The sequence below is a fragment of the Aquirufa ecclesiirivi genome (genome assembly GCF_011250515.1).
GTDB classification, from domain to species: Bacteria; Bacteroidota; Bacteroidia; order Cytophagales; family Spirosomataceae; genus Aquirufa; species Aquirufa ecclesiirivi.
In genome coordinates this window covers 230,686-288,356 of sequence record NZ_JAANOP010000001.1, presented here as the reverse complement: position 1 = coordinate 288,356, position 57,671 = coordinate 230,686, and the positions used below count along the sequence as shown (strand labels likewise).

Here is a 57,671-nt window from a genome sequence, read left to right as displayed (position 1 = left end):
TCTCTTTTACTAAAATGGGGCGTCATTATGCGTTGGTTCAATTTGAAAAAAAGGATTTTGATCGATTTTATGTGGCCTCTTTTGCGGATATGATAGAGAAAGATTCTGCCAATATTAGTCTGGAATTATCCAGACAAAGGTTAATTGTTCGGGGAATTGATGAAATACGCGTTTCGGATTCTTTAAAGGCAAATTTTGTTCCTCAAAATAAACAAATTGTCTTTACGAAAGGTCGGGACTTTGATTTTCAGGGAGAAATTAAAGTGGGGAATTATCGATTTAGAGGCCCGAACTTTCAATTTAATTTCGCGGAATTTACCGTCAATTTCCCCAAGATTGATTCCATTACCTTTTTGCCCAGGTTGAAAGATGGTTCATTGGGTACAAGAGAATTAGGAGGGCATTTTAAGTATGAATCAGGGATGTTACAATTAAGTCCTCCGAACAATAAATCCGGTCGATTAGGAGTGGCGGCTTATCCAAAATTAGTTATACCCAAGGGAGTTACGACCTATTTTGATGAATCTTGGCGAGCGCAAGGCTTGTATGGGAAAAAATACTATTTCAAGGTCCCTCGAATCGAATTGGACAGCTTATTGTTGAAGGATATTACATTTGATGGAAGCTTTTTTTCCGATGGATTATTGCCTGTGCTTAAAACAAAATTGGAATTAATGCCTGATCAATCATTTGGTTTTAAGTATTCCATTAAAAGCCCTTTAGATATTTATAAGAGCCAAGCCAAGTTTACGTTAAATGAGGCATTAATGATGGATCGAGAGGGTTTACACGCTTCGGGAAATTTGGCCATTTGGGGTTTAAGTTCCAACACCAAAACCACTACTTTTTATCCAGATTCCTTGGTGGCGAAAGGTTTGGATGGGAAATTGACAAGTATGTACCAGGGAAAAAACATGTTCCCATCTGCTAGTTTTGGCGCTCATCATTTGCATTGGTATCCTACCGTAGATAGCTTATGGATTTATCCTCAGAAAAACAGAATTGGCTTGTATAATAACCAAATCCAATTGGCAGGAAATTTAGGGTTTCACCAGAAAAAAGTGTTTGGTCAAGGTCAAGTATTTTATGGAGATGGCGTATTTAGCTCTCAAAATTTTCTCTTTAGTTCAAATGCTTGGCAAAGCGACCTGAGTGATGTGAAGATTGGGCGGCAGATGAATCTATTTAAGCCTTCCGTTTATGCTCAATCCATTTCGGTGGAAGCTATAATGGGATCACAGAAAGTGTCTATGAGAGCAAAGAAATCCAAGGCATTATCGGATGAAAATAGTACGCTATTGTTTCCGTTCATTGGCTATCAAAGTACGATTTCAGAAGCTACTTGGGATTTGGCGGCACAGCGATTTAAGCTGTCAGGGAAGTCGGGCTTTGAACTAAGTCAGTGGTCTGCTGATTCCACCATGTTTAGTCAAGATTCAACGACCTTACAAAAGAAAATAGCCTATTCAGATAAGGGCCTCATTCGGGCCAGTACAGCCGATTATGATTTAAAAGCTCAGGTATTACAATTGGGGGGTGTTAAACAGGTGGGTATTGGACCAGCCATTGTTTTTCCAGCTAAAGGATTATTGGCCATACAGAAAGACGGGCAGTTTAAGCCATTTATAGGCGCCAGAGCCATATTAGATCCTGACAATAAGCGACATATTGTCAGCGAACTACAAGTTAGTGAAGTGAATGCCGATGGATGGAAAGGCGAGGCCACGTATTTATTGCCTCGTGCATCGGGGGATAGTACCAAAATTAAAATGCGGAATTTCAGCTTTGTTGAGGATGCTGCTACTGCTAAAAAAGCAGCCGAAAAATACATTCAAGCGGAGGCCGTTTTGAGCGAAAAAGTTCCTTTGGCATTGTCAGCACATCAACAATTTAAAGGAGAAATTTTCTTTAAGTCTAATCAGGAGTTTTTGAATTTCAAAGGATTTATACGACCAGTCATAGGGCTATCTAACTTTAAAGCGGCATGGATTCCCTTCGAAAACCAGGGTGGAGAATCTCCTAATTTAAAGTTGAGTCCAAGCTTACGTGATGAAGCAGGCAGACCTGTGACGGCGGGGATATTCATCAATGCTGACAATAAACTATACCCCACCTTTTTGGGCCCACAGTCGGATGATCTAGATCCAGTATTGTATAGTGCCGAAGGAGAGGTCATGGAAGAGAAAGATTTTTATCAAGTGAAGGGCAAGCAAAGTGATATGAAACTGTATGTCAAAGAGCGAAGATTAGAAGCAGAAGGGGCTGTTCAATTGTTTACAGGGAATAAGCTACTAACGTCCTTTGGTAAGATTTCGATGTCGACGGATACTCTAATTCCAAGAGTAGAAACATGGACTAGTTTACAATTTCCCTTTGCTCCTACGATTTTAAAAATCATGGGGGATCGTATTGTGAAGTATAATTTGGAAGAAGGTTTAAGTACGGTATCGGCAGATGAGCCAGAACTACGGGATGATTATTTGAAACGAGCCGAGCAAGTATTGGGTAAGGCGATACCCGAGGCTATAAAATCGAAGATGGATCAAAACCATTTGGCATTAGATAAGGTTTCTTTGGAGTTCAGTAAGTCCATCAACTTTTCGGCGGTGAAATGGGCTTGGTCGCCTAATTTGAGTGCATTTTACTCTTTGGGCGGAATTCCTTTGGTCAATGTAGGACCTGTGGATGTGAATAGCACGCTGATAGGCTACATGGAAGTAATCAAGAAACCGAGTAAAGAAGAGTTTTATGGTTATTGGGAACTATCCGAAGATCTTTGGTATTATTTTGCGTATTTTAACGGAGAATTAGGGGTTTATTCCTCGGATAATCAATTTTTAGCGGCTGTGAGAGAGGCGGTTAAAAATGAAAAGAAAGATAAAAAAGAGGGAGAAGTTCGAGTGGTAGAAGCAGCCAGTGATGAAAAAGCGGTTTTTGTTAAGAAGTTTTTAACCTTGTACAGGCAAGAACCTCCAGTCAAAAAACAAGCGCCAAAGTCAAAGGTTGCACCGAAAGCCACACCGAAAACAGGTCCTACGACAAAACCGAAAACGAAGTCTGGAGGATTTTAATATGGCATCAAAGTTAACGCGCTTATTTCAATTTATGGATACGCTGGGTCTTGGAGAAAGGGACCCATTTGGCAATCCCATTGTTTTTAAGCGTATCATTATGGTGGTTCTGGGATTTTTGACCTACAGTCGCTTGGTCATGTACAATAAAACCAAAATCAAGGGCACTGAACATTTGGATGATTTGCCCGAGCGAGGTGTATTATTTTTATCGAATCACCAGACCTATTTTATGGATGTGATTTGTTTGTACCATATTTTTTTCTCGGTCAAATGGGGCTTTAGAAATTCGGTTAATTATCCCATTTATTTGTTGGCCCCCCGTTCTAATTTATTTTATGTGGCAGCTGCAGAAACGATGAAGGATGACGGGATTTTGCCGAAGGTTTTTGCACAAGCAGGAGCCATTTTGGTGAATCGGTCATGGAGAGCTAAAGGAGAGAATGTCAAGCGAGAAGTGGATTTAGAAGCGGTAGAAAAAATAAAAAAGGGTTTGGGTTTTGGCTGGGTGATTAGTTTTCCTCAGGGAACTACAAGGGCCTTTGCCCCCTTGAGAAAAGGAACGGCTCATCTAATTAAAAGTACGAATCCTATTGTAGTTCCTGTTCGAATTAATGGATTTAGGAGAGCTTTTGATAAAAAGGGATTGTTATTGAAAATGTACAATACTCAATTGGAAGTAGAGTTTCGTCAGCCTATACAATTTCAAGAAGACGATACGGTGGAGGCTATTTTAGACAAAATAGCTTTTGAAGTAGGCTTAACTTTAGAGGAAGAAAATAAGATTGATTAGTCGATGCAGCGGAAAACGAGGGGTTTGGTGATTAACAACATGCGGTATCGTGAGACCTCCCTCTTGATTACCATATATACAGCAGAGTTCGGCATCGCTTCCTACATTGAAAATGGCGTTCGATCGGCCAAGGCCAAACATAAAATGGCCCTTTTTCAGCCTTTGACTTTGTTAGACTTAGAAGTTTACCATAAACCAGGAAAAGGTCTACATCGAATCTCTGAGGCCAAATGTTATTATCCTTATCAGCAAATCCCTTTTGATATCATTAAGTCTAGCATCGCGCTATTCTTAAGCGAAGTATTAGGAAAGGTATTGAAAGAAGAAGAAGAAAATATTCCTTTATTTGATTTTTTGGAAGAATCCTTCCAATTCTTGGATAAGACAGAAGCCCATGTTGAGAATTTTCATATTCAATTTTTATGGGAATTGAGTGCCTATTTAGGTTTTGGATCTAGTAGTTCTGCTGAGTTTTTTAGTCAAATGAGTCCGTGGATTGGAGCAGAAAAAATAGCTAGCCTATCTCCTATTTTAGGGGAATTAATTGGGGCTGGCTATGGGAAAACGGTTTCTATGACTAAATTACAGCGCAAGGAATTGGTGGCGATTATGTTGCAATATTATCAAATTCATATGGAGTCCATCGGTGAGATTCGTTCCTGGCAGATTTTACAAGAAGTGATGGCATCATGAAGCAAGTAAATTTCTATCAATTGACTCCTTCTGAAACGGAGGAGCATTTTTTGAACATTGTTTTTCGATTTCAATTAAGTAAGACAGGTGTTACCAAGATGCAATTGCCTATTTGGCGACCGGGGAGGTATCAGGCTCAGCATTTTTCTAAGAATATCCCTCAAGTGAGGGCTTTTGATTCAGCTGGTGAGGAAATCAAGTTGAACAAAAAGGGAACCTCCGCTTGGGAATTTCAGGGAAGCAAAAATCAATGCGTGGAAGTGCGATATTCCTATTATGCCCAGCAAGCAGATGCTGGAGGAAGCGTATCGAATCAGGAGATGCTTTATGTGAATTTTATCACATGTTTACTCTTTATTCAAGGTCAAGAGGAGCGTGCATGTGAAGTCAAGGTAGATATTCCGATAGCATGGAAGATCGTAACATCATTGAATGAGAGCAAAAAAGGGCTTTGGTCTGCTCCTACTTATCGCGAATTAGTGGATGCTACATTCATGGCGAGTGGAAAAATATTCCAGTATCAATGGAAAGAAGGTCATGTTCATTTTTGGGCAGAAGGGATTGGTCCTGCCAATATTTTTCAAGGCAAGTTGTTGGAGTCCTATCGACAAATTGCGGCCTATCAATTGCAATGGATGGGGCATTTTCCTGTGAAGGAATATCGTTTTCTACATTGGATCAAAGAGGAGGCCTTTTATCATGGTGTGGAACATCGCAGTTCAACCATGATGGTTTTGGGCCCTCCTGATCGAGATTTATACGATGATTTGATTGGTTTGGCTTCCCATGAATTGTTTCACGTGTGGAATATCGCGACGATCCGCCCTAAGGAATTGTGGCCCTATAATTATGCGGAAGAAGTGTATTTTCCAACAGCTTGGTTTGTGGAGGGAGTGACTACCTATTTAGGAGATTGGTTTTTAGTGGCTTCTGGGGTATATCAAACAGACGAGTATTTGGCTTCTCTTTTAGGCAATTTGAAATTGCATTTTGAACGGGATGGGGCGTCCAAGCAATCGTTGATTGATAGTTCGATTGATTTATGGTTGGATGGCTATGGAAAGGCTATTCCAGATAAAAGAGTTTCCATTTATTATAAAGGGGCTATTGTGGCTCTAGGGATGGATTTATTGATTCGGAAGAAATTTGAACACCGAAAATCGATACGGGATGTAATGCTTCTAATGAATGAAAGGTTTGGAATGAAACAGCAAGGTTATGCCTTAGCGGATGTCTATCAAATAGTGGAAGAGGTCTATGATGCTAGTTTGACTAATTTTTGGCAGGTGTGGGTAGAGGGGAATGATCCATTGGAGGGGCCATTGAACGAGCTATTGGATTTTGTAGGATTGAAATTGGAGCGTTCTGATCGTGGATTATTATTGAATCTATTGCATGAAGATTTGAATTCAGATGGCGAGAAATGGCTTCAATGACTTATCAAGTAATTGATAAATGATAAAATTTGTCGCCAAACGATTGCAAATGTCGCATAAGTTTATTTTATGTCATTTGGCGCACACAGCAATCCTCTAATTCTTTTGGAATTTTACTGCGATGAAAGACTTCGCAAAAAGCATTCGAAAAATTAGATCAGATAAAGGATATAGCCAAGATTACGTGGCGATGAAATTAAATATTTCGACGTCTTCCTATTCTAAAATTGAGCGGGGTCAAACAGATCCGTCTTTGTCGCGAATGAATCAAATTGCCGAGGTCTTAGAGTTTGATTTAGGAGAAATCTTAATGGAAAAACCAGCATATACCTTGGGAAATACCAATAATTTAAACCCGAGTGAAGGTTATAGTTTTGTCATGCGCAAGGAATTTGATGAATCCTTACGGCTGATTCTGGAATTGCAAAAGAAAATAGCCGAGTTGAGTGCTAAATTGGAGCAACGGGGTTAATTTTTATTCTGTAACTTTGCAGCTTAATTGGATCAATCATGTTGCAAAGACCTCGTAGAAATCGTCAAAGTGCTGTAATCCGTTCCATGGTGGAAGAAACTAGATTATCTGTTAAAGATATGATGTTTCCGCTTTTTGTCATGGAAGGTCAAAATACTCAAACGGAGATCTCTTCCATGCCGGGAATTTACCGGTTTACCTTAGACTTATTATTGGTAGAGATTGAATCCTGTGTTAAAATGGGTATTCAGTCCTTTGCTTTATTTCCTCAAATCCCAGAATCTAAAAAAGATTCTATGGCTACGGAGAGTTATAAAAATGGAAACATTTACACCGAATCCATTTATGAAATCAGTCAACGATTCCCAGAAATCAGCTTATTGACTGATGTAGCGATGGATCCATATAGTTCGGATGGACATGATGGCATCGTTAAAGACGGTCAGATTTTAAATGATGAAACCTTACCGGTTTTGGCCAAGATGGCGATTGCTCAGGCTCAGGCGGGAAGTAAATTGATTGGCCCATCGGATATGATGGACGGTCGGGTAGGTTATTTGCGTCAGGCTTTGGATGATGCGGGATATTCTCAGGTGGGTATCATGGCGTATACCGCTAAGTATGCATCGGCATTTTATGGCCCATTCCGCGATGCATTGGAATCTGCACCTAAGTTTGGAGATAAGAAAAGCTATCAAATGAACCCTGCGAATCGTCGGGAGGCATTGATAGAAGCAGAATTGGATGAAATGGAAGGAGCTGATTTTTTAATGGTGAAGCCTGCTTTAGCCTATTTGGATATCATTGCCTTATTGAAAGAAAATAGTCACTTGCCGATTGCCGCCTATAATGTTTCAGGGGAATATGCCATGGTAAAAGCAGCGGCCCAAAACGGCTGGATCGATGGAGAAAAGGCCATGTTGGAGAGTTTATTATCAATTAAGCGAGCAGGAGCTCAAGTTATCTTGACCTATTTTGCGAAAGAGTTTGCACAATTAAAATTAGCGTAATATATGTCCTCAGATCGTTATTTACAAAGAGGGGTTTCTGCATCAAAAGATGATGTACACAAGGCGATATCAACCTTAGATAAAGGATTATTCCCGAAAGCATTTTGCAAAATTTCTCCTGATATGTTGGGAGGAGACGAGGCATATTGCAACATCATGCATGCGGATGGTGCAGGTACAAAATCCTCTTTGGCATACCTCTATTGGAAAGAAACAGGAGATATTTCTGTTTGGAGGGGCATTGCTCAAGATGCGGTTGTCATGAATACGGACGACTTAATTTGTGTGGGAGCAACGGATCATATGTTGTTATCCAGCACAATTGGGCGTAATAAAAATTTGATTCCAGGAGAAGTTATTGCTGAGATTATTCAAGGTACCGAAGAGGTGCTTCAGATGCTTCGGGATAATGGAATAGGCATTTATAGTACGGGTGGAGAAACGGCAGATGTGGGAGATTTGGTACGAACCATCATTGTTGATAGTACGGTGGTTGCCCGTTTAAAACGTTCGGATGTGGTTTCAAATGAGCATATTCAAGCGGGGGATGTCATCATCGGTTTGGCATCAGATGGCCAAGCTAATTATGAGAAAACTTATAATGGAGGAATGGGAAGTAATGGTTTGACTTCGGCTCGTCATGATGTGCTGGGTCATTATTTAGCAGGTCAATATCCAGAAAGTTTTGATCCTCAAGTTCCTCGGGATTTGGTTTATTCTGGATCAAGAAGATTAGAAGAGGCTGTGTCGGGAACACCCATGAATGTCGGTCAACTGATTTTATCACCTACTAGAACCTATGCTCCCGTGATTAAGGCGATATTAGAAGAGTTTCGACCTCATTTGCACGGGATGGTCCATTGTTCGGGTGGTGCCCAAACCAAAGTGATGCATTTTGTGGATCAGGTACATATCATTAAAGATCAGTTATTTCCAGTACCTCCTTTGTTTGAGATGATTCAAAAAGAGAGCGGCACGAGTTATCAGGAAATGTATCAGGTGTTCAACATGGGTCATCGGATGGAAATCTATGTTAATCCTACGTATGCAGACCAGATTATTCAGATTTCTCAAAGCTTTGGGATACCTGCACAGGTGATTGGTCGAGTGGAATCTTCTCCCATGAAGAAGTTGAGCATTCGAAGTGAATTTGGGGAGTTTGTGTATTAATCACAATTAAATCAAGGGCTTACTTGCAAGTTTGCCAATAACTTTTTATATTTGCACCCCCATTTAAAAGGCTTTTGAAAGGTATTCCTAGCCTCGTGGGATTGTTTCACTTAAATACATAAAAGAATGTACGCAATCGTAGAAATTGCCGGGCAGCAATTTAAAGTAGAAAAAGACCGTTCCGTTTATACCCACCGTTTGGCGGGAGAGGAAGGCGCTGCACTGGTTTTCGACAAGGTTTTACTTGTTGACAAAGACGGAGATGTGACCGTTGGAGCCCCTACTGTAGAGGGAGCTAAAATCACAGGAAAAATTGTAGCTCACGTTCGTGGCGAGAAAGTCTTGGTTTTCAAGAAGAAGCGTAGAAAGAGTTACCAAAAAATGAATGGTCACCGTCAGGATTTGACGAAGGTTTTGATCGAGTCAATTTCTTTAAAATAATTGTTTAATCAACGTTTTATACGTTTAACATAATAAAACATGGCACATAAAAAAGGGGCCGGATCATCCAAAAACGGTCGCGAATCGCATAGTAAACGACTTGGCGTTAAGTTATTTGGTGGCCAAGCAGTTATCGCAGGTAACATTATTGTTCGTCAAAGAGGAACAGCTCACAATCCAGGATTGAACGTAGGTTTAGGAAAAGATCATACTTTATTTGCTTTATCTGATGGTGTTGTAACCTTCAAAAAAGGATTTAAAGGTCGTTCTTTCGTTCACGTTTTACCTATCGCTGCTAGTGCAGTAGCTGCTGACAAACCAGCGGTTGCCAAAGCGCCAGCGAAGAAAGCAGCTCCAGCTCCTAAAGCTGAAGTAGCAGAGGAAGCTGCGGTAGAGGCAGCTCCAAAAGCGAAGAAAGCACCAGCAAAGAAAGCAGCTCCAGCAGCTGAGTAATTTGTCTGATTGATATTAAAAGAACCTGGTGTTTTTACATCAGGTTTTTTTTTGTGCGTTTGAAACCAAAAAGCCCCTACCTTTGTTGGGTTAAATAAAAATGATATGCTGCAATCTCAGATACATATATACACCGAGTCAACTCCTAATCCACAGTCCATGAAATTTGTTTTCAATGTGGAATTATTGCCTGATGGCATGTCGTTTGATTATACTCAGCCCGCAGATGGATTAACCAAGGAGAAAAATTCACCTTTGGCGGTAGCTTTATTTGGTTTTGATTTTGTCAAGCGAGTATTTATCACCAGCAATTTTGTCACTTTAACGAAAGCAGAACATGTGCTATGGGAGGATGAACTTTTTGGAATCAAGCAATATTTGAAAAAGTATTTTGAAGAGAAAAGGCCCGTTTTTAGTTTACCAGAAAGTGCTATTTCAGAATCCGATGCGGAGGAGTCTGAGGTGATTGCTAAAATCAAAGAAGTGTTGGAGCAATATGTCAAGCCAGCCGTTGAATCTGACGGAGGGGCTATCTCTTTTTATTCCTTTGATGAGGAGTCGGGCCAAGTAAAAGTATTATTGCAAGGATCTTGCTCAGGTTGTCCATCATCTACCATGACCTTAAAGGCCGGCATTGAGGCCTTAATGACACGCATGGTACCTCAAGTGAAGGAAGTAGTCGCCGAAGGTGTTTAATCAGTTTCTTGGACAAGAAAAAATCGAATCTTTCGTTAACGTTGACAGCGTTTCAAACGCTGGCAACGTTTAGAGAAAATCTAAAATTTCAAACATTTCTTTCACTTCACGGAAGTTCTCATGAATGATTTGGTGAGAGACTTGTTCATGTGCCCAAGTAGTGTGAAAAGGGACATGAACACCATGTCCGCCAATGGCCAAAACAGGTAAAATGTCCGATTTGAGGGAATTTCCAATCATGAGAAATTCGTTTGTTTGAATATCTAAATGTTGGATTAGTTTTAAATAATCATGCTCCTTTTTGTTGGACATGATTTCAATGTGATGGAAGTATTTTTCTAATCCAGATTTGGCTAATTTCCTTTCTTGATCTAGTAAATCACCTTTAGTTGCAACGACTAAGCGATATTTTTGAGATAAAGCTCCTAAAACCTCTTCAACTCCAGGTAAAATTTCAATGGGTTTGTGGATTAATTCTTTTCCAATAGCTAGAATGCGCTCAATTCCATCCAGGCCAATCGTTCCTTTAGAAATTCGTGTGGCAGTTTCAATCATGGATAACATAAATCCTTTTACTCCATACCCATAGGTATCGAGATTGTCCATTTCTGTTTTAAAAAGCTCTTGTGATGTACTGTGAATAGGAAGGAAATCTTCCATCATTTGGCAAAAGTGTTTTTCCGCCTCACTGAAATAGGGCTCATTAACCCACAATGTATCATCCGCATCAAAGGCGATAACTTTCATATATCAGTTTGTTGGACAAGAAAAATGGAGGATTATCGTTAACCTTGACAGCGTTTGAAACGCTGGCAAGGTTTAGAAAAAATCAAAATTTTTAGAATGATTTTGCAATTGTAATAAAATCTCCAGCTTTTAAAGAAGCGCCGCCGATTAGACCACCATCTACATCTGCACAAGCAAATAATTCTGCTGCATTCTGTGCATTGCAACTTCCTCCATACAAGATAGAACAAGCATCAGCAATCGCTTGGCCATATTTACCAGCAATATGCTGTCGTAAGTAAGCATGCATTTCTTGAGCTTGGGCAGAAGAAGCCGTCAAACCGGTTCCAATAGCCCAGATTGGCTCATAGGCAATCACCACTTGACCAAATGCCTCGGCACTTAAATGAAACAAGCTTTCTGTTAACTGTTGTGCGACAAAAGCTAAAAATTCACCACCTTCACGTAACTCAAGACTCTCTCCGCAACAAAAAATAGGCGTTAATTTATTTTCTAAAGCGGCATCCACTTTAGCAGCCAATTGAGCATTACTTTCTTGGAAATACTGTCTACGCTCGGAGTGTCCTAAAATAACATAGGGAATACCAGCAGAAGCCAACATAGGAGCAGAAATTTCGCCTGTATAAGCACCCGAAGCCTTTTCATGGCAGTTTTGTGCTGATACGGATAAATTAGCAATTCCTTTTGTCGCTTTATTTACTTCAGAAATAAATAGCGATGGAGGAGCCATAATCACCTGTACGTTGGATGGGACATCCGATTTTACTAATGCCGCTACTTCAGCAGCTAATGCTACAGCTTCAGTAGCTGTTTTATTCATTTTCCAGTTTCCTGCAACAATCTTTTTTCTCATACGTTCATCTTTTTTGGTGTGCAAAATTACAATTCCTTTCTGGCTTAAGAAAAATTACTACGAAAAATCAATCCCAAAGCCCCAAAGATTCAGGCTTTTGCCGTATTTTCACAGCTTGGTATTTTCAAATTCGACCATTCCATGAAACTTCAAATCAAAGCCTTTAGTGCAAGGTTACTTTTCTTAATTTTAGTCATCTTCGCTAATCTTACCTTGGCGCAATCCAGTTTATTTCCTCATGCCAAGCAGAAATGGGTGGATTCGGTCTATGCAACGCTTAGCCAAGACCAAAAAATTGGTCAAGTATTAATGCCCCGTGGTAATACAGGACCCATTTATGATACGGCCCGACTGAATTCCATCGTGAGGGACTATCATGTGGGAGGCTTTGTGTTTTTTGCCGGATATCCAACGAACCAAGCCAGGCTGGTTAATAAATTACAAGCCATGTCCAAAGTGCCTCTATTTATTGGTATGGACCTAGAATGGGGCTTAAATATGCGTTTGGATTCTACGGTTCGCTATCCCTACCAAATGACGCTTGGAGCGATGCAAGGGAATGATGCTTTGATTGAAAAGATGGGTTTTCAAATAGCTCAGCAATGCAAGCGCATGGGTGTTCATATCAATTATGCTCCTGTGGTGGATGTCAATAATAATCCCAATAACCCTGTTATTAATTTTCGTTCCTTTGGCGAAGACCGAGATTTAGTCACTCAGAAAGCTCTGGCGTACATGCGAGGTCTTCAAAAAGGAGGGGTAATTACATCAGCGAAACACTTTCCTGGTCATGGAGATACAGGAACCGATTCTCATTATGATTTACCTATTTTAAGCCACAGTAGAAGCCGATTGGATAGTTTGGAATTATTCCCTTATCGGGAATTAATTCAAAAAGGTTTGCAAGGAATCATGGTAGGGCATTTAAATATTCCTTCTTTAGATACTACGGCCAGCTTGGCTTCCACGCTTTCTAAACCAATTGTTAAAGGCTTATTACGCGATGAATTGAAATTTGAAGGTTTGGTATTTACCGATGCCATGGACATGAAAGGGGCTACCAAAATGTTTCCAGAAGGAACGGCAAATGTGAAAGCTATTTTAGCCGGAAATGATATTTTGGAAACTTTTGTTGATGTTCCTTCTGCCTTTAATGCCATCAAAAAAGCCCTAAGTACGGGTGAGCTATCCGAGGAAGATTTGAACTTTCGAGTTAAAAAAATATTGAATGCTAAAGCATGGGCGGGTTTAGATCAATATCAACCTATTGCCATTGAGAACCTGATTGAGGATTTAAATCCGATTCATTCAGAAGTGCTGAATAAGCAGCTGGCTGAAAAGACGGCAACAGTTTTGAAGAATACAGACAACCTGATTCCACTTCGAAATTTGCAACAGCTAAAGGTGGCTACCTTAGCTATTGGTAAGGCCAATTATGGAAGTACTTTTCCTACAGAGTTTCAAAAAATGGCGCAGAACTACATGGAAATGGATCATTTTTATATAGATGAAACCAGTGCTGATACAACGATTAGTACTACTCAAGCAAAATTAAATGCCTATGATGTGGTACTTCTTGGAATTCACGGAACATCCATTCGTCCAGTCAATAATTATAGCATCAAAGCTCCTATCAAAACCTTGGTGGATCGTTTTATTAGTCCAAAGACGGTAGTTGTACATTTAGGCAATGCCTTTACTTTGACCAAATTTGATTCATTGCAAAAGGCCGCTGCCTTGATTACTATGTATCAAGATGGGATTGCCCAGCAAGAAGTGGCAGCCCAATTGATTTTTGGTGGATTACCTGCCTCAGGAAAGTTCCCCGTGACCTTAAATGCTAAGTATGTTCGTGGGATGGGTATTTCTACTCCTACTTTGGCCCGTTTGCAGTACAATGTTTTGCCTGAGGCGGTGGGGCTACAAGGAGCTTACCTAAACAAACAAGTTGACTCATTAGCTAAATTGGCCATTCAAGTCAAAGGCGCTCCAGGAGTAGTTGTTTTAATTGCCAAAGAAGGGAAAGTGATTTACCATAAAGCTTTTGGAAATCAAACCTATGAATCCAGTATTCCATTACGTAAATCGGATATTTTTGACCTCGCTTCTATTACCAAAATATCCACGTCGATTCCCGCTTTAATGAAATGGGAAGATGAAGGTAAATTTACTCTTCAAGAGGGCATGGGAGCTTTAATTCCTGAATTAAAAACCTCCAATAAAGCGAATGTGAAATACATAGATGTACTGACTCATCAGGCAAGATTAAGAGCTTGGATTCCGTTTTGGCAGGAATATGTGGATAGTACCGACATGATTTTTCACAGCAAAAAATTCAATGAGCGATTTGCCAAGAAAGATTTGAAAACAACGGTAGTAGAAAAGTTTATTACCAAAACACAAGGGGAGGACCGTGTGAAAGCATTGATCAAGCAACAGTATAAAATGCTTTGGGATAGTTGTGTCGATATAAAATCCGAAGTTACTCGTTGGAAACCCAAAACCATCTCGTATCAATATTCAGAAGAATATCCGATCAAGATTACGGATCATTTGTGGGGACATAGCAGTTTGTCTAGCCAATTGTTTGCAGCTATTAAAAACTCACCTTTGAGAGAGAAGAAAGAATATGTGTATTCGGATCTTTCTTATTATTATTTACCTCGAGTTTCTCCAAGATTGTCAGGTAAAGAATGGACAGAATTTTTATCGGATACTTTTTATAAACCATTGGGCGCAAGTACTTTGGTTTACCAAGCGGATAAGCATTTTCCTATGGATAGAATTGTACCTACGGAATATGATTCATTATTTAGAAAAACCTTAATTCATGGAAAAGTTCATGATGAAGGTGCGGCGCTTTTAGATGGAATCAGTGGACATGCGGGTTTATTTGGAAATGCCAATGACCTAGCTAAATTGATGCAAATGTATTTGCAAAGAGGTTATTATGGAGGCCAACAGTTTATCAAGGAGGAAACCATGAGAACGTGGTCATCCTATCCATTCTCCATCGATGAAAACTCACGCAGGGGAATTGGATTTGATAAACCAGACCGAAAGAAGCCAGGGATTTCTGCAGCGGCTTCAGCTAGTGCAGAAAGTTTTGGTCATTCAGGATTTACGGGTACGTATACTTGGATAGATCCTGCACATGATTTGGTGTATGTCTTTTTATCCAATCGTGTTTATCCAACTCGGAATAATAGTAAGATAAGCGATATGAATATCCGTACAGGAATCAATGAGGTGATTTATCAAGCCATCAAGAAAGGAAACTAAATTCATGAAAATACTGATCACAGGAGGTACAGGATTTATAGGGAAGGAATTGCAAAAGCAATTAAGATCAAGTGGTTATGAAGTGGTTATTTTATCTCGAAGTGGTGGCGATTTTCATTGGGATCCTTCCAAAGGAGAAATGGATTTTCGTGCTTTGGAGGGGGTAGATGCCATTATTCACCTGGCCGGAGCTGGTATAGCAGAAAAGCGTTGGACAGAATCTAGAAAGGAGGAGTTAATTCAATCTCGGGTACAAAGTTCACAAACGTTGTACCAGGCCATGAAACAGCATCCTCATCAAGTGCATACGCTTATTTCTGCGTCGGGCATTGGATATTATGGAGCGGACACGGGTGAGCGATTATGTGAAGAAAGCACCGAACCTGGTCAGGATTTTATTGCTTCTTGTACGCAAGCTTGGGAAGGGAGCCTGAAAGGAATTGAAGGGTTAGGAATACGCGTGGTCAAGTTTCGAATCGGTTTGGTCATGGGAAACGGAGGGGGGATTTTTCCTGTGTTACAAAAGCCGATTCGCTGGTTTGTAGGAGCCAATATCGGAACAGGAAAACAGTGGCAGTCGTGGATTCATTTGAAAGATTTGATTGGCATGTTTCAATGGGCATTGCAAGAAAAAACGATGCAAGGCGTTTATAATGCCGTAGCGCCCGAACCGCTTCGTCAATCCGAATTGAACCAGCAATTAGCCCGTGCGATGCATCGACCTTTATTTTTGCCAGCGGTTCCAGCATTTGCTTTGCGATTAGTTTTGGGAGAAATGGCGGTTTTAGTGACAGGCGGAAATTTAGTTTCTTCGGATCGCATACAGAAAGAAGCCGGTTTTTCGTTTAGATTTGTACGATTTTCAGAAGCCCTAAAGGATTTAATCCCTTAATATGTCAAAAAAAATATTGATTTACTGTGGTTCATCAAAGGGAAATAACCCGGTGTATGAAGAAGAAGTTAAACGATTAGCTCAAGAGCTGAAGAAGCACGGTTGTTCCATCATTTTCGGAGCAGGAAGTGTCGGTTTAATGGGTGTTATGGCTGATGAATACCTTCGTCTAGGTGGAGAAGTCATTGGTGTGATTCCTTCTTTTATGGAGCCTTGGGAAGTGAAACATTTGGGCATTCAGACTTGCCATGTGACAGAATCCATGCATGAAAGAAAGCAATTGATGGCCGAACTGGCCGATGGAGTTATTGCCATGCCAGGAGGTTTTGGGACATTTGACGAGTTATTTGAAATGTTGACTTGGAAGCAATTGGATCTACATCAAATGCCCATTGCAATATTTAATACCGCTGGATATTATGATCTTTTGTTGCAACAGTTGCAACACATGATTCAGGAAGGCTTTTTGAAGGAACGAAATTTGACTGCGCTGCATGTGGAATCTGATGCAGCTAAACTAGCGGATTGGATGATGGATTATGTGCCCGAGAAGATGGAAAAGAAATGGATATACCGCGCTTAATGCCCCATTAAGGATGATGAAATATGTGATTTTTTTCTTGTTGTTCCTTGGTCTTTTGGATACTCAGGCTCAAAAATTGCCTGAAAATTTGGGTTCAGCGATTAATTCTGATTATTCGGAATTAAATCCTGTGATGGCTCCAGATGGCAAGACCTTGTACTTTGGCAGGAAAAATCACCCATCCAATAAATATGGAACAACTGGTTCAGAAACCGTAGCGGGATCGCAGGATATTTGGTATAGCGAACGCATTGGAGATGTGTGGAGTACGGCCAAAAGAATGCCTGATGTGCTGAATCGCGATCAATACAATACGATTTTATCTATTTCCCCAGATGGTCAAACCATTTTATTGAAAGGGGCTTATGTTCAAGGGGTCTATGAAACACGAGGTTTTTCTATGTCGAAAAAGACACTGAATTCATGGTCCATACCAGAGAAATTGGATATTCCTGATTATGAAAAATTGAGTCGAGGAAAGAATGAATATGCCTATTTAACCATGGATGGTAAGGCGCTGTTGTTAGCCTTTTCAGAGAAAAAGAATTCGGATCGAGATGATTTATATGTGAGTTTTCTGAATGATGGGAAATGGACTGAACCTAAGAATTTGGGCAGATCCATCAATACGGATTTTTCCGAAACTACTCCATTTTTGGCAGCGGATGGTAAGACACTCTACTTTTCTTCCGATAGACCAGGAGGCCAGGGAAGCCAAGATATTTATATGTCGAAGCGTTTGGACAATAGCTGGACCAATTGGCGTACTCCGATCAATTTAGGCGGCCCTATCAATACGGAAGAATACGATGCCTATTATAGCTTGTCGGCCAAAGGAGATTTTGCTTATTTTTTATCTTCCAAAAGTTCTTTAGGGAAAAAAGACATCTTTCGGATTGCGATAGAAGCAGCACCAGATGTCCCTGTTCCAGCTAAGCCTGTAGAGCCTAAAGCGGAAGAAAAACCTGTATTGGCCCAACAAGATGTCAAAGGAAGCCCTAGGTCAGTTTCTAGTGAGCAATCAGAAGCGGTTGTTTTGGTCTCAGGCCGAGTTTTGGATCCACAAACGGGTAAAGTGCCTGATGAGACGAACATCAGCTATGAGGATTTAAAAACGGGTAAAACCATTGGTATAGCAAAACCTGATCCTAAGACGGGTTTGTATAAACTCGTGTTACCATATGGCGTCAATTATGGTATTACAGCTAAGGCCAAAGGCTTTTTGCCAAGTTCAATCAACATCGATTTAAGTAAATTGAGAGGACGTTATTTGGAATTGGACGAGCGTGATCTGGTAATGGCGCCTATTGCCAAAGGATCTAGTATGACGATTAATAACTTATTCTTTGAAACGGGAAAAGCGACGTTGACCGCTGAATCAGATCCGGAATTGAAGCGCATTGTTCAAGTGATGCAAGAAAATGCCACACTGCAAATCGAAATATCAGGGCATACGGATAATACGGGTTCCGATGAGTTAAATAATAAGTTATCTCAAGATCGCGCTGACGCGGTTAAAAATTACTTAATCAACCAAGGAGTTAAGTCGGACCGAATAAGAACCAAGGGCTATGGCAAAACGAAGCCTAAGGCGGATAACTCAACAGAAGAAGGCCGACAATTGAATCGCCGAGTGGAATTTGCGATCTTGTAATTAAGGTTGTTGGCCTATTTCGGGTATTTGCTCTTTCAGGATAACTTTCATGTCTTTTAGATGAGCGTGTATCGTTTGGGTATAAGTGCTATACCCAATAGCTGAAAAGCGAATATTCCCTATTTCAGAAACATTATTGATGGTAAATTGACCTTTGGTATCGCTGATGGTCCTGCTGTGATTCATCGTAATCCTAACTCCGTGAAGTGTATTACCTCTCTGATCCATGATCTGTCCATGAATAGTTTGTGGCTCCAAGTTTGGAAGTAAAATCAAGCATAAAAAGGCTAACATATGTCGATTCTTTGGGCTTATGACATCACAAAGGACAGACAATTGTATGACCGAATTGTTAAGGAATTGCTATCAAATGATTAATTGATATCGGACGATTAGATTTGAACCTTATCAATGAAGTTGACTACTTTTTGGAAAGGAAGGCTTAGGTACTTTCTAATACGTAAGAAGCGTTTTCTTGGCTTTGGAATTGGGGCTTTGATATAGAAACAAGGAAATTTCTTGTACATCTCATGCCCATTTTTAATCAATATTTGTGCGTATTGGTCGAAAATCGTGGCCACATCGGGCTTCTCTTGAAAGGTATAGCGATTTTGGTACTTCGAAATTTCAGTAGGATTTTCTGGATGATAACCTGAGAAATGGAAAAAGATGAGTGGCACCGCATCATTGACAGAGTAGGGAATATTTTCCCCAGTCAAGGTTCTTTCATGTAGGTTCCAATAGGCCATATTTAGGCCCAAATGCCGACTAATGTACACATCATCAAAGTAAACTGGGGCAAAATTCACCCACAATTGATCTACAAACATGCCATTGGCTAAATCGATGTAACATTGATCACGGAGGCGTTCTTTCCACCAATGTAAGAAAGCTAGGGTATTTGGACTACGTTTGGTGCCGAGGAATCCTAAGTTAAAAATACCCGTATTCAACAAATCTGTTTCTTGCGGACGAGAGGTGTCTGGATATGGGCTTACAATATGGGGAGTAAGAACTAGACTATGGTTTTTTAATGGAGACTCAATGTCACTAAGCGCTTGAAAAACTAAAATGTCTGGATCAAAGTAATGGACTATTTCAGCCTCTGGATAGGTATTGTACACATATTCCATGAAAAAAGGCTTCACGGCGGTGTTTAATTCGGTGATATTGTATTTATCGCAAAGCTCGTCCAGATCCTCGATTCCAATGGTATGTAATTCAATCAAAGGGTAATCTGGCAATTGGAATTTATCGATGCTGGATTGGTCCAAACGGTCCACCAAACCTATTAAAAAGGTGTAGTCAGGATTATGTTGTAAAAGGGAATCTCCCAATGATTTAGCTTGTGCTAAATAATTAATGGAGCAAATGGTAAGGACAATTTTTTGCATGGTATAAATCCAAGATTTGTCAACTTTTAAAAGTTGACAAATCTAAAGTGACAAATCTAAGTTGACAAATCAAATCTACGGCGACAATTCGAGCTTGACAAATCTTAGCGTAGCAAACTGCTATAAATGATATTTTCAACCTTTCTGCTGTAATCTCCATGCGAGTTAGGGGTATGCTGGGTCATAATCAGGCAGATTATATTTTCTTTAGGGTCAACCCAATAGGTGGTTCCGTAATATCCACCCCAGTTAAAAGAGCCTTTGTTTCTGCCATGTAAATGGCTGGATCTTTCTGAGGTAATGGAAAAGCCTAATCCAAAATTATCGGCTCCTTCTTTGATGAAATCCAACTGTGGACTGGTCATCAGTTCTACGGTTCTCCTTCCCAAAATCTGTTTTCCATTGTATTTCCCCCCATTGAGTAACATTTGTAAGAAAATAGCATAGTCAAAAGCTGTGGAGGAAAGGCCTGCCCCACCTGAGAAATAAGATTTTTTATCTAGGGGATAATTGGGGTTAATATTCCTAAAAGTAGGGGCCCAGGCTATGATGTTTTTTTGTGCATCTTCGGTATAAACACTGGGAAGTCGGCTGGCCTTTTCAGCCGGGACATTAAAATAGGTATCCTTCATTCCTAGAGGATCAAAGATGTTTTTCTGAAGGTATTCTTCCAAACTTTGGCCACTAATCACTTCAATCAGGCAACCTAATAAATCCGTATTGAGGCCATAGGTAAATTTCTCTCCGGGTTGATGTTCCAAAGGTAATTTGCCTAAGATTTTCATTTTTTCTAACAAATTGGCACGAAAAGTCCCTAGGCCTGATGGAACACCTGCTTTGGCATAAATGGCCTTCATGCGATCAGAACCGATATCAGCATAACCGAGACCTGAGCTGTGAGTGAGTAAATCACGAAAGGTAATTTCTCTTTTGGCATTAATGAAGGTGAAGCTAGTATCGGCAGGATTATAATCTTGGATGACTTTAGGTTTCTTGAATTCGGGTATAAAATCACCAATGGATTGGTCTAGGCTAAATTTCCCTTTTTCATACAGTTGCATAATGCCTGCACTGGTGATGCCTTTGGTTTGACTCATGATGCGGAAAATGGCATCAGCTGGCATGGGCTTTTTGGAGGCTACGTCGGCATAACCGTGCCCTTTATAATGTACGACTTGGTTGTCTTTAATTACGATGGTCACAGCACCTGTTAACCAATTTTTATCTACATACTGTTTCAAAACGGTATCCACATAGGCCAATCGTTGATTGTCAATACTCGGATGTGGCTTAATGCTGGGAGAAAGAACTTGGCCGTAGTGGCTAAAACTGATACAAAATAGCAGCAGGATGAGTAAATATTTTTTCATGGATTCAATTTTCTATGGAATTTAAGCCAAGATATAAGGATTTCAGGAGGAATAATAATTAGGTCAAAAATGGAAGTTTTGATTAGCCTATTTACCAACAAAAAACCCCTCCAATTGCTTGGAAGGGTTATTGTCGATTTTCGTACCTGGGATGGGAATCGAACCCACACGAGCGTTACGGCTCACAGGATTTTAAGTCCTGCGTGTCTACCAGTTCCACCACCCAGGCGGCCCTGTAAAACTCAAAAGCACCGTGGGGTGCTTCCAAGTGGAGCGAAAGACGGGGTTCGAACCCGCGACCTCGACCTTGGCAAGGTCGCGCTCTACCAGCTGAGCTACTTTCGCATTTTCGTGGGGCAAAATTAAGAACCTTTGCTTATTTATGCAAGAGGAAACGTAAATTTCCCTTAAATATTCTATAATTTTGTTTTTTCTAACATTCCATGAACATCACAAAACTAGATCAAACCGATCACAAACTGCTGGAAATTTTGCAACAAAATGCCAAAATTACCAACGCCCAATTGTCGAAGGAAATAGGCCTTTCGCCTGCACCTACTTTGGAACGTGTCAAGAAATTAGAGAGTCTTGGAATCATCCAAAGTTACCATGCTCAAGTAGACCGCGATAAAGTAGGTTTAGGTGTAACTACTTTTGTTACAGTGACTTTAACAGGCCATAAGAAGCAAGTGACGGAGTCCTTTGTCAGACAAATCAATCAAATACCAGAGGTGATTGAATGCCACCACGTGACAGGTGCAGGAGATTTTATGTTGAAGATTATCTCTAAGGATATCTCCACTTATCAGAAATTGATGTTGGAAAAAATCAACGAAATCGAAGAGGTATCAGCGACCTCCACGATGGTGATTTTATCGACTTTCAAAGAATCAAAAGTTTTACCAATTCCTTGATTATAGTCGCTGCATTAGCTGCGGAATCATGCGATTCTTCCAAGAAGTGAAACTTCCTTGAACGATTTCTTTGCGAGCTTCACCTACTAACCAGAGGTAAAAGCGCAGATTACATACGCTGGCAATCATGGCTCCCAGCATTTCTTCGCAACGAATCAAATGCCGAACGTAGGCTTTGCTGTATTGGCCGTGGACCGTGTCAGCAAAAGCGGGATCTATCACAGAAAAGTCGGACTTCCACTTTTCATTTTTGATGTTGATGATGCCTTGTGTGGTAAAAATCATACCGTTTCTCGCATTTCGCGTCGGCATCACACAATCAAACATATCAATTCCTAGGGCGATTCCTTCTAAAATATTGGCAGGCGTACCTACTCCCATCAAATAGCGGGGCTTATCTTTTGGTAAGATATCCGTTACCTCATCGGCCATTTCATACATATCCTCCACAGGTTCTCCTACGGATAGGCCACCAATGGCATTCCCAAAGGCTCCTTTCTCTGCAATGTATTCGGCAGAAATTTTACGAAGATCTTTATATACGCTACCCTGGACGATAGGAAACAAGGCTTGGTTGTGCCCATATTTTGGCTCTGTGGCCTCGAATCTGTTGATACAGCGATCTAGCCATCGGTGCGTCATTTCCATGGATTTACGGGCATATTCGTAAGTACATGGATAAGGCGTACATTCATCAAAGGCCATCATGATATCAGCTCCAATGGTTCTTTGGATGTCCATTACGGATTCTGGACTAAAAAAATGTGTACTGCCGTCGATGTGCGACTTAAATTTGACTCCTTCCTCTATGATTTTTCTTCCTGTTCCTGCCAAAGAATACACTTGATAGCCCCCTGAATCGGTTAAGATAGGGCCTTTCCAAGAATTAAATTGATGTAGTCCACCTGCCGCTTCTATCACATCTAAACCAGGTCTAAGGTACAGGTGATAGGTATTGCCTAAGATAATTTGTGCTTTAATGGGATCCGTCAATTCGGAAATATGCACACCTTTTACGGTACCCGCTGTGCCAACAGGCATGAAAATGGGGGTTTGAATAGTACCGTGGTCGGTGCTTAAGCTACCGGCTCTAGCCTTGGAATGGGCATCTGTGGATTGAATTTCAAATTTCATGCCACAAAGGTAGGGAAAAAATAAAGCGGTACATGAGTTCACATGCACCGCTTCTTTTATTTGATTTTGGACTATTCTACTTTCATGACCCCATTCATGATTCTCCAGTGACCTGGGAATGTACATAAATAAGGGTAGTTTCCTTTAGTAGTAGGTGCTTTAAATACCAATTTGGCTCTTCCATCTGGATCCACTAACGCAGTATAAGCAATTACCTCTGGAATATTCGGAATATAATTCTTTTGAGCTCCATCGGCTGCGGTAATCATCTTATCGGCTGCTAAACCAATTTTCTCCTGACTTCCCATTTGTCCAATCACTAAATTATGTTGCATGGCGTCAATGTTTTCAAAGATGATTTCCACATTGGCCCCTGCTGGAACACTAAATTCACGAATGTCAAACTGCATGGCTTCTTTCACTGTTTTAATGACTTTTCTAACCACATTGGCAGAGCCTGCATTATTGGCAATTTCGATTTTCCAAGTAGCCGCTAAACGCTCATAGTAATCAAAATCACTTGGACGAATAGAAGCGCCTATTTTTTTGAAATAAGCCAAATTATCCGCTGATAACTTAGGATCCTTTCTTGCATTCCAAGTAGCAGAAGCTCCTTTCAAGGCAGCACCAAAAGCAGGAGATTCAATAATCTCGATACTCTTTAAGGTGTTTACTAATTCATCTCCTGACCAAGTAGATGCACCTCCACGGAAAACTTTTTCCATCATGTAAACATTCAATGAGCTTGGTCCACTGACTTCTAACGCTTTTCGATAAATGTTGTTGTTACGAACACTTTCAGGCAAAGCACCTGTTTTGTCAATCTGAATTTCCATGCTGTAAGAACCAGCTATATCGGCACTCCAACCAAAATTACCCGTCCATGGACCATTGGTATTTTTAGTTACTGAAACTGTTTCTCCTGGCGCCACTCCATCCGTGAAGGTGAATGATTCCATGTCGATCCGACGGCCCATACCTTCAATCTTTAGAAATACAGGTAAAACCTTTCCTTTTTCTAAAGCCTGATCTCCCTTGTTTTTGATACGAATTACAAAAGAACTATTCTCCCTCAATTTGAATTGACCACCTTTGATTTGTACCTCAGTCACCACTAGATCTAGTCCTTTGCTGGTTCCTTCTATACTCGGATTATTCAATTCTTTTCCTACTTTTTCAGCTGTGGCAACAGGCTTTCTTTTTCCTTCTGTCACAATGAAATCCTTCATTCTTTGACCTCCTTTAGCCATGGTCCAAGCAGAATAAGCTTCTGGTAGCCAACGATCACGATTGTTTTGTTCTTTCGCAATTTTTGCCTCCATGGCTTTGTTCAATTCTGTACTTTCTGGCATTTCAATGCTAGCTAACACGGCATGAAGGGCAACCAAAGTATCTCGATCGTTCAGTACATTTTTTTGAACCAATACCTTAGACCAAGCTTGTGTTCTTGGCAAAATTTGAACAGCATTTTTACGAACGGCTGCACTTGGGTGGGAAAGAGCCTGAGTGAGTCCTATTTTAACCGCAGGAAGTTCTAAAGCTTGTAAGCCTTCCAATGTTCTAAGTGCGTGAATTGCTCCTACATTCAATCCTAAATCATCTACCTTTTTGTTCGCGATAAGGGCAATTAAAGCAGGAACGATGTCTTTTTTGCCACGCTCAACTAACAATCTTTGAGCATGTAAACGCCAGAATAAATTGTTATTTGATAAGGCTTTGATACAAGCTGCAGGATCATTGGCAGACAAGCTAATAGGCTGGTAAGCAGGAGCTTGATTCCAACCAACACGGTAGATACGTCCGTGGGTATAATCACGCAAATCTGTTTCGTAAGCATTACCTGTTCCGTTGGCAAAGCCTTTAGGAACTGGATTATGTTGAATGATGAAACTATACCAGTCAGCGATCCAAACTGCGCCATCAGGGCCAACTTGTGCAAATACGGGAGAAACCCATTCATCGGCACCAGCCAATAAGTTAAAAGCTTCTACATCATTAAAATCACTACCTGTTTTCACCATATTATTTTGGTGAACGACGTGTCCTGTTGGTTCCGTCACGAAAGCGATTTTATTCCAATACTTTTTCGGAAAGGATCTTGCTGAATAGAAATTGTGGCCTGCGGCAGCTGTGAATCCACCAAAAACGTCAACTTGACGTACTTTTTTGGTGATGGACTTCATGTCCTTGTGTGTGTCGGTACTTTTACTACCGTTAAATGAATATGGAGCTTGCCAGATATTTTTATGTGGAATTGGAATGTACCAACCATGGGAGTTATTGGCAGTAGATCCAAAAGCATCTCCTGCTTCGTTGAAATCAAATCCCCAAGTATTGTTGGAGGTATTAGTCACATGTTCCATTTTAGAACCATCTGGTTTAAAGCGGAAAAAGGCATTTCCGAAATTCAGCGAATCGCTACCGACTTTTCCTTTAAAACCTGAGTAACCTACGGAACCCCAAATCCAGTTGTCGAAACCATAATGTAAGTTAGAAGGCCCAGCATGGGTATCACCCGTTCCAAAACCGGTGATTAATTCTTGCTTGACATCTGCTTTATCATCACCGTCTGTATCTTTTAAAAATAAGATATGGGGTGCCTGTGAAATGATTAGACCGCCATTGGCAAAAACCATACCTGTAGGAATGCTCAGACCTTCAGCAAATCGGGTAAATTTATCTGCTTTACCATCTTTGTTAGTATCCTCACACATTAAAATATAGTCGCTACCACCCGTGTTTTTGCGCTCGTTTGGATAGTCTTTGGTGATTAAAACAAATAAGCGTCCTTTTTCATCCCATGCCATAGCAATCGGGTGCATGACATCAGGTTCTGCGGCAAAAATGGTTAAGTTAAAATCAACAGGGATTTGAATGTATTTTACAGATTCCTCTGGGCTCAAAGGCAATTGCTGTAATTGTGGGCCTTGTCTTTTTTCGTAATTAGGTAAATTGGCTTCGCGATAAGACAAAGGAGCCAATTTCAAGTTTTCCAACAAAGTGGCTTTATCTTTACCCACCGCATACAAAATGCCTTGTTCTACCAAGGTTTGAAAGCCCGTTGTTTCCCAAGTTCTTTCATCATGACCATAAGCGGTATAAAAAACGTTTCCTTTTCCATAAGTTCTTACCCAAGTATAAGGTTCTGTGGCTTGACCGGGTTTGTCTTTGGCTTGTTCTGGCCCGATGATACGTGATTGAATCACGTTATTGTCAGCTTGTAATTGGCTGTGTAAATAGGTTTCATCCACGGTTTTGATTCCAGGAAAACCTTTTAAAACAGGGTGCTGAGGCTGAACATTTTTAATCTGTATGGAATCCATTTTATGACGCCAGAATTGCCCTCCAACCATTTTTACGTATTCTGGAGAGTTTCTAAAACAGAAGGAAGCGCAGTGCAAGGCTACAAGTCCATGGCCAGAACCGATGTAGTCCAACAAGGCTTTTTCTTGCGGTTTTGGAATGGAATCGTGATTGGCAAAAATGATCAAACCATCAAACTTATTTAGATAGCTTGGATTTAAGTCTTTCAGGGATTCCGTATAAGTCAAATTAATTCCTTTTACACCTAAAGCCGACTGCAAGGAAGGAAAGCGGTCGAGTGGTTTATGATGGCCACGATCTCCTAAAAAAAGCATTTCTAATCTTCTTGGCTTTTGGTTTTGAGCCAATAGCTGTAAGGAAGCAGCTAATAATAAGAGGAAACAAGTAAATTTTTTCATGTGTTGTTTTGCCTACGCGAAAAGATTAAAATTCAGGAATTTCGATGATTTTACCGCCTTGAAGAGCAGATTCATGGGCTAATATTCCCACAGAGGTCCAGTTGGCCGACTGTGGGGCATTCGGGAATGGATCACGATCTTGAGCAAGTGCTTGTAAAAATTCATTGACTAAATGCGGGTGAGAACCACCATGGCCTCCACCTTGCGTAAAGGAAAGGTGGGTATTATCATTCTCGTCGTAAACCCCTTTCGTGGTAAATCGTTGAATTTCTTCAGGGAGGTAATGTGCAAAATCGGGGGTTGCTACTTTTTCTGGAATTTCTGGCTCTGGTTTTTTAGCTGTATGCACGACCATTTCTTCCCCTTCAATCAAAGGCCATTCCACGCTTTTTTTAGAACCATAGACTTCAAAACTTTCGCGGTATTGACGAGCTACGTCAAAAAGCGAACGATAAACCACGGCGCTAAGGTCTGAATTACGGAATTTGATATGTGCGGATTCGACAGCAAATGGAGAATTATAATGTTGAATTAACTCTTCACGAATAGTACCTGAACCAAAGCATGATACATACTCAGCTTCTAAACGAAGTAAACCTGCTACAGGTCCTACGCAGTGGGTAGCGTAGTGCATAGGAGGTAAACCTGGCCAATAATCTGGCCATCCGTCCATGTCTTGTTGGTGTGAACCTTTCAAGAATTGAATCTTTCCAAGTTCTCCTTTTTCGTATAATTCTTTGATGTAAAGAAACTCACGGGAGTAAACCACCGTTTCCATCATCATGTATTTTTTACCCATTTTACGACTCGCTTCGACAATTGCCTTGCACTCTTCTACTGTGGTGGCCATTGGAACAGTACAAGCTACGTGCTTACCTGCTAATAAGGCTTGAAGTGTCTGCTGTGCATGTAAATGGATAGGAGAATTAATATGAACTACATCCACATTAGGATCTTGAAGTAGATTTTCAAAGTCGGTATACCGAGTTTCAATTCCATACGCATCGCCAATTGAATTTAGTTTTTCCTCGTTTCTTTGGCAAATGGCATACATATTAGCCAATGGGTGCTTTAAATAAATGGGGATAAATTCGGCTCCAAAACCAAGGCCGACAATGGCAACGTTGAATTTTTTCATAGTAGATAGTAAATTGAATAAATAGTATGAAGTTTTCTGCTTCACACGTTTGATTAAAAGGCAATATCCGAATTTTTTTACTCTTTTTTACCTGATTTTATTAAGAAGGGATGAATCATGACAGTCATGACCAAAAGTGATGTACCCCAATAAAAGCCCGAATGCATAATTTCTTTGCTTCCAAAGATAAAAACAGCCAATAAAATACCATATACGGGTTCTAGAGTAATTACAAGATTGATGGAGAAAACAGAGAATACGCGGTATAAACGTATGGTTTCTGTATAAGCATATACGGTACAAACTACAGCCAATATACTGATCCAAAGCCAATCTAAGCCCAGAGGCATAAAATGCTCCATATTGCTCGAAAATCCATAGATCCAAACTAGACCGGTGATTATTCCGGCCGTAATCATTTCATACACGGTTATGAGTCTTGGGTCATATTGGTGCGTATATTTTCCATTGATGACCGAAAAAAGGGCACCAAAAAAACCAGAAGCAATGCCCATGAGGAGTCCCAAGGCTTGAGCTTGTTCCACCGAAAAAATGATAATAAGAGCTATGATGACGAGTACTCCTAAAAAGACTTCTACCCGTTTGATTTTTTCTTTTTTTGTCCAAGGCTCTAATAAGCTAGTCCAAAAGGTTTGAGTGGACAATCCTGCTAAACACATGGCAACGGTTGAGACTTTGGCAGCACCAAAAAACAAGAGCCAATGCAAGGCGATGAAAAGGCCATTTAGAATCCATTGGTATAAAATGTTCTTTGGAACCCGAAAACTGACCTGTTGAAAACGAAGAATGGCCAGCAAAAAGATCGAGCTAATGACACATCGAAAAAAGACGATGCTCAGGGCATTGGCTTGGGTAGCATTTCCAAGAATAGCAGTAAAGGCATATAAGACTACAATGAAGTGAATCTTCAAATAGTCAATAAATCGTGGAGCCTGTCTCATTATCTTGGGAGGGTATAATAGAGACCAATCCCGATGCCACCAAAAATGATGTTGGGTAACCATACGGCTAATAGCGGAGGCATGCCACCACCTTCGGCTATTCCTTTACTCATCATGAAAAAGAGGATGTAAACAAAGGCTAGGGAGAAGCCCAAAGCGATTTGAAAACCGACTCCGCCCCGGGATTTTCTGGCAGAAACTAAAAAGCCAATGATGGTTAGAATGATGACTGAAAAGGGATTTGCAAAGCGTAGGTATTTTTCAATCAGGAATATTTCGATTCCATCGGCTCCTCGTGAACGAACCAATTGAATATGTCTTTCCAATTCAGGAAGCGTAAAGGTCTCGTGTAAGAGGTGTTTGTTCTGAAAATCTTTGGGATATAAGTTGAGGGTCGTATCGATTTTTGAACCAAAAACAATGCCTGGTTTTTTCCCTACCAAAGTTCTAATTCGATAATCATGAATCGTCCATTTTTTGCGAACGGAATCCCAGGTAATGTGGTCAGACATCAACTTTTCTTTGATTTCATTGTTAGAAATACGTTCTAAACTGAAACGGTAGCCAGTATTAGTACTATTGTCGTAGCTTTCAATGTAGGCATAAATTTCTGGAGCAATTTTGATGTGTACATCACGCTTATCAAAGAAATAGGTGTTATTAATGTATTTATGCTCAAATGGTACCCGAATTTTATTAGCATTGGGGACAATCCAGCCAATCATGATGAAGGTTCCAACGGCCACAATACTGGAGCCAATAAGATAAGGCCTCATTAGTCGAGTGAAACTTACCCCTGAACTTAGGATTGCGATGATTTCCGTTTTGGCAGCTAGGTTAGCAGTGAAGAAAACCGTGGCAATAAAAACCATTAGTGGACTAATGTAATTAGCCCAATATGGGATAAAATTTAAGTAATAATCAAAGAGGATCTCATTCAAGGGAGCTTGTTTGCGGATAAAATCATCGATTTTTTCCGTGTAGTCGATCACCATGACAATCAATACAATTAAAAAAACAGCGAAAACATACGTTTTCAGAAATTTTTTCAGAATGTAGAGATCCAGTATTTTCATTATTTAGTAGATGCAGTACCTGCAGCGTCACTTTTATATTTTATCATCGAAAACAGGTGAATGAAAATGACACGGGCCATTCGGAAATTGAATGGAACCATGAGTAAAGAAACTAAGGTGATTGGTATGATATAGCCTTCAGCAGAAGGATCACCAAAGAAATTGTAGATGATGATGCCTCCGACGATCATGATACCTACGGTAAAGGCATAAGAAATATACATGGCACCAAAGAAGAAACCTGGCTCAACTTCGTAGCGTAGTCCACAAGATGGACAATGCTCGTGCATTTCGCTAAACTTCAATAAATTCCACCACTTATGAGTAAAAATTCTGCCTTCGTGGCATTGAGGGCAACGCGCCTTGACAACGGCGGCTAATTTGGATGGATCTGACATATTTTCTGTTTTAAAGGGACAAAGGTAAAGAAAATTCAAGGATTAATTTGAAAGCGGTCGGGCATCTTAGGGGAATTTGTATCTTTGTAAATAACTAAAACTACCACATTATGTATGCTATTTTATTGAATGTACACTCGTATTTACGCTGGCTTGTTCTGATTCTAGGAATTTTAGCTATTTACCGAGGTTTTAAAGGGGCACAATCCGGAGCACCATTTACTGAATCCGACAGAAAATCAGGATTATTTTTCTTGATTTCTGTACATACCCAATTATTGATTGGTTTGTTATTGTATTTTGTTTTTAGTCCAGTTACTCAAGCTGCATTTGCTGATTTCGGCGCTGCGATGAAAGATCCTGCTGTTAGATTGATCGCTGTGGAGCACATCACTGTTAATATTTTGGCAGCTATTTTGGTTACTGTAGCTTATTCAAAAAACAAGAAAGCCATTGCAGATGCCCAAAAACACAAGAATGCTTGGTTGTTATTTGGAATAGCTTTGCTTTTGATTTTGAGTCGTATTCCTTGGAGTCGTTTAGCATAGTATGAGTCATAAATGCGTTTTTTTGGATCGCGATGGTGTGCTGAATGTAGACCGAGTTGATTACGTATACCATTTAGGTCATTTTATTATTCCAGAAGGGGTTGTGGAGGCTTTGAAAGCATTAAAAGAAGCAGGCTATATCTTGATTGTTATTACGAATCAAAGTGGTATTGCCAAAGGAATATACGAAAGAAAAGACGTGCAAATTATTCACGATGCCATTCAAGAAGCATGTGGAGGGGCATTGGATGATTTGTATTATTGTCCTTATCATGAATTGCATGATAGTGCTTCATTAACAAGGAAGCCTGGTTCCTTATTGATTGAAAAAGCTGCGGCTAAATATGATGTGGACATGTCTCAATCCTTTATGGTGGGGGATCATGAAAGAGATATTTTGGCTGGAACAAGGGCAGGCCTGCGGACCATTCGAATAGCCGAGGAAGGAACAGTCACGCAGGCAACATTTTTAGTAAAAGATTTATCAGCAGCATCAAATATTATATTATCGAAATAATATGGAAAAGATCTATTTGAGTGACGCCGGCCCTAAAGTGTCTCCAGCTATCTATGGTTTTTGGAGATGGGAGAAAGAAAGTGCTAACAGTTTAAAAGACATGGACCAAATTGTTCATTTGTGTTTGGAACTAGGCATTAACACCTTTGACCATGCGGATCGTTATGGAAAATATAGTTGTGAAAATCTTTTCGGAAAGGTGCTTGCCAATAAATCGTTTAAGCGAAGCGATGTGGTTTTGTTTTCAAAATGTGGCGTCAATAATCCAGATCCTTCCAAGCCAGAAATTCGGGTGAGCCATGTAGATAGTTCGGCTAAGCACATTACTGAAAGTGTGGAAAACTCCTTAAGAAATCTACAAACGGATTACTTGGATGTTTTTTTACTGGATCAATTGGACCCGCTTTCGGATTTAGAAAGTACGGTTTTAGCTTTAGAGAAGTTAAAAAGCGCTGGAAAAGTAAAGAACATTGGAGTGTCTAATTTCTCAGTTTATCAACATCAATTATTGGAGTCATTTTTGTCAATTCCTGTGGTTTCTAATCACATTGACTTGAATTTACTTAATACTTCTGCCTTGGATAATGGCGCCTTAGATTATATCAAGCAAAAATACATGCGCCCATTGGCGGTATCTCCTTTAGCAGGAGGTCGCATAGAGCATGGTACGGATGAGTTAGCCTTGAAGGTACGCAAGAAGTTGGTTGAAATGGCAGATAAGTACGAAAGCAATATTGAATCAATAGCCGTGGCTTGGATTGTTAAATTGGGAGCATTACCATTAATTGGAACTTTGGAAGAGACACGTATTCGCAATATTGTGAACTCCTTTAGTGTCAAGTTAGACCACCAAGATTGGTATGAATTATACCATACCACGCGCCCTTCTCCCGTGGTGCATGATTAAATTATCAATTTGTTGGTTGGATTTACATGCATTTTCTACTTAGCTTAGTAAGCAGCTTGTTGGCTCTATAGATTTGTCAACTTTAGATTTGTCAACTTTTAAAAAGTTGACAAATCTTCCACTTCCACTCCTACTTTTTACCTTCTTTTCCGACCGATATTATTTCTACGGTCCTTGCCTCTTGGAATGACATTGGCTGGGCGACCTTCTCTACGTCGGATTCGATTATTTCCAAAACGGTCACCTCCTGACTTCATCCCGATTAACTCCAGGTCAATCGTTCTTTTCGCCAAATTTGTATCTCGAACTTTTACTTTTACCACATCTCCAAAAGAGAAAACTCGACCATTGGATTTGCCGACAATGCGGTAATTTTCCTTATCCAAATCGTAGTAATCGTCGTTTAAGTCGACCATTCTTACTAATCCTTCGCAAGAAGTTTCTCCAATCTCCACAAAGATTCCAAATTCCGTAACACCTGTGATGATACCGTCAAAAACTTGAGGTTCATGTAAGGACATGTATTCCACTTGTTTGTACTTCACAGAAGCTCTTTCAGCATCTGCCGCTAGTTTTTCTCTATCCGAACAATGTTTACATTGGATTTCCAATGGAGCCCTTTCTGGTGAAGCCCCTTTGTCTAGGTAAAGTTGCAATAAGCGATGCGTCATGACATCGGGATAACGGCGAATCGGGCTGGTAAAGTGGGAGTAGAATGGAAAAGCCAAACCAAAATGGCCTACAGCATCGGTACTATAGCGCGCTTTTGACATGGTTCTTACCGCTAGACTTTGCAATACATGTTCTTCTGCTTTCCCTTCCACATTTTCCATCAGGGCATTAAATGACTGGGAAACTTGCTTAGGCTCGGTAGAGACTTGGTAGCCAAATTTCTTGGCAAAAGCCGAAAATACACGCAATTTTTCAGGATCAGGAGCTTCGTGAACTCGGTAAACCATGGTATTCCGAGGTTCCGTTTTTTTCAATTCATGCACGTATTCAGCCACTTTTTTATTGGCCATCAACATGAACTCCTCGATTAACTTATGGGCATCTTTTCTCTCTCTTGGAAATACTGCCAATGGAGTGCCATGTTCATCCAATTCAAATTTTACTTCAACCGTTTCAAAGTTGACTGAACCATGTTTGAATCGATAATCGCGTAGCTTTTTAGCAATACGATTTAAATCTTTGATGACAGGCTCATAAGCATCGATTTCCTCACCCTCGTTTTCTATTAATACCTGAGCATCTTCATAAGCAAATCTACGATCTGAATGTATGACTGTTCTTCCGAACCACTCCTTGACAATGATGCCATTGGGGTCAAATTCAAAAAGGGTAGAGAACGTTAATTTATCTTCGTTGGGTCTTAAAGAACATAAACCATTGGATAGTTTTTCAGGCAACATAGGCACCACTCGGTCTACTAAATAGACTGATGTTGCTCTTCGAAATGCCTCTTGATCTAAAATACTACCTGGTTTAACATAATGGGAGACATCGGCAATGTGAACACCGATTTCCGTATTTCCGTTGGCCAATTTTTGATAACTGATGGCATCATCATAGTCTTTGGCATCTTTGGGGTCAATCGTAAAACTAAGGATCTTTCGAAGGTCCTTTCTTTTTTTAATTTCTTCTTTGGTAATTTCCGTGGAAATAGCTTCAGCGGCCAATTCTACCATTTCTGGAAACTCATATGGCAAACCAAATTCAGCTAAGATGGAATGCATTTCGGTCTCATTTTCTCCCGCTTTACCTAATATTTTAATAACTCGACCTTCTGCTTTTTTGCCAGGTGTTCCCCAGCGCGTTACCTCTACAATGACTTTATCCAAATGGTTGGCTTGTAAGGTCTCTGTTTTTGGAATGTAAATATCCTCATAGATTTTTTTGGAATCAGGTATGAGGAATGAGTAATGGGCAGTAACTTGAATTACGCCTACAATTTCAGATGATTTTCTTTCTAGAATTTCTATAACCTCACCTTCTGGGCGGTCATTCTTCTTTTTTTCCGAAGGTCTTCTAGCTTGAACCCGTACTCGATCTCCGTCTTTGGCATTCATTAAATCTGCCGAAGCTACCCATACATCTTTGCTTCCATCATCTGGAATGACAAAGGCAAAACGTGTATTGACATGATCAACACGACCTTCAATTTGGAAGGATTCATTATCGAAACGGTAATTTCCATCGGATTGACGGATTAACCGATTTTCGATGACTAGTTTTTGTACCAAATCAGCATAAAGCTCTTTGGTTTTACGATCACGAATGGCAAAAGCCTTATGAATTTGGTTTATCGAATATGAACGATAATCGTTCAGTTCGAAAAACTCTAGGATGTCTTTTTGTAAACTAGCCAAAAAACGTTGTTCCTTAGGGGAAGTTGGCATATTATTGAAATTTAAAACTTCCCCGAAGGTACGGGTTTTTACCTACAGAATGATTATCAGCTGTTTATTTCCTTGTGAGCTATAGAATCTATGTTCATATTTCATTTTGAAGAGCAGATCTTGTTGAATTTATTAAAATATAATCGGTTGGGATTAATTCCCCGAGCATCATTCCCTAATCCTAATTCTATTTAGTACTTTTGAGCTTGTTTTTCCTCTTATTCATGAATCGATCTCGAGTTGCTATACTATTGTTGCTTGTCTTTATCCTCTCAGGCATAGTTTATTGGTTTCAGAGTACCAATAAAGTGAGTGAAGAGAATGCTGCAACTGTTCAATTAGTTGATACGCCAAATTTTAGCGCTGACTCAGCTTATGCTTATATAAAGCAGCAAGTAGACTTTGGTCCAAGAGTACCAGGGACTGATGCACATCAAAAATGCCAGGAATGGATCATTGCTAAGCTGAAATCCTATGGACTAGAAGTGAGTACTCAGCCTTTTACGGCCACAAATTACGCTGGGAAAACATTAAAAGGAACCAATATCATGGCCCAGTTTCAGCCAGGTATTGGGAAACGAATTTTGTTAGCGGCTCATTGGGATACGAGAGCTGTGGCAGATAAAGATTCCGTACGTAAAAATGAACCGATCGATGCGGCCAATGATGGAGGAAGTGGTGTTGGAGTGATGATCGAATTGGCAAGACAGTTAACATTGGCTCAGAAAAAGCCATCGATAGGGGTTGATTTTTTGTTTTTTGATTTAGAAGATACCGGCGAACCACAAGGAGTAGATACCCAAGTTCAAAATACCTGGGCATTAGGTTCTCAGTATTGGGCAGCTCATTTATTTCCAGAAAATTACCGTCCTTTTTATGGAATCTTACTTGATATGGTAGGTGGCAAAGGGGCAGTATTTCCTCAGGAATATGGTTCGATGCAATATGCGCCTACCGTTGTTCGGTCCATTTGGTCTGCGGCAGCTGATTTAGGATTTGGGAACTTATTTCTACAAGAAGAAGGACCAGGAATAACAGACGACCATACGGCAGTTAATGAAGTAGCAAAAATACAAATGATTGATATTATTGATTTGCGGCCACAAGCTCCCGGAAGTATGGGAGATATTTTTGGTCCATATCATCACACGCATGGAGATAATATGTCCATTATTGACCCCAAAACCTTATTTGCCGTAGGGCAAACTTTATTACAAGTTTTATATCGAGAATAATATGTCAGAACAATTACAACACGTTCATTTGAACGAAACCCATGTAGCCTTAGGAGCAAAAATGGTGCCATTTGCTGGATTTAATATGCCGGTTTTATACAATAATTTGATTGAGGAGCATATTTGTGTGCGTCAACAGGTAGGAGTATTTGACGTGAGCCATATGGGTGAGTTTTATTTGAAGGGAGAAAAGGCATTGGATTTGATTCAATATGTGTGCTCCAATGATGCCTCAAAATTGGTAGATGGAAAGGTTCAATACAGCTGTTTGCCAAATGATCAAGGAGGCATTGTCGATGATTTGTTGGTTTACCGAGTAAAGGAAAATGAATATATGTTGGTGGTGAACGCTTCCAATATTGAAAAGGATTGGAATTGGATTTCCTCACATAATACCTTTGGTGTGGAAATGACCAATCAGAGTGACGAATATAGTTTGTTTGCGGTTCAAGGGCCTAAAGCCATTTTAGCATTGCAAAAATTAACGGATGTAGACTTATCATCGATGCCTTATTATTCCTTTAAAATAGGTCAAATGGCGGGTATTTCTGATGTGATTATTTCTAATACGGGTTATACGGGTGCTGGCGGGTTTGAGATTTATGTCAAAAATGAGCAGGCGCTAGCTATGTGGAATGCCATTTTTGAGGCGGGTGCAGAATTTGGTATTAAGCCCATTGGATTAGGAGCAAGAGATACGTTACGTACTGAAATGGGTTATTGTTTGTATGGACACGATATCGATGATACCACTTCACCTATTGAAGCCGGTTTGGGATGGATTACTTCATTCAATAAGGAATTTATAGCGTCTGATATTCATGCCAAAATAAAGGCAGAAGGTGCCAAAAAGAAATTAGTCGGATTTGAGATGATTGACCGCGGTATCCCTCGTCAACATTATCCTATCGTGAATGAAGTTGGAGAATCCATCGGGGAAGTTACATCTGGTACTCAGTCGCCTAATTTATCCAAAGGAATAGGCATGGGATATGTGAAGACAGAATATGCTAAAGTAGGAACAGAAATTTTTGTACAGATTCGTGATAAGTCATTGAAAGCTGTGGTTGTAAAAATGCCATTTATTTAGAGTAATTATGAGAAAAATCGACGTTTGTTTGTCGCCAGAACTCATTCATTTGTATGACGTTCCTTCTCTAGCAGTGGTTGTTGTGGATATTTTTAGAGCAACTTCCTGTATGGTGACAGCTTTTGCTCATGGGGCAAAGGAGATTATTCCCGTGGAGAAAATGGACTTATGTAGTTCGTATGGAACAAAGGGATATTTGACTTCGGCTGAAAGAAATGGAGTCACACCTGAGGGTTTTGATTTTGATAATTCTCCATTTAGCTATCAAGTGGAAAATGTGAAAGGAGCTAAGATCTGTGTGACAACGACCAATGGTACTGTGGCGATTCGAAAGTCTAGAAAATCTCCAGCGCTTTTCGTAGGGGCCTTTTTAAATATTTCACGAGTAGCAGAGGCATTGAAAAACTGGGAAGGAGATGCTTTGATTGTTTGTGCGGGTTGGAAAGGGAAGCCAAATTTGGAAGATACCTTATTTGCGGGGGCTTTGATTGATTTACTACAAGGGTCTTACCATGTAGCAGATGATGCTGCTATGATGGCTTTGGGGGCGTATCGAGAGGCTTCGACTAATTTAATGCAAGCCGTGAAGGGGTCTTCGCACGTAAATCGATTATTGGGATTGGGTATAGAAAAGGATATTAATTTCTGTTTGGAGAGAGATGTATACTCCGTATTGCCTGTTTTAAAGGGCAATAAATTGGTGTTGAAATAAGTAATGATGTAGGTGCAAGGCCTAATTAACAAAAAGGGGATGAAGTTATATAGTACACAACATCAGAGTCCAGATGTTTCATTAGAGGAGGCCATATTTCGAGGTTTACCACCCGATAATGGATTGTATATGCCATTGTCTATTGAAAAGATGGATCCTTCTTTTTTTGAATCCATTCAAGAGAAGAGTTTTCAAGAGATTGCGGAGGCAGTTTGCCAACATTTATTAGGTTCAGACTTGACCAAGGAAGAAATTCATGGAATTATTAGTCAATCGATGACATTTGACGCTCCTTTATTTAATCTAGAAAAAGATGTTGAGGTTTTGGAATTATTTCACGGTCCATCCATGGCATTTAAAGATTTTGGAGCTCGCTTTATGGCGGCGATTATGTCGCACTATTTGTTGAAGTCGAAAAGAGAAATTCGCATTTTGGTAGCTACTTCTGGAGATACAGGCGGAGCGGTGGCTCAGGGATTTTATAATACTCCTGGGATTTCTGTTACCATACTTTATCCAAAAGGAAAGGTTTCAGATATTCAAGAAAAGCAATTAACGACGTTAGGAGGTAATGTTCATGCGCTAGAAATAACGGGGACTTTTGATGACTGTCAAAGTTTGGTTAAGCAGGCTTTTTTGGATGAGGAATTGAGGGCCAAATTTAATTTAGCCTCAGCTAATTCCATTAATATATCTCGATTGATTCCTCAGTCTTTTTATTATTTTGCCGCTTATGCTGAAGCAAAAAGAAAGGGATTAAAAATGCCCATTGTATTCAGTGTTCCGAGTGGTAATTTTGGCAATTTGAGCGCGGGCTTAATGGCTTATCGTATGGGATTGCCTGTTAAGGCATTTGTGGCTTCGTGTAACGAGAATAAGGTTGTACCTGATTACTTAATCACAGGAGAGTACAAACCAAAACCTAGTGTAGAGACGCTTTCTAATGCCATGGATGTGGGGAATCCATCTAATTTTATTCGGATGAAATTGTTGGCTGGTGAAGATTGGGATTCAGTGAAGGAGTTAGTCAAAGGATTCTATACGAATGATGAGCAAACGAAGGCTAGGATGAAGGAGGTTTATGAAAGGACTGGATATGTCATGTGTCCACATACGGCAGTAGCTTATGATGGATTACAACAATACAAGGCTGAAACCGTAGGGGAATTTACGGGAATATTGCTTTCAACGGCTCATTATGCTAAGTTTTTACCCACAGTGGAATCTACTTTAGGTAGAGAAGTACCAATTCCTGAGCGCTTGTCGGTTCTTTTAAATAAAGAAAAAGTGGCAACTTCCTTGGGGGGTGAATATGCTGGTTTTAAGCAATATTTATTAGGAGAATAAGGTGTTTAAAACAACGCTGGCAAGGTTCTAAACCTTGACAGCGTTGTTCGAACGAATTTAAAAGGAAGCTTATTGTCCAATAAGTTGGATACTTACATCCCAAGTGAAAGAAGACTAAAGTAATGCTTTAAACTTATCAAATTCCTGATAAGCGATTATTCCAATCAAAATAATTAACAGGGGGCCAGCGCCTAATCCGCCTAGAACTAATAATTCTAAGAGTAGGATATTTATGGCAATAGGGCTCAGAATTAATAAAGAAAGGGCCCTTTTAGATGGAATTAGTAATAAAACGGCACCGATAATCTCTAAAATCTTAACCACTTTCATAAATCCTGTCGGGACCATCAAATTAAAAAAGAGTGCTTGATTTCCAGACATTGGTGGAGTAGGCACAAACTCAAAGAAAAAATTAAGGCCTCCGAATAAAAATAAAAAAGCTAATAGGAAGGTTGGAACTAGTTTCAAATATTTCATAGTACAGGGTTTATGGAAAGAAAAAGGAGGAAGTTCGACAACGCTGTCAAGGTTTTAAACCTTGCCAGCGTTAAGGGAAAATTAGGCATTTTTTGACAATTACCCTATCAATCTATTGATAAAACATTCAGAATATCAACTACTTAGTTCCCGGAATATATTCGCCTTTATGAATCATTTGAACCATCATGAGATGGAGTTCATATTTTTTTACATTCTCCTTATTGAAACCCAGGCCTTGTTTATCATGAATGAATGATTGATAGTCTTGAAGCAGAAATTCCTTTCGGTTTTTTATGGCAGGATAATACGTTACGATAGAACTAAGCCAAAATAATATGGCTACAGGGAGTACCCATTTCGTAGTAAAAACAGAAGAAACGAGATGGGTAGAAACAACATAAGTAAGCAACATCGCTAGTGTGGCAATAATTTTATAATTCCCAATTAGAAAGACAAATGGGCCGGATTTGGATCGTAAGAGGGCTAATAAAACCCCATTCAAAATACAAAAAGTAAGGCATCCGGCTAAAAAAAGTTGATGACTATTGGCCAACTCTCCTGATGTCCAGCGCTGGGAAAAACTCGAATATTTTTTTTCTGTATTTGTAAATATCCAGCGTTGAAAGCCCCAAATAATGATGATGAATAATAATAAACCCATGGAGAAACTAAAGATCAATCGAATCGTTGAATCTTGCTCATTGAAGTAATCTGCCGATCCTCCCAAAAACACAAAAAAGCCTTGAATGCTTTGCCAAGGGTGACCCGCTAAATAGATCAGGCCATTTTGATTTGATCCCATACTGGGATAATTCCAGAAAAATAGAAACAAAAATGTCACGAAAATACCGATCCAAATACCCAGTTTTTTAACTTCAAATTTGGTTAAAAGAATCATTCCCCCCGCAGCAATGAAGAGTAAGCCATCTGAATTGGATAAACAAGCGAGCATAGTACAAACTACCCCTGTAATGAACAATTTATGGCTGTCTTTACTGAGGCAAAACATGGCTAAAAAGCCAAATCCAATGACCAAATTTCTCTGTATGGAAACTATGAACCAAAACGTATTTAAGTGGTATTGAAAATTTAAATAAAGAAAGGGAATAGGTAAAAAGTACCACCAGCGATTTTTTACAGGTAAATTGAACCAGAATAATACAAATATGATGAGGATATATATATGGGAAGTAAGTAATAATGCTTTCAGGTCCAATTGATTGAAAACTAAATAATGAACCATTACCCACAATCTTAGTGTCACAATTCGGTGTTCATTATTGGGAAACCAAATCATTTTTAACCGATCCAACCAGTCCGGTTGTGCAAACCATGCTCGTATCGTCATGGGTGCTTCAAAATCATCTAACCAAGGTATGTTAATCGAAAAAGTAAACAATGACCAAGAGAAAAATACGAAAGGTATTAATCCGAGTAATAAAGAAATATATTTTAAGCGTGGAAAGGTAGGCATTTATCGGAGGAGTTGTCCTTGATTAGTTATCGTTAGGGCTGATAAATATTGGTAGGTTGGGTATTGATTATTTGGCAAATTTAATAAAAATACTTGAAAGTGAGCCATTGGCAATGTATTGAAAATCAATAATTTACTGTGTTTGGTACGATCGGTATAGTCATTTGACAAAGACGTAATATAATATTTTTTTTCAGGGGTATTTTCTTGTGCTAATACCACAAATCGTTGATCCGTTACATTGGTTTTCTCAGGTATCTGATTCCACGATAAAGAGAGTCGCCCTTCCTGAAAACGATTGATAGTTGGATGGATCGGTGAAGTTTTTTGAACTGAAAATTTAGGAAACTGCCTTGGAATTTCTTCAGTATCAAATCTGTAATAAGTTTTTTTCAATAATTGCATGGTTTCTGGCGGGCATTCATAGGCAGAAGAGCTTTGAAAATAATACGCTCCCAACAGATCTGCCGTCCATCGTTGGTACATTTCCTGTAATGGTCTTCTTGCCATAAAAAACGAAGCAATCATCCAGGTGCCCGATAATAATAAGGCCCAGGGAAGTCTGAGTGTCTGATGTTTATGAAAAATCAAAGCACAATAAATGGCCATCAACATGGTATTCCCATACAATAAAAAGCGATCAGAAAGTGCGATTAACTCTAAATCTCCCATGCCTGACCTACCGTAACAAATGAGCAAGCCCGTGGCCGCAATTTGTAGAAATAGCAAGGAAGGGAAGGTAATATTGATTCTAAATGAACCGAGGATTTTCCAAGTAAAAAAGAGTAGCACAGGTATCCCAGCTAAAAAATTAATCGAGGCCCTAAAGGAATCTGAAATGGGTAATGCCCAATTTCCTAAAAAGATAAAAAGACCTTTGAATAGGCTCCATGTTACCTGACCTGTGGAGGAAGCTGAACCTACGTAATCATGAAAATAGAAAACAATAACTGCCAAGGCAAATACGGTAAATGGTATTTTTAGATGCGATTTTTTTGTCCAAAGCACATAGCCCACCATGGGTAGAAATGCAAGTCCTTCTGTTGATACAAATGGATAGAAAAGGGCTAAGATAATAAACCATACTTGATTCTCTGCGTAGAATAGGCCATAAGCAATCCATACCAAAAAGAGGATGGAGCCCGTATGTTGTAATACACCGATTAAATTAAAGTTATCGATATTCCCAAATGGAGCCAATAACAATGCCGCTATTCCGACCAAATGCCATGGGGAACGTTTGATTTTCTGTAAAAACCAGTGGAAAGGAATGAGTATCAAGACCAATTGAACATTGGCCAAAATAATGGCCGTTTTGAAATTCAAATGCCCCAATAACGCATACTGTATCAGAATCCAGATCCTTGAGTAGGCTATCCGATGAATGTCATTGTGAAAATGGAATATGTAATTGACATTTTCTTTCCAATCATGCTTTTGGACATAATCCAATAGTTCCAAAAAAGCATAATCATCTCCCCAGTTTGGGAAATTAAGCGTATGAAGCTGTAGCCGATAAAAATGAAAAAAAAGTAGTCCACCCATGGCCAAAAACCAAGCAATTTTTTCCTTGAAGCGCATGGTTGATGGAAGCATTGGAAGCATTTATTTTTTCAAATAATCGTTTCTTGAAAGGTATTTTTCAATCAAAATGTAGAGCAAGATGAATAGATATCGACTCCCCATTTCTTTTATTTTCAAATTGGATTGCCCCGCTTTTCTATTACGCCAGGAATTGGGTAAAACATCATAAGAATAACCGCGAATGATGGCTTTTAAAGGTAGTTCAATGGTTAAGTTAAAATGCGCCGAGAGAAATGGCTTTAGGCCTTCAATGGTATTTTTTCGGTACATTTTGAAGGCATTGGTCGAATCATTGTAAGGTATTCCCACTAAAAAACGAATCATCGTATTGGCCATGCGATTGATAATGTATTTGTGTTTGGGATAATCATAAGTAGTCCCACCTTTGATGAAACGAGACCCAAAAACACAATCTAGGTTTTTATCTACCATTAATCGGTAAAAAGCAATGAGATCCTTTGGGTCATCGGATAAGTCAGCCATCATCACTGCTACCATATCTCCTTTGAATCGTTCTAAACCATAGCGAATCGCATATCCAAAGCCATTGGGTCCTGGATTCGTATAAATGGTTAGGCTTGGAATATTTTGTTGTAAATTTTCTAGAATGGACAAGGTTTGGTCCTTGGAATTGTCATTCACCACCACAATCTCGTGGTTTATTTCAGCAAGCTGAAGCGCCGCGTATAAGGACTCCAAGGTTTCTGCGATGGAACCTTCTTCATTGTAAGCGGGTATGACAATACTCAGTTGGGACATACCTCTAGGATAATATGGGTTTAAGAAATGCCTGATCCTGAATAAACCAGTCGTGTACTTCTCCCAATAAGGTTGGCACACTTATTTCAGGTTTCCACTGGCTGAATGCGGTAATTCGACTATTATCTGTGATATAAATAGGAAGATCGCCAGGGCGATTTTCAGAAGATGAACTTATTGGTATGGTATTTCCAGTGATTTGAACACACAAATTAGTTAATTCAGCCAAGGAAACACTGTTCTCTAGTCCACCACCCACATTGAATATTTGACCTTGGTGTAAATCTAGATGCTGTATTTGCCAAAGGACTAATCGGAACAAATCTTTGACGTGAAGCACATCTCGAATTTGTTGCCCATTTCCACCAAAACCAATGTAGGATAGCGATTTATTCCAAAAGTGCTTAGCCATCCAAAGCACAATAACTCCTTGGTCAATTTTACCCATTTGATATGGGCCACTTAAAACCCCACAGCGGTTGATGACTGTTGGGATACCAAAATTATGTGCAAATTCTTGAATGATGTATTCGGAAGAAAGTTTGGTAGCTCCATATAAAGAGCGAAGGCCAGCCAAAGGAAAATTTTCTGCTACTCCCTTTTCACTCAGCCCTTCGTAAGCTTGTTGATGGGATAAGACAAATCGCTTTTCTTCGGTTTGGAAATTAATATTGGACAAGCTGTTGTAAGGATAAACCCGACTGGTTGAAAGAAAGATAAAAGCTGCTTGATGCTTTTTGGCAAAATAAAGCGTATTGATAGTCCCATTTAAATTGGTATCAATTAAGTATTCTAATTCACCAGCTTGACTACCCGCTAATACAGATGGTTCAGCTGCGGCGTCTATCACTACATCAACATGGGGGATGCGATCGAAGTCCGTCTTGATTCGAACATCTCCGTGAACAAATTTTACTCCCAGAGGAAGAATTTTATTGAGGTTTAATTCAGAACCTCTTCTTGATAAATTATCAAGGCAATATACTTCACAATCAACAAGATGCTGTTTGAAAAGAGCTGCTAAATTTGAGCCGACAAAACCACAACCTCCTGTGATGAGTATTTTCATTTTGCTTTGGCTTCCATGTAACGGTTGTAAATATCTTGGAAGACATCTTCCAGAGATTTGGTGATATCCCAATTTGGATAATGGGACTTCATTTTTCGTAAGTCTGAGTAGTAGCAAATATGATCACCAATGCGATTGGTTTCATCATACTTGTATTTCATGGGAATGCCGCTAATCTTGGAAATAATTTGAAATGCTTCTAAAATAGAAACCGAGTTAGCTTTTCCTCCACCGATATTATAAACTTCCGCCACACGTGGCGCCTGGATAAATTCCTCTATAAATCTGGCTACATCGTAGGAATGGATGTTATCTCGTACTTGTTTGCCTTTATAGCCAAAAACGGTATATTCTTTTTGTTCTAAATTACATTTAATCAAATAGCTTAAAAATCCGTGCAATTCAACCCCCGCGTGGTTAGGTCCTGTTAAGCAACCTCCACGTAAACAGGCTGTTGGCATATTGAAATAACGGCCATATTCTTGAACGGAGATGTCCGCAGAAACTTTGGATGCCCCAAAAAGCGAGTGCTTGGATTGGTCTATGCTAAAGCTTTCCGAAATGCCATGCTCATAGGTATCATCATCATAATCAAAGCGTGTTTCCAATTCCTTCATGGGAATGAAATTGGGAGCATCACCATAAACTTTATTGGTTGATAAATGCACAAAGGGTACCGATGTGCTGTATCTGCGCAAAGATTCTAATAAATTGAAGGTTCCAACCGCATTGGTATCAAAGTCTTCAAAAGGGATGGAAGCTGCTCGGTCATGGCTAGGTTGAGCGGCGGTATGCACAATCGCATCAGGACTAATTTTTGGGATTAAATCTAGGACAGCTTGGCGGTCGCGAATGTCTATCGTATGATGTTGGTAGGATTCTCCGAATTTGGCTAATCGATCTTGGTTAGTCGAATTGTCACCTTGTGAACCAAAAAAAACGGCTCTTTGATTATTGTCTATTCCGTGCACTTCCCAGCCCTTTTCTAAGAAATATTCGCTCACTTCTGAGCCAATTAATCCTAAAGAACCGGTAACCATTAATTTTTTTGACATGTGACTTATATAATTGGATTGAATCAAAGACAAAATTATCGTTTTATTTTTAAATATAGAATTTGAAGGGGCATTTTGACTTTTAATTCCAAATTTCGCTAGCAGACCTAGATTCGGAACGTGCAGGATCAATTCCCATGGGGTTCATGAATTATCTTGAATAAGATTTAGGAATCAAGAAAAGTGGAATATCACCATTTATATTGTTTCGAGTAAATACTGTTTAAATAGTTGTTTAATTATTTAAAATATCGCATGATTTCTGTTGCTATCAAGGCATGTCCTTTTTCATTGGGGTGATTTACTTGTGACATCCATTCGCTGATCGGTGTACCAGCTTTTACTTGTGTTCGAAATAGTTCATAACTATCAACAAATCCTACTTGATGAATTCTTGCCAATTCTTGAACTTGTTGGCCATGTTGGTCCAAGACTGATTTTGTATCTAGGATATCCACCCGCTGATCAGGGGAGGCACTTAAAAGAATGACTTTGATTCCCTTTGATTGTGCCATTTGAATCATTTTTTCCCAGGCAACTTTGGCTCTTTCCAAACCTAAACCTCGATCGTTCAGAACATAATCAATAAAAATGAGGTCAGGACGATGAGTCAATACTTCTTGTTCAAACCTTTCTGCTCCTTTTTCTGCATTTTCCCCACCTACGGATGTATTGATGACGTTAATAACCGCCAAAGGATATTGCTCTTTGAGCGATTTTAAAACTTGAAAAGGATAAGCCCCTAAGGTATTTACTACAGGGGTTTTGAAATATCCCGCAGGTACGGAATGTCCGTGGAAAACTAAATTTATACTCCGATTTTTAGGCCATTCTTTCAGCAATTCTTGTTTGATTTCTGGTAAATATTGGGAAGAGGAGGCTTGCCCCATGGCTTGAATACTAAAGCCTAGAAAACAGACCATCAGGCCAGTCCATCGTGTAATTTTCATGGTATAGGTTTAAAAAAAGAGCCCATAAGGCTCTTTATGAGAAGATCTTTTACACGTCTTGTGCATCAAAAACCACTACTTTTTTCCATAAATGGCTGTAGTTTTTGACGAATTCTTGGTGAATGATATGGTCTTGGTATATTTTTTGATCTTTTTCGTTTTCAAAAAACATCAATTCTGATACATCCCAAGAGGTGTCTACCACTTCTCTTTTTTCTGTAGATGCCAGTACTCCAATGTGTATTTTTTTGATGGCTTCAATGCCTTTTAGGGTGTTTAACCCTTCAATAAGTTTGTTTCTATCCTCAAGAGATTCAGGGTTGTTTAACCAAAAGAATACGTGATGTAATAAATATTTAGTTTCCATGTGTTTAAAAATGATTCATCGTTTCGATCTATCTAAACTACATTAAAATGGTCAAAATGATTATATGGTCAACAAAATTTTTAGCCAATGGCCATTTATTTTCTGCCTAATATTTGCTTGATTTCCTGTTTTTCTTGTGAACTTATTTTTGTCCATACCTTACCTTGGAGTGCCATTTCAATCCCATAAAAGATGTTTAAATTGAGCGTTATTCCCTTTTCTATAAGTTTTTGGGAAATGCTTGGGTAATCGGTTGATAATAAATCCTGTTCTGTATAAATTCCAATTTGGTTTAGAATACCCGTGGTATAAGGTCCAAAGTTTCGGATATCCTCAATTCGTCTATTGCTCATCATTTTTAAACGTGCTTTTACCTATCCATCCCAAATGCGTGTGATCAAAACTCTCTAATTTCAATCCATATCCAAGTACCCGATCTATGGTGCTATGCGCCATAAAAATGATGCCAATTTGTAATAAAAGGGGTATCGGCCAATAAAATCCAAGAATAATTGTTAGAGCGATAAGTCCTTGATGGTGGAATAAATTGTAGACATGTAAACCTATTTTTTTTGACAGAATGATAGCTAAAAAAGAAAGGTCTGGGGCTAAAATCAACCAAGCGAATGTTCCCCATTGATTTGGAAAAAATGCTATGTATGCCCAAATACTCAAGGCAAATAAACCTAAGGACTCTAGTTTTAACAAATTTTTCATGATATGCCTTTTGATCAAAATAAGGGTAAATATTTCAAAAAGAGCAATGAATTATGATAAAAGGTCTCGGAGTGTACTTATTGAAATTGATTGTAGCCAACTTCAAGGGCAAAATTCGGGGCATTTGTACTTCCATGAATATTTGGACATATTTGAATTTCTAAGCCTTTGAAACATGAATTCATTTCGCATTTACTGCACCAGTATTTTCCTGTTTTTCAGTATATCTGTTTTTGCCCAAAAGGCAAGTTTATGGAAAGAAGTCCAGCCAGGTATTTGGAAAACTCAAATAGGGAATCCCCGTCATATCAGCTTACTCCAAGCGGCTGGTGGACATGCGCTACATAATGCATTGAAAATACTGCCAAGCAGTACTTTCCCTTTGTCGAAAGAAGATATCAAAATTCAGATTATAGATAAAAAAATATACCTACGTTTTCCTTTGAGTCAGGAGGAACAGGTTTTTGGGCTTGGATTAAATTTCCAAACGGTCAATCAACGGGGACGGATTTTAAACTTGCATGTAGATCATTATGGAGGAAAAGATAATGGACGTACCCATGCGCCAGTTCCTTTTTATGTTTCATCCAAAGGCTATGGTGTTTTAATCGATGCCGCTTCTTATATGACGGTTTATGCGGGGTCCAATGTCCGTGCAGATGCTAAACACCCTGCCCCCATACAAGATAGAAATGCAGATAAAAATTGGGATTCGCAACCACCTTCTGATGTGTTGGAAGTATTGATTCCTGCTGATGGAGCCAGCATATATGTTTTTGCAGGACCGAGTCCCATGCAAGCAGTACAACGGTACAATTTATTTAATGGAGGAGGTTACCTGCCTCCTAAATGGGGACTGGGATTTACCCAACGAGTTCCTACTTTGTTTAGTCAAGATGATATCATTAAGGAGGCAAAAAGCTTTGAAGCACATCAATTTCCTTTGGATTTTATAGGGGTAGAACCGGGTTGGCATTCAGCATCCTATCCATGTACTTTCGAATGGGATCCGGGTCGTTTTCCTCAACCTAAAGCATTTTTAGATACCTTATCTCGTATGGGATTATCTGCCAATTTATGGTTGAATCCTTATGTTTCACCGAAGTCATCTTTGTATGCAGGAATTAAAAAATACACAGGTTCTCACTTGGTTTGGAATGGGATCGTTCCGGATTTTACTATGGTTCAAGCCCGGAATTTAATGAAGGCGCATTTTGTAAAAAACCATTTGGATATAGGTGTTGGGGGTTATAAAATAGATGAGGTAGACGGTTATGACAATTGGATTTGGCCAGATGTGGCAACCTTCCCTTCGGGGACAAGTGCTGAACAGATGCGGCAAATATATGGTTTGATGGTACAAGAAATGACAAGTTCTTGGTTCAAGGAAAAAAACAAAAGAACCTATGGTTTGATTCGAGCATCCAATGCGGGGGCAAGTTCTTTGCCTTATGTGATTTACAACGATTATTACAGCCATAAAGATTTCATTACAGCTTTAGTCAATTCTAGTTTTATTGGGGTGCTTTGGACACCGGAAGTAAGGGCTTCCAAAACGGCAGAGGAATGGGTTAGAAGAATGCAGTCGGTTTGCTTTTCACCCATGGCCATGTTGAATGCTTGGTCGGATGGAACTAAACCTTGGTCATTTCCAGAAGTGGAAAAGGCGGTTAGTGATGTTGCGAACCTTCGGATGCAATTATTGCCCTATCTCTATACCACGTTTGCTCAATATCGATTTGAAGGAAAACCGCCATTTAGAGCCATGAATTTAGTGGATGGTTTTGGATTTAAACCCACAGGAACAAAAGGAAAAGTAGATGCTACGGAGAATCCTTATGGTATGAGTCTTAAAAACGACATCAAGGATCAATACATGATGGGCGATTTTATCTTAGTGGCTCCTATGTTTGCGGGAGAAAAAACGCGAGATGTTTATTTACCAGAAGGGAAATGGTACGATTTCTATACGGGGAAATTAGTGGGGGAAAATCAAAAAATACAAATCAGTCCTAGTTTAGACAAGATACCTCTTTTTGTCAAAGATGGCGCCTTGATTCCGATGGTGCCCGTACACCGACAAGCCCCCAAAGACGGACAAGCATTTGCTTTAGAAATTCGACATTATGGTCAGAAATCAGGGACTTGGAAATTATACGATGATGATGGTCGGACTTTCAATTTTGAAAAGGGGGCACATAGTTGGACTGAATTTGGGGTGAAACAAGGAGCCAATGGACAATGGGATGCTTTTCCAAAGCAGGTTACACCAAAGGCAAATTTCGGGTATTTACCTGATATTACTTGGACATTTATGACGAAATAAACCGAATAAGATATGAAAAAAGGAATTTTATTAACTGTTTTTTTGGCCTGTAGTATCGCCTTGAACGTCGTTGCGCAAGATCGCCCATTGCAAATTATCATGATTGGTGCTCATCCAGATGATTGTGATATTAAGAGTGGAGGAACAGCGGCTTTGTTTGTGGCCATGGGCCATCATGTCAAATTTGTTTCTGTTACGAACGGTGATGCAGGTCATCAAACAGAAGGTGGAGGCATGTTAGCAAAAAGAAGAATCGCGGAAACCAAAGAAGTGGCCCGAAGATTAGGAGTCTCATATGATGTGTTGGATAATCACGATGGGGAGCTTTTACCTAGTTTAGAAATTCGCTTCCAGATCATCCGAAAAATACGGGAATGGAAGGCAGATGTGGTGATTGCTCCACGATCTAACGACTACCATCCGGATCACCGCTATACGGGTGTTTTGGTTCAAGATGCCGCTTTTATGGTCGGAGTGCCTAATGTGGCACCTGATGTAGAGCCTTTGAGAAAGAACCCCATATTCTTGTATTTTCAAGATAATTTCAAAAAGCCAAATCCATTTCAAGCAGATATTGCCGTTGATATTACGCCTGTCATTGAAAAAAAATTGGCGGGTTTAGATGCGCATCAATCTCAGTTTTATGAGTGGCTTCCTTGGATAGGAAATTATGAAAATGAAGTACCCAAAGATCCCGCCAAACATAAGGAGTATTTGTTAGCCAAACGAGTTCAAGCGCCAAATCCAGAGGTGAGAAAAACCTTAGAAAAATGGTACGGTAAATCACGTGCCGATCAAGCTAAATATGCCGAGGCATTTGAAATTTGTGAATACGGCACCCAACCAACGGAACAAGATATTCGTCGATTATTTCCTATGCTAGGAAAATAAGAGGTTGTTTTTTTATTTAAACACAAAGACACCATATTTTTTATAGTCGTGGAATGTGCCTGGTAATGGCGACCAGGACCATTTCGCCATTTTTCCAGTATCATAGTCGAGCCGACAAAAATTCCCTTTCCATACCATTCCTGGTTTAGCGGGTACATTTTCCAGTGGAGTGAGCAGGGTAAAAGGGATAAATAGCTCGGCAGACCATGTACCCATACCTCCAGGAATGTGTTTGATAGAAACCTTCTTTTGGACTTTTCTTTCACCCTCATAATGCCAAGGTAACCATCCATAAAATTTGCCTTGTAAATTCGGCACCATTAAGACAAGTTCTTTTTCCAAAGGATTTATTTCATATTCAAAATAGAGAGGGTTAGCGGGATTCGGATGAAAAAACACCTCGAATACATCGGCTTTATATAAATCCTCAAAATCGTTTAAATGGCTTGTACTGATTTTTTGATCTTTACCTTCCAAATACACATACATTCCTTTGTCGGAATACAGAATTTTAAACCGACTATCTAATTCCTTGGCTAGTTCATTTCGGGCGGGTAAAGGATACCATTTACTTTGTTGCCATGCAGGATGATTCGCTTGTCCATCCATGGGGAAGTCGGGAACATGCTGTACTAGCAAGGTGTCTTGTGCAACAATTGTACTAGAAATAAGCAGAAGTAAGAAAAAGCAGAATTTCATGAGACCAAAGGGGGTGTTATTTTTTTATGTCTGAAAAACAAAAATAAGGGGAAGGCAAAGGCATAGCCGATTAGAAATGTAAATAAAATGTATAACCATACTTTTTTCATGTGTAATCGATAGCCTTCTACTATCATGAAAAAAGTTCCCGCCATGGTTCCAGTCCAGAAGTCGAAGGTTAAACTTTTGGCATAATAACTAGTCCAGGTACTTTGAACAAATTGGACTACATCAAAATTTCCGTTTTGTTCTTGCATACCTAGCCAAACAAAATAAAAAGTGAGTGACCCTCCCACAATAGAAAGGAAGAGATAAAAATAGGCAATATTCGTTGGCAGAGGTTTCATGGGCTGTTGATTGAGAAGAATTTTAAAAATTGGACTGCTCAATTTACTCATTTATTCGAATCGGAACTTTTTACATATATAATTCGGTTTTGGGATATTAAAATAGCCAACATGAAAATAGAAATTTGGAGTGATATCATGTGTCCCTTTTGTTACATTGGGAAACGTCATTTAGAAAAAGCCTTAGAGCAATTTGAATCGAGTACCCCGATTGAAATTGAATGGAAAAGTTATCAATTGGATCCTAGTATACCGATGCATTTTGATGAGCCTGTGAATATTTATGAGTATTTAGCAGATCGTAAAGGAATTAGTGTAGAGAAATCAAGGGAGATGCACCAACAAGTAGCCGAAATGGCGGAGAAAGTTGGGTTGAATTACCAATTTGAACGTTTGGTCGTGGCCAATTCCATGAAGGCACATCAGTTAATCCAGTTGGCCAAAGAGCAAAAGAAGGATAATGAAATAGAAGAGAAATTATTTGAAGCCTATTTTGTGGAAGGGAAAAACTTGGCTAGTGAGACGGAATTGGTGACTATTGGAGAATCTGTCGGATTAGAAAAAGAGGCGATTTTAGCAGCTTTGGAGAATGATGAATTCGCTTATCGAGTGCGACAAGATACGCAGGAAGGAGTCAGCTTGGGCTTGAAAGGAGTGCCCTTTTTTGTGTTCAATCGCCGCTACGGAATCCCGGGCGCTCAACCTTTACAGGTATTTATTGATACCCTTCGCCAAGCAGCGGAACATGATTAATATCAGTATTTTATCGAGTAATTGGTAGTTTTCTCAGGAATCAAATCTGACATTCTGCGTAGTTTTGTGTACTAAGGTTTATTAGCTTACCTCTTAGATTTGTCAACTTTTAAAAAGTTGACAAATCTCCGGTGAACTGGTGAACTGGTGAACTGGTCAACCGGACAACTGGCCAACTGGCCAATCGGTCAGACAGTCAGTTGGTTAGTCATCCGAGCTGATTAGCTGGTTATTTAGCCAATTGACAAGCAAGCAACGAGTCAATCGACATGATGGCCAAAACTAGTAATCCAAAACCTACCAAAGGTTGAATGATCACACAGAAAATGATGAATTATGATTCCAATCGATGCCTCTTTACTGAATAAATACAATGTACCTATTCCTCGATACACAAGCTATCCAACGGTGCCTTATTGGGATAATGAAATAGTTGAAGATCGGTGGAAATCAGCTTTTAAAATACGCTTTGAGGAATGTAATGATTCCCAAGGTATCAGTCTATATATTCACCTGCCTTTTTGTGAAAGTATGTGTACCTTTTGTGGCTGTAATAAGCGCATTACGACTAACCACAAAGTGGAAGATGAATACATTGAGGTAGTATTGCAAGAGTGGCAATTATATCGTCAACAAATGACTGCCACGCCATTAATTCGGGAGTTTCATTTAGGAGGAGGCACTCCCACATTTTTTTCTCCTGAAAGTTTGCAACGCTTAATTCAAACTATCCTTTCGGATTCTCAGGTAGCAGAGGAGCATGAATTTAGCTTTGAGGGGCATCCCAATAATACCACATTTGACCATTTAAAAACCTTGTTTGATCTAGGTTTTAATCGAGTAAGTTTTGGTATGCAAGATAGTAATCCTGAAGTGCAACAGGTCATAAACCGTATTCAGCCCCAGGAAAATGTCCAACAAGTAGTTCAATGGGCCAGGGAAATTGGGTATGAATCGGTGAATATTGATTTGGTTTATGGTCTTCCTCTGCAAACCATAGATCGTATCGAAAAGACCATCCAAGATGCCATTTCTTTACGTCCTGATAGGATTGCTTTTTATAGTTATGCGCACGTGCCTTGGACCAGTCGAGGTCAACGATTATTCGACGAAAATGATTTACCCTCTGCTTCCGAGAAATTAGCCTTATACCAATTGGGCCGAAGCATTTTTTTAGCTCATGGCTATCAGGATATTGGTATGGACCACTTTGCTTTGCCGGATGATTTGATGTACAAAATCAAAGAGCAAGGTACTTTACACCGTAATTTTATGGGTTATACCGTTCAGCAAACAGGCATGGTTTTAGGCTTAGGCGTTTCTAGTATCAGTGATGTTTTTTATGGTTTTGCCCAAAATAAGAAAACGATTCATGATTATTATGAAGAAGTGAAGCAAGGTAAATTAGCTGTTTTCAAAGGTTATTTTTTAACTGAAATAGATCAGTCCATGCGACAATATATATTGGATGTTGCATGCAACGGTAAGACTCAATTTAGACCAGAAGATCTTCCCATACTAGAGACTTACAGCTTTCCATATTTAGCCGAACTAGAAGAAGACGGATTAATTCAATGGGATTTTCAAGGCTTGAATTTGACATCTATGGGAGCCAATTTTGTCCGAAATGTTTGCAAGGCCTTTGACATTAAATTATTAACAGATGAGCACGCTACTTTAAAGTTTAGCCAAGCCGTGTAGCCACACACGCATTACATTTCATCAACTTTCAACCATACGGGATTTTTATTTTCTTTACAGAAATAATCTGAGGCTTTTAGCCTCATCCCTTTATTTATGGGTGTCAAGATATTACGAAGTCAGCGTTTATACGTCAAAGATCTTAGTCTTAAAGATGCCCCATTCTTGTTGGAACTACTCAATACCCCTGGATTCATGGAATTTATAGGTGATCGTGGGGTAAGAAGTTGGGAAGAAGCAAACGCTTTTTGTACCAAATTGCGTAATAATCCCGCTATTCATTACCGAGTCGTTTTTCTCCAATCTTCAGATATTCCTCTGGGAATCATTTCTCTTGTTCAGAGAGATTATTTACCTCAGCCAGACATTGGTTTTGCGTTTTTACCGACATATTCGGGTATGGGCTATGCCTATGAAGCAGCGAACTTGGTCTTAGAGGATTATTTTGCTAACCATAAAGCGCCTATCTTCGCCACCACCTTAGAGCATAATGTTCGTTCCATCAAATTATTGTTGCGCTTAGGTTTAACATTTGAGCGGAGCATAGAAAGAGATCAGCAACAATTACTAGTGTATAAAAAAGACCCATGGAATCATTAGAAAGGCAAATCCAGCAATTAGAAGAAAATATATCCTATATGCATGTGAACGATGCGCAAATCTCTAAAGGGTCTGTAGGCTGGCATATAGAGCATTGCCTACTGGTGTTGATCACCGTGATTAGTGCTTTGAAAAAATCTGATCCCCATCGTTATACCTGGGTATTCAATTGGAAAAGAGTGTGGGTATTTTTTACTCAGAAAATTCCAAGGGGAAGGGTGAAAGCTCCTTCTTATGTTGATCCGCAGGTTGATCCGTTACATGTCACCGATCAACTTACCAAGGTAAAACAATCTTTAGAAGAGATGAAAACACTACCTCATAAGGCCTATTTTCACCATTTTATTTTTGGGGATTTGGATTTAAAGGATACCCACTATTTTTTGCGAATACATACTCACCATCACTTGAAAATAATGGCGGAATTAATCAATGGTGATGCCGAAGCTGGTCAATAATCCAGCTAGATTTGATTTAGAAAATTTAGCTTTTTTCATTCGATTAATTTGAGGACTTATCTCAAAATGATAGGCTGTTCGGAAGTCGGCCTTTTCTAGATTAGTTTGGTCAAATTGTGCGTTCAACAAATCACAATCATCAAAAAGGGCTTCACTCAAATTGGCATTGCTAAAATCTACTTCGTGTAAAGAGCAGTGTTTAAATGTAGCTTTTTTCATTTGTCGTTGATAAAACGAGGACAGATTTAAAAAGCAATGGTCAAAGTGCACCTCAAATAGAAAAGGGTTGGCATATTCAAAATGTAAACCTTGTAAACGACAATTGAAAAAGGATACATTTTGCCATTTGGTATTTCCCATCTTGACTAGGCTAAGGTTGCAATCGTGGAACTGACAATCGATGAATGAATATTCCGATAAATCCAATTTGGCTAATTCACAGTACTTAAAAATACAAGCCTCATATTCTCCTTTAGGGAGCCCCTCCAAGGTGTAATTTTTCTTCTCAAAAATTTGTTGAAATGGGTTTTCCATGGTGGGCAGATTTAAATAGCTAATTTACGAGAAATTTTAGCAATAGTTCCTCCTTCATTCATCTTTCCTAAGGCTAGGGGATTCAGAAAAAGATTGTAAATTAGGCAAGATTTATAACCTATTTTTCCATCATGAAACAGTTACTGCGAGCCCTTTTGGTATGTGCTTTGTTCGTACATCCTTTTTTTGTTTCAGCTCAAAAACCCATAGAAGGCTCTTGGTCCAATACCCAAGGAGACGTGTCTACCTGGATTTTGGTAACGGATCAAATTGTTAGTGTTACTCAGTTTGAATCAAATAGCCATAAGTTGCTGGCAACATACGGTGGAACATATCGCGTGAAGGGGAAAGAATTGGAAATTCACCAAGAATGGAATTCGAAAGATTCATTACAAGTAGGTCAGTTGAAAAAGCTTATATTTCAAAAGAAAAATGGGCAGATTCAAGTGGAACAACAGGTTTTCACTCAGATGGACCAAGGTGAAGCAGGGAAAATGAAAGGCGCTTGGATTATTGTCGGGAATTTTTCAAATGAAGTGCTGTCTCGAAGACCTAATCCTTTTTTCCCGAGAAGAACCATGAAAATACATACAGGAAAGGCCTTCCAATGGATTGCCTACAATGTTCAAAGCAAACAATTCTTTGGCACAGGAGGAGGCTTTTATAGCACGCAAGGAAATACCTATAACGAAGAGATTGTATTTTTTACCAAAGCCAGTTCAAGTATTGGCAAAAAACTTCCATTTGAATTTCAAATTCAAGATGGAATTTGGCGACATAAAGGGCAAAAATCTACAGGTGGTCCTATGGATGAGGCATGGTCCAGAAGGGAATTATTGGACCATAAATAATTTCCATAGATGATTGATTTGTTAGGCCATTTACATCCCTTTTTAGTGCATTTTCCCATTGGGATATTGGTCATAGCTTGTGTCATGATTTGGGCACAGTCAATTCGAAAAGTTGAAACCCAATCATCCATTTCTGCCTTGCTATTGTTGGGAGCCATTGCAGCTATAATGGCCTCAATATCGGGCTTTCTTTTATCAAATTCAGGGGCTTATGAAAAAGGGGATGTTTTAGCCCATCAATGGTGGGGAATAGGAACTACCCTTTGCGCCCTGGGTCTTTATTTTTTTCAAGCTTATCAAAAAATCATTAGCCTTATTTTATTTGTTGCATTAGCTATCACGGGTCATTTGGGTGGGGAGCTAACTTATGGGTCCAATTATTTTTTTGCCAGAAAAAAGACAGTATCTCAATCCAAGGAATTGAGCCTTTCAACAGTAGATACAATTCAACAGAAAATAGAACTGGATACCGCAGTTGAAGTGCTTAGCACCGCAGGAAATTTTCCATTTGAGCAAGAGGTTTTACCCATTTTGAAAAGCCATTGTTTTCAATGTCATTCCAGTAAAAAACAGAAAGGGAAATTACGTTTAGATACCGAAGCTTTCATCAAAAAGGGAGGAAAGGAAGGGCCTATTTTACTTGCCGGAAATCCATTGAAAAGTCATTTATATCGTTATTTGATTTTGCCGGAAGACGATGATTTGCACATGCCACCTGAAGGCAAAAAACAATTGAATGAAAGGCAAATGGCCATCATTAAAAGATGGATTGAGATGGGGGCACCATTTTCTGAGTCAATGCATGCATTGTCTTTACCGTCTAATGCCGCAGATTCAATGCATGCATCGGATATACAGTCGCATGCATTGGATATAAAACAGCCTACAATGACTTTGCTGCCTCTGGAATCAGCTAACCATGCCGACATACTTCAAGCTAAGTCGCA

54 protein-coding genes, 2 tRNA genes and 1 pseudogene (2 of these 57 only partly in view) are annotated in these 57,671 nt (G+C 39.5%); 30 read left to right on the top strand and 27 right to left on the bottom strand.

The genetic code is table 11. From position 1 onward, the window contains the following. The 10 genes and pseudogenes from G9H65_RS01125 to G9H65_RS01080 all read left to right on the top strand — a co-directional run. A protein-coding gene (locus G9H65_RS01125; RefSeq protein WP_166373525.1) for a hypothetical protein crosses the window boundary here: on the top strand, positions 1 to 3,071 show its 3' portion. Its footprint begins 1,603 nt before the window's first position; only the last 3,071 of its 4,674 coding nucleotides appear in the window; its start codon lies beyond the left edge, outside the window; its stop codon occupies positions 3,069 to 3,071. A gap of 1 nt (position 3,072) precedes the next feature. Next, positions 3,073 to 3,864, top strand: a complete 792-nt coding sequence (locus tag G9H65_RS01120) for a lysophospholipid acyltransferase family protein (protein ID WP_166373524.1) — start codon at positions 3,073 to 3,075, stop codon at positions 3,862 to 3,864. A 3-nt stretch (positions 3,865 to 3,867) separates the two neighbouring features. After that, positions 3,868 to 4,557 (top strand): DNA repair protein RecO, encoded by a 690-nt coding sequence (gene recO / locus G9H65_RS01115; protein WP_166373523.1) that lies wholly within the window; start codon positions 3,868 to 3,870, stop codon positions 4,555 to 4,557. Next, positions 4,554 to 5,993, top strand: coding sequence for a M61 family metallopeptidase (locus tag G9H65_RS01110; RefSeq protein ID WP_166373522.1), 1,440 nt, complete (start codon positions 4,554 to 4,556; stop codon positions 5,991 to 5,993). Before recO ends, G9H65_RS01110 begins: the two co-directional genes overlap by 4 nt. 121 nt (positions 5,994 to 6,114) lie before the next feature. Further along, positions 6,115 to 6,465 (top strand): helix-turn-helix domain-containing protein, encoded by a 351-nt coding sequence (locus G9H65_RS01105; protein WP_166373521.1) that lies wholly within the window; start codon positions 6,115 to 6,117, stop codon positions 6,463 to 6,465. Positions 6,466 to 6,503: 38 nt separating this feature from the next. After that, positions 6,504 to 7,475, top strand: coding sequence for a porphobilinogen synthase (gene hemB / locus G9H65_RS01100; protein WP_166373520.1), 972 nt, complete (start codon positions 6,504 to 6,506; stop codon positions 7,473 to 7,475). A 3-nt stretch (positions 7,476 to 7,478) separates the two neighbouring features. Beyond that, on the top strand, positions 7,479 to 8,645 hold the full coding sequence (locus G9H65_RS01095) for an AIR synthase related protein (RefSeq protein ID WP_166373519.1): 1,167 nt from the start codon (positions 7,479 to 7,481) through the stop codon (positions 8,643 to 8,645). A 126-nt stretch (positions 8,646 to 8,771) separates the two neighbouring features. Beyond that, complete coding sequence (gene rplU / locus G9H65_RS01090) at positions 8,772 to 9,086, top strand: 50S ribosomal protein L21 (protein ID WP_129027216.1); 315 nt, start codon at positions 8,772 to 8,774, stop codon at positions 9,084 to 9,086. A 39-nt stretch (positions 9,087 to 9,125) separates the two neighbouring features. Further along, positions 9,126 to 9,380, top strand: a pseudogene (gene rpmA / locus G9H65_RS13400) (50S ribosomal protein L27); the annotation flags it as partial. Between the two features lie 264 nt (positions 9,381 to 9,644). Further along, positions 9,645 to 10,235 (top strand): NifU family protein, encoded by a 591-nt coding sequence (locus G9H65_RS01080; RefSeq protein ID WP_166373517.1) that lies wholly within the window; start codon positions 9,645 to 9,647, stop codon positions 10,233 to 10,235. A gap of 69 nt (positions 10,236 to 10,304) precedes the next feature. Here the strand turns inward: G9H65_RS01080 and G9H65_RS01075 are convergent, their stop codons facing one another. Together G9H65_RS01075 and tpiA are read right to left on the bottom strand one after the other, a co-directional pair. Then, positions 10,305 to 10,982, bottom strand: a complete 678-nt coding sequence (locus G9H65_RS01075) for an HAD family hydrolase (protein WP_166373516.1) — start codon at positions 10,980 to 10,982, stop codon at positions 10,305 to 10,307. Between the two features lie 91 nt (positions 10,983 to 11,073). Next, positions 11,074 to 11,835, bottom strand: coding sequence for a triose-phosphate isomerase (gene tpiA / locus G9H65_RS01070; RefSeq protein WP_166373515.1), 762 nt, complete (start codon positions 11,833 to 11,835; stop codon positions 11,074 to 11,076). Positions 11,836 to 11,976: 141 nt separating this feature from the next. Between tpiA and G9H65_RS01065 the strand changes: the two genes are divergently transcribed. The 4 genes from G9H65_RS01065 to G9H65_RS01050 are packed head-to-tail and all read left to right on the top strand — an operon-like array spanning position 11,977 to position 18,246. Beyond that, positions 11,977 to 15,117 (top strand): glycoside hydrolase family 3 N-terminal domain-containing protein, encoded by a 3,141-nt coding sequence (locus G9H65_RS01065; protein WP_166373514.1) that lies wholly within the window; start codon positions 11,977 to 11,979, stop codon positions 15,115 to 15,117. A 4-nt stretch (positions 15,118 to 15,121) separates the two neighbouring features. Next, positions 15,122 to 16,009, top strand: a complete 888-nt coding sequence (locus tag G9H65_RS01060) for a TIGR01777 family oxidoreductase (protein WP_166373513.1) — start codon at positions 15,122 to 15,124, stop codon at positions 16,007 to 16,009. Position 16,010: 1 nt separating this feature from the next. Continuing rightward, positions 16,011 to 16,592, top strand: a complete 582-nt coding sequence (locus G9H65_RS01055) for an LOG family protein (protein ID WP_166373512.1) — start codon at positions 16,011 to 16,013, stop codon at positions 16,590 to 16,592. Then, the gene (locus tag G9H65_RS01050; protein ID WP_235927428.1) at positions 16,549 to 18,246 is read left to right on the top strand and encodes an OmpA family protein; all 1,698 of its coding nucleotides are present in this window, start codon (positions 16,549 to 16,551) and stop codon (positions 18,244 to 18,246) included. Before G9H65_RS01055 ends, G9H65_RS01050 begins: the two co-directional genes overlap by 44 nt. Here G9H65_RS01050 and G9H65_RS01045 read toward each other — a convergent pair whose 3' ends face one another. The 5 genes from G9H65_RS01045 to G9H65_RS01025 form a co-directional block, all read right to left on the bottom strand. Further along, a complete protein-coding gene (locus tag G9H65_RS01045; RefSeq protein WP_166373511.1) occupies positions 18,247 to 18,540 on the bottom strand; it encodes a carboxypeptidase-like regulatory domain-containing protein in 294 nt (97 codons plus the stop codon). A 98-nt stretch (positions 18,541 to 18,638) separates the two neighbouring features. After that, complete coding sequence (locus tag G9H65_RS01040; protein ID WP_166373510.1) at positions 18,639 to 19,640, bottom strand: glycosyl transferase; 1,002 nt, start codon at positions 19,638 to 19,640, stop codon at positions 18,639 to 18,641. 104 nt (positions 19,641 to 19,744) lie between these two features. Beyond that, a complete protein-coding gene (locus G9H65_RS01035) occupies positions 19,745 to 21,010 on the bottom strand; it encodes a serine hydrolase domain-containing protein (protein ID WP_166373509.1) in 1,266 nt (421 codons plus the stop codon). Positions 21,011 to 21,153: 143 nt separating this feature from the next. Then, positions 21,154 to 21,239: transfer RNA gene (locus G9H65_RS01030), tRNA-Leu, on the bottom strand. Positions 21,240 to 21,279: 40 nt separating this feature from the next. Further along, positions 21,280 to 21,355, bottom strand: a tRNA-Gly gene (locus G9H65_RS01025). Positions 21,356 to 21,453: 98 nt separating this feature from the next. Between G9H65_RS01025 and G9H65_RS01020 the strand changes: the two genes are divergently transcribed. Next, positions 21,454 to 21,924 carry an Lrp/AsnC family transcriptional regulator gene (locus G9H65_RS01020; RefSeq protein ID WP_109321773.1) on the top strand — a complete coding sequence of 157 codons (471 nt, stop codon included), beginning with the start codon at positions 21,454 to 21,456 and terminating at the stop codon, positions 21,922 to 21,924. Here the strand turns inward: G9H65_RS01020 and tgt are convergent, their stop codons facing one another. The 6 genes from tgt to G9H65_RS00990 all read right to left on the bottom strand — a co-directional run bounded on the left by tgt (position 21,925) and on the right by G9H65_RS00990 (position 30,354). After that, a complete protein-coding gene (tgt, locus tag G9H65_RS01015; protein WP_166373508.1) occupies positions 21,925 to 23,058 on the bottom strand; it encodes a tRNA guanosine(34) transglycosylase Tgt in 1,134 nt (377 codons plus the stop codon). It abuts the gene before it with no gap. 71 nt (positions 23,059 to 23,129) lie between these two features. Beyond that, complete coding sequence (locus G9H65_RS01010) at positions 23,130 to 26,780, bottom strand: PVC-type heme-binding CxxCH protein (RefSeq protein ID WP_166373507.1); 3,651 nt, start codon at positions 26,778 to 26,780, stop codon at positions 23,130 to 23,132. A gap of 25 nt (positions 26,781 to 26,805) precedes the next feature. Then, positions 26,806 to 27,918 (bottom strand): Gfo/Idh/MocA family protein, encoded by a 1,113-nt coding sequence (locus tag G9H65_RS01005; protein WP_166373506.1) that lies wholly within the window; start codon positions 27,916 to 27,918, stop codon positions 26,806 to 26,808. A gap of 77 nt (positions 27,919 to 27,995) precedes the next feature. After that, positions 27,996 to 28,880, bottom strand: coding sequence for a DMT family transporter (locus G9H65_RS01000; RefSeq protein ID WP_166373505.1), 885 nt, complete (start codon positions 28,878 to 28,880; stop codon positions 27,996 to 27,998). Then, complete coding sequence (locus G9H65_RS00995) at positions 28,880 to 29,956, bottom strand: LptF/LptG family permease (protein WP_166373504.1); 1,077 nt, start codon at positions 29,954 to 29,956, stop codon at positions 28,880 to 28,882. Before G9H65_RS00995 ends, G9H65_RS01000 begins: the two co-directional genes overlap by 1 nt. Continuing rightward, entirely contained in the window at positions 29,956 to 30,354 is a 399-nt protein-coding gene (locus G9H65_RS00990) for a DUF983 domain-containing protein (protein ID WP_166373503.1), read from the bottom strand. Before G9H65_RS00990 ends, G9H65_RS00995 begins: the two co-directional genes overlap by 1 nt. A gap of 110 nt (positions 30,355 to 30,464) precedes the next feature. Here G9H65_RS00990 and G9H65_RS00985 point away from each other — a divergent pair, with 110 nt between their 5' ends. Genes G9H65_RS00985 through G9H65_RS00975 form a run of 3 tightly spaced genes read left to right on the top strand, consistent with a single transcriptional unit; the run spans position 30,465 to position 32,326 of the window. Beyond that, positions 30,465 to 30,902, top strand: a complete 438-nt coding sequence (locus G9H65_RS00985) for a hypothetical protein (RefSeq protein WP_166373502.1) — start codon at positions 30,465 to 30,467, stop codon at positions 30,900 to 30,902. Position 30,903: 1 nt separating this feature from the next. After that, positions 30,904 to 31,419 (top strand): D-glycero-alpha-D-manno-heptose-1,7-bisphosphate 7-phosphatase, encoded by a 516-nt coding sequence (locus G9H65_RS00980; protein ID WP_166373501.1) that lies wholly within the window; start codon positions 30,904 to 30,906, stop codon positions 31,417 to 31,419. A gap of 1 nt (position 31,420) precedes the next feature. Then, the gene (locus G9H65_RS00975; protein ID WP_166373500.1) at positions 31,421 to 32,326 is read left to right on the top strand and encodes an aldo/keto reductase; all 906 of its coding nucleotides are present in this window, start codon (positions 31,421 to 31,423) and stop codon (positions 32,324 to 32,326) included. A 137-nt stretch (positions 32,327 to 32,463) separates the two neighbouring features. Here G9H65_RS00975 and rnr read toward each other — a convergent pair whose 3' ends face one another. Next, entirely contained in the window at positions 32,464 to 34,725 is a 2,262-nt protein-coding gene (rnr, locus tag G9H65_RS00970) for a ribonuclease R (RefSeq protein WP_166373499.1), read from the bottom strand. A gap of 224 nt (positions 34,726 to 34,949) precedes the next feature. Between rnr and G9H65_RS00965 the strand changes: the two genes are divergently transcribed. The 4 genes from G9H65_RS00965 to thrC are packed head-to-tail and all read left to right on the top strand — an operon-like array spanning position 34,950 to position 39,109. After that, entirely contained in the window at positions 34,950 to 35,960 is a 1,011-nt protein-coding gene (locus G9H65_RS00965) for a M28 family peptidase (RefSeq protein ID WP_166373498.1), read from the top strand. A 1-nt stretch (position 35,961) separates the two neighbouring features. Beyond that, positions 35,962 to 37,050, top strand: coding sequence for a glycine cleavage system aminomethyltransferase GcvT (gene gcvT / locus G9H65_RS00960; RefSeq protein WP_166373497.1), 1,089 nt, complete (start codon positions 35,962 to 35,964; stop codon positions 37,048 to 37,050). A gap of 7 nt (positions 37,051 to 37,057) precedes the next feature. Then, positions 37,058 to 37,762, top strand: a complete 705-nt coding sequence (locus G9H65_RS00955) for a 2-phosphosulfolactate phosphatase (RefSeq protein ID WP_166373496.1) — start codon at positions 37,058 to 37,060, stop codon at positions 37,760 to 37,762. Between the two features lie 39 nt (positions 37,763 to 37,801). After that, on the top strand, positions 37,802 to 39,109 hold the full coding sequence (thrC, locus tag G9H65_RS00950) for a threonine synthase (RefSeq protein WP_166373495.1): 1,308 nt from the start codon (positions 37,802 to 37,804) through the stop codon (positions 39,107 to 39,109). 114 nt (positions 39,110 to 39,223) lie between these two features. On the opposite strand, the gene G9H65_RS00945 is transcribed toward thrC, so the two are convergent. From G9H65_RS00945 to G9H65_RS00900, 10 genes are all read right to left on the bottom strand, one after another. After that, positions 39,224 to 39,586 (bottom strand): hypothetical protein, encoded by a 363-nt coding sequence (locus tag G9H65_RS00945; protein WP_166373494.1) that lies wholly within the window; start codon positions 39,584 to 39,586, stop codon positions 39,224 to 39,226. A 139-nt stretch (positions 39,587 to 39,725) separates the two neighbouring features. Next, entirely contained in the window at positions 39,726 to 41,063 is a 1,338-nt protein-coding gene (locus G9H65_RS00940; RefSeq protein WP_166373493.1) for a hypothetical protein, read from the bottom strand. Continuing rightward, positions 41,064 to 42,644 carry a hypothetical protein gene (locus G9H65_RS00935; RefSeq protein WP_166373492.1) on the bottom strand — a complete coding sequence of 527 codons (1,581 nt, stop codon included), beginning with the start codon at positions 42,642 to 42,644 and terminating at the stop codon, positions 41,064 to 41,066. Between the two features lie 24 nt (positions 42,645 to 42,668). Beyond that, on the bottom strand, positions 42,669 to 43,406 hold the full coding sequence (locus G9H65_RS00930) for a glycosyltransferase family 2 protein (RefSeq protein ID WP_166373491.1): 738 nt from the start codon (positions 43,404 to 43,406) through the stop codon (positions 42,669 to 42,671). 4 nt (positions 43,407 to 43,410) lie between these two features. After that, on the bottom strand, positions 43,411 to 44,475 hold the full coding sequence (locus G9H65_RS00925) for an NAD-dependent epimerase/dehydratase family protein (RefSeq protein WP_166373490.1): 1,065 nt from the start codon (positions 44,473 to 44,475) through the stop codon (positions 43,411 to 43,413). Beyond that, a complete protein-coding gene (locus G9H65_RS00920) occupies positions 44,472 to 45,530 on the bottom strand; it encodes an NAD-dependent epimerase/dehydratase family protein (RefSeq protein WP_166373489.1) in 1,059 nt (352 codons plus the stop codon). The genes G9H65_RS00925 and G9H65_RS00920 overlap by 4 nt, the downstream gene beginning before the upstream one ends. A 239-nt stretch (positions 45,531 to 45,769) precedes the next feature. Continuing rightward, positions 45,770 to 46,480, bottom strand: a complete 711-nt coding sequence (locus G9H65_RS00915) for an SGNH/GDSL hydrolase family protein (RefSeq protein WP_166373488.1) — start codon at positions 46,478 to 46,480, stop codon at positions 45,770 to 45,772. Between the two features lie 49 nt (positions 46,481 to 46,529). Beyond that, on the bottom strand, positions 46,530 to 46,847 hold the full coding sequence (locus tag G9H65_RS00910; protein WP_166373487.1) for a Dabb family protein: 318 nt from the start codon (positions 46,845 to 46,847) through the stop codon (positions 46,530 to 46,532). Positions 46,848 to 46,942: 95 nt separating this feature from the next. Continuing rightward, positions 46,943 to 47,203, bottom strand: coding sequence for a TfoX/Sxy family DNA transformation protein (locus tag G9H65_RS00905; protein WP_166373486.1), 261 nt, complete (start codon positions 47,201 to 47,203; stop codon positions 46,943 to 46,945). Further along, a complete protein-coding gene (locus G9H65_RS00900; RefSeq protein ID WP_166373485.1) occupies positions 47,190 to 47,564 on the bottom strand; it encodes a DUF4260 domain-containing protein in 375 nt (124 codons plus the stop codon). The genes G9H65_RS00905 and G9H65_RS00900 overlap by 14 nt, the downstream gene beginning before the upstream one ends. Positions 47,565 to 47,739: 175 nt before the next feature. Between G9H65_RS00900 and G9H65_RS00895 the strand changes: the two genes are divergently transcribed. Both G9H65_RS00895 and G9H65_RS00890 read left to right on the top strand, forming a co-directional pair. Then, positions 47,740 to 49,890: a glycoside hydrolase family 31 protein gene (locus tag G9H65_RS00895; RefSeq protein ID WP_166373484.1), complete on the top strand. Its 2,151-nt coding sequence runs from the start codon at positions 47,740 to 47,742 to the stop codon at positions 49,888 to 49,890. 12 nt (positions 49,891 to 49,902) lie between these two features. Continuing rightward, positions 49,903 to 50,781, top strand: a complete 879-nt coding sequence (locus G9H65_RS00890; protein WP_166373483.1) for a PIG-L deacetylase family protein — start codon at positions 49,903 to 49,905, stop codon at positions 50,779 to 50,781. A gap of 12 nt (positions 50,782 to 50,793) precedes the next feature. Here G9H65_RS00890 and G9H65_RS00885 read toward each other — a convergent pair whose 3' ends face one another. Together G9H65_RS00885 and G9H65_RS00880 are read right to left on the bottom strand one after the other, a co-directional pair. Continuing rightward, complete coding sequence (locus tag G9H65_RS00885) at positions 50,794 to 51,480, bottom strand: carbohydrate-binding family 9-like protein (protein ID WP_166373482.1); 687 nt, start codon at positions 51,478 to 51,480, stop codon at positions 50,794 to 50,796. Continuing rightward, positions 51,477 to 51,827, bottom strand: coding sequence for a DUF2834 domain-containing protein (locus tag G9H65_RS00880; protein ID WP_166373481.1), 351 nt, complete (start codon positions 51,825 to 51,827; stop codon positions 51,477 to 51,479). Before G9H65_RS00880 ends, G9H65_RS00885 begins: the two co-directional genes overlap by 4 nt. A 111-nt stretch (positions 51,828 to 51,938) precedes the next feature. On the opposite strand from G9H65_RS00880, the gene G9H65_RS00875 reads away from it, so the two are divergent. The 4 genes from G9H65_RS00875 to G9H65_RS00860 all read left to right on the top strand — a co-directional run bounded on the left by G9H65_RS00875 (position 51,939) and on the right by G9H65_RS00860 (position 55,339). Next, positions 51,939 to 52,580 (top strand): DsbA family oxidoreductase, encoded by a 642-nt coding sequence (locus G9H65_RS00875; protein WP_166373480.1) that lies wholly within the window; start codon positions 51,939 to 51,941, stop codon positions 52,578 to 52,580. Between the two features lie 336 nt (positions 52,581 to 52,916). Beyond that, positions 52,917 to 54,281, top strand: a complete 1,365-nt coding sequence (hemN, locus tag G9H65_RS00870; RefSeq protein ID WP_166373479.1) for an oxygen-independent coproporphyrinogen III oxidase — start codon at positions 52,917 to 52,919, stop codon at positions 54,279 to 54,281. Between the two features lie 96 nt (positions 54,282 to 54,377). Next, complete coding sequence (locus G9H65_RS00865) at positions 54,378 to 54,881, top strand: GNAT family N-acetyltransferase (RefSeq protein WP_166373478.1); 504 nt, start codon at positions 54,378 to 54,380, stop codon at positions 54,879 to 54,881. Further along, a complete protein-coding gene (locus G9H65_RS00860; protein WP_166373477.1) occupies positions 54,869 to 55,339 on the top strand; it encodes a hypothetical protein in 471 nt (156 codons plus the stop codon). The genes G9H65_RS00865 and G9H65_RS00860 overlap by 13 nt, the downstream gene beginning before the upstream one ends. Here the strand turns inward: G9H65_RS00860 and G9H65_RS00855 are convergent. Then, complete coding sequence (locus G9H65_RS00855) at positions 55,307 to 55,873, bottom strand: pentapeptide repeat-containing protein (RefSeq protein ID WP_166373476.1); 567 nt, start codon at positions 55,871 to 55,873, stop codon at positions 55,307 to 55,309. The genes G9H65_RS00860 and G9H65_RS00855 overlap by 33 nt on opposite strands. A gap of 131 nt (positions 55,874 to 56,004) precedes the next feature. Between G9H65_RS00855 and G9H65_RS00850 the strand changes: the two genes are divergently transcribed. After that, positions 56,005 to 56,724, top strand: coding sequence for a hypothetical protein (locus G9H65_RS00850; RefSeq protein WP_166373475.1), 720 nt, complete (start codon positions 56,005 to 56,007; stop codon positions 56,722 to 56,724). Between the two features lie 9 nt (positions 56,725 to 56,733). Beyond that, positions 56,734 to 57,671 carry the 5' portion of a c-type cytochrome domain-containing protein gene (locus tag G9H65_RS00845; RefSeq protein WP_166373474.1) on the top strand. Its footprint extends 469 nt past the window's final position, so only the first 938 of its 1,407 coding nucleotides appear in the window; the start codon lies at positions 56,734 to 56,736; its stop codon lies off the right edge, out of view.

What these genes read in the sequence shown, in the direction of transcription:
- G9H65_RS00895 (WP_166373484.1), top strand. Translation starts at nt 47,740, where the DNA reads ATGAATTCATTTCGCATTTACTGCACCAGTATTTTCCTGTTTTTCAGT.
- G9H65_RS00885 (WP_166373482.1), bottom strand. Translation starts at nt 51,480, where the DNA reads ATGAAATTCTGCTTTTTCTTACTTCTGCTTATTTCTAGTACAATTGTT.
- G9H65_RS01020 (WP_109321773.1), top strand. Translation starts at nt 21,454, where the DNA reads ATGAACATCACAAAACTAGATCAAACCGATCACAAACTGCTGGAAATT.
- G9H65_RS01050 (WP_235927428.1), top strand. Translation starts at nt 16,549, where the DNA reads ATGTGCCCGAGAAGATGGAAAAGAAATGGATATACCGCGCTTAATGCC.
- G9H65_RS00930 (WP_166373491.1), bottom strand. Translation starts at nt 43,406, where the DNA reads ATGTCCCAACTGAGTATTGTCATACCCGCTTACAATGAAGAAGGTTCC.
- G9H65_RS00900 (WP_166373485.1), bottom strand. Translation starts at nt 47,564, where the DNA reads ATGAAAAATTTGTTAAAACTAGAGTCCTTAGGTTTATTTGCCTTGAGT.
- G9H65_RS01080 (WP_166373517.1), top strand. Translation starts at nt 9,645, where the DNA reads ATGCTGCAATCTCAGATACATATATACACCGAGTCAACTCCTAATCCA.
- rplU (WP_129027216.1), top strand. Translation starts at nt 8,772, where the DNA reads ATGTACGCAATCGTAGAAATTGCCGGGCAGCAATTTAAAGTAGAAAAA.
- G9H65_RS00990 (WP_166373503.1), bottom strand. Translation starts at nt 30,354, where the DNA reads ATGTCAGATCCATCCAAATTAGCCGCCGTTGTCAAGGCGCGTTGCCCT.
- G9H65_RS01095 (WP_166373519.1), top strand. Translation starts at nt 7,479, where the DNA reads ATGTCCTCAGATCGTTATTTACAAAGAGGGGTTTCTGCATCAAAAGAT.
- recO (WP_166373523.1), top strand. Translation starts at nt 3,868, where the DNA reads ATGCAGCGGAAAACGAGGGGTTTGGTGATTAACAACATGCGGTATCGT.
- G9H65_RS01005 (WP_166373506.1), bottom strand. Translation starts at nt 27,918, where the DNA reads ATGAAAAAATTCAACGTTGCCATTGTCGGCCTTGGTTTTGGAGCCGAA.
- G9H65_RS00925 (WP_166373490.1), bottom strand. Translation starts at nt 44,475, where the DNA reads ATGAAAATACTCATCACAGGAGGTTGTGGTTTTGTCGGCTCAAATTTA.
- G9H65_RS00955 (WP_166373496.1), top strand. Translation starts at nt 37,058, where the DNA reads ATGAGAAAAATCGACGTTTGTTTGTCGCCAGAACTCATTCATTTGTAT.
- G9H65_RS01075 (WP_166373516.1), bottom strand. Translation starts at nt 10,982, where the DNA reads ATGAAAGTTATCGCCTTTGATGCGGATGATACATTGTGGGTTAATGAG.
- G9H65_RS00995 (WP_166373504.1), bottom strand. Translation starts at nt 29,956, where the DNA reads ATGAAAATACTGGATCTCTACATTCTGAAAAAATTTCTGAAAACGTAT.
- G9H65_RS00915 (WP_166373488.1), bottom strand. Translation starts at nt 46,480, where the DNA reads ATGAAAATTACACGATGGACTGGCCTGATGGTCTGTTTTCTAGGCTTT.
- G9H65_RS01000 (WP_166373505.1), bottom strand. Translation starts at nt 28,880, where the DNA reads ATGAGACAGGCTCCACGATTTATTGACTATTTGAAGATTCACTTCATT.
- G9H65_RS00865 (WP_166373478.1), top strand. Translation starts at nt 54,378, where the DNA reads ATGGGTGTCAAGATATTACGAAGTCAGCGTTTATACGTCAAAGATCTT.
- G9H65_RS00965 (WP_166373498.1), top strand. Translation starts at nt 34,950, where the DNA reads ATGAATCGATCTCGAGTTGCTATACTATTGTTGCTTGTCTTTATCCTC.
- tgt (WP_166373508.1), bottom strand. Translation starts at nt 23,058, where the DNA reads ATGAAATTTGAAATTCAATCCACAGATGCCCATTCCAAGGCTAGAGCC.
- G9H65_RS00920 (WP_166373489.1), bottom strand. Translation starts at nt 45,530, where the DNA reads ATGTCAAAAAAATTAATGGTTACCGGTTCTTTAGGATTAATTGGCTCA.
- G9H65_RS01045 (WP_166373511.1), bottom strand. Translation starts at nt 18,540, where the DNA reads ATGTTAGCCTTTTTATGCTTGATTTTACTTCCAAACTTGGAGCCACAA.
- G9H65_RS01110 (WP_166373522.1), top strand. Translation starts at nt 4,554, where the DNA reads ATGAAGCAAGTAAATTTCTATCAATTGACTCCTTCTGAAACGGAGGAG.
- thrC (WP_166373495.1), top strand. Translation starts at nt 37,802, where the DNA reads ATGAAGTTATATAGTACACAACATCAGAGTCCAGATGTTTCATTAGAG.
- G9H65_RS00850 (WP_166373475.1), top strand. Translation starts at nt 56,005, where the DNA reads ATGAAACAGTTACTGCGAGCCCTTTTGGTATGTGCTTTGTTCGTACAT.
- G9H65_RS00985 (WP_166373502.1), top strand. Translation starts at nt 30,465, where the DNA reads ATGTATGCTATTTTATTGAATGTACACTCGTATTTACGCTGGCTTGTT.
- G9H65_RS01035 (WP_166373509.1), bottom strand. Translation starts at nt 21,010, where the DNA reads ATGAAAAAATATTTACTCATCCTGCTGCTATTTTGTATCAGTTTTAGC.
- G9H65_RS01060 (WP_166373513.1), top strand. Translation starts at nt 15,122, where the DNA reads ATGAAAATACTGATCACAGGAGGTACAGGATTTATAGGGAAGGAATTG.
- hemB (WP_166373520.1), top strand. Translation starts at nt 6,504, where the DNA reads ATGTTGCAAAGACCTCGTAGAAATCGTCAAAGTGCTGTAATCCGTTCC.
- G9H65_RS00980 (WP_166373501.1), top strand. Translation starts at nt 30,904, where the DNA reads ATGAGTCATAAATGCGTTTTTTTGGATCGCGATGGTGTGCTGAATGTA.
- G9H65_RS00940 (WP_166373493.1), bottom strand. Translation starts at nt 41,063, where the DNA reads ATGCCTACCTTTCCACGCTTAAAATATATTTCTTTATTACTCGGATTA.
- G9H65_RS00905 (WP_166373486.1), bottom strand. Translation starts at nt 47,203, where the DNA reads ATGATGAGCAATAGACGAATTGAGGATATCCGAAACTTTGGACCTTAT.
- G9H65_RS00945 (WP_166373494.1), bottom strand. Translation starts at nt 39,586, where the DNA reads ATGAAATATTTGAAACTAGTTCCAACCTTCCTATTAGCTTTTTTATTT.
- tpiA (WP_166373515.1), bottom strand. Translation starts at nt 11,835, where the DNA reads ATGAGAAAAAAGATTGTTGCAGGAAACTGGAAAATGAATAAAACAGCT.
- G9H65_RS00875 (WP_166373480.1), top strand. Translation starts at nt 51,939, where the DNA reads ATGAAAATAGAAATTTGGAGTGATATCATGTGTCCCTTTTGTTACATT.
- G9H65_RS01065 (WP_166373514.1), top strand. Translation starts at nt 11,977, where the DNA reads ATGAAACTTCAAATCAAAGCCTTTAGTGCAAGGTTACTTTTCTTAATT.
- G9H65_RS00975 (WP_166373500.1), top strand. Translation starts at nt 31,421, where the DNA reads ATGGAAAAGATCTATTTGAGTGACGCCGGCCCTAAAGTGTCTCCAGCT.
- hemN (WP_166373479.1), top strand. Translation starts at nt 52,917, where the DNA reads ATGATTCCAATCGATGCCTCTTTACTGAATAAATACAATGTACCTATT.
- G9H65_RS01040 (WP_166373510.1), bottom strand. Translation starts at nt 19,640, where the DNA reads ATGCAAAAAATTGTCCTTACCATTTGCTCCATTAATTATTTAGCACAA.
- G9H65_RS01105 (WP_166373521.1), top strand. Translation starts at nt 6,115, where the DNA reads ATGAAAGACTTCGCAAAAAGCATTCGAAAAATTAGATCAGATAAAGGA.
- gcvT (WP_166373497.1), top strand. Translation starts at nt 35,962, where the DNA reads ATGTCAGAACAATTACAACACGTTCATTTGAACGAAACCCATGTAGCC.
- G9H65_RS01010 (WP_166373507.1), bottom strand. Translation starts at nt 26,780, where the DNA reads ATGAAAAAATTTACTTGTTTCCTCTTATTATTAGCTGCTTCCTTACAG.
- G9H65_RS00890 (WP_166373483.1), top strand. Translation starts at nt 49,903, where the DNA reads ATGAAAAAAGGAATTTTATTAACTGTTTTTTTGGCCTGTAGTATCGCC.
- G9H65_RS01120 (WP_166373524.1), top strand. Translation starts at nt 3,073, where the DNA reads ATGGCATCAAAGTTAACGCGCTTATTTCAATTTATGGATACGCTGGGT.
- rnr (WP_166373499.1), bottom strand. Translation starts at nt 34,725, where the DNA reads ATGCCAACTTCCCCTAAGGAACAACGTTTTTTGGCTAGTTTACAAAAA.
- G9H65_RS00860 (WP_166373477.1), top strand. Translation starts at nt 54,869, where the DNA reads ATGGAATCATTAGAAAGGCAAATCCAGCAATTAGAAGAAAATATATCC.
- G9H65_RS01055 (WP_166373512.1), top strand. Translation starts at nt 16,011, where the DNA reads ATGTCAAAAAAAATATTGATTTACTGTGGTTCATCAAAGGGAAATAAC.
- G9H65_RS00880 (WP_166373481.1), bottom strand. Translation starts at nt 51,827, where the DNA reads ATGAAACCTCTGCCAACGAATATTGCCTATTTTTATCTCTTCCTTTCT.
- G9H65_RS00910 (WP_166373487.1), bottom strand. Translation starts at nt 46,847, where the DNA reads ATGGAAACTAAATATTTATTACATCACGTATTCTTTTGGTTAAACAAC.
- G9H65_RS00855 (WP_166373476.1), bottom strand. Translation starts at nt 55,873, where the DNA reads ATGGAAAACCCATTTCAACAAATTTTTGAGAAGAAAAATTACACCTTG.
- G9H65_RS00935 (WP_166373492.1), bottom strand. Translation starts at nt 42,644, where the DNA reads ATGCGCTTCAAGGAAAAAATTGCTTGGTTTTTGGCCATGGGTGGACTA.